The 56199-nt window shown below is 39.0% G+C and carries 70 protein-coding genes (2 of these 70 running past the window's edge); 15 read left to right on the forward strand and 55 right to left on the reverse strand.

Going from position 1 to position 56199, the window contains the following annotated elements; all coding sequences use genetic code 11:
* The 8 genes from mutL to FN809_RS15790 form a co-directional block, all read left to right on the forward strand.
* Window positions 1–1095, forward strand: partial view of a DNA mismatch repair endonuclease MutL gene (gene mutL / locus FN809_RS15755; protein WP_142534495.1) — the 3' portion only. 825 nt of this gene lie to the left of the window's left edge; 1095 of the gene's 1920 nt are visible here — the last part of the coding sequence; its start codon lies beyond the left edge, outside the window; the stop codon is at window positions 1093–1095.
* A gap of 174 nt (window positions 1096–1269) precedes the next feature.
* Window positions 1270–2031, forward strand: coding sequence for a rhomboid family intramembrane serine protease (locus FN809_RS15760; protein ID WP_142534496.1), 762 nt, complete (start codon window positions 1270–1272; stop codon window positions 2029–2031).
* Window positions 2032–2073: 42 nt separating this feature from the next.
* Window positions 2074–2964, forward strand: coding sequence for a rhomboid family intramembrane serine protease (locus FN809_RS15765; protein WP_142534497.1), 891 nt, complete (start codon window positions 2074–2076; stop codon window positions 2962–2964).
* Window positions 2964–4082 carry an endonuclease/exonuclease/phosphatase family protein gene (locus tag FN809_RS15770; RefSeq protein ID WP_142534498.1) on the forward strand — a complete coding sequence of 373 codons (1119 nt, stop codon included), beginning with the start codon at window positions 2964–2966 and terminating at the stop codon, window positions 4080–4082. Before FN809_RS15765 ends, FN809_RS15770 begins: the two co-directional genes overlap by 1 nt.
* Before the next feature lie 82 nt (window positions 4083–4164).
* Window positions 4165–5475 (forward strand): DUF2254 domain-containing protein, encoded by a 1311-nt coding sequence (locus tag FN809_RS15775; RefSeq protein ID WP_142534499.1) that lies wholly within the window; start codon window positions 4165–4167, stop codon window positions 5473–5475.
* Between the two features lie 156 nt (window positions 5476–5631).
* Window positions 5632–5949: a thioredoxin gene (trxA, locus tag FN809_RS15780; protein ID WP_142534500.1), complete on the forward strand. Its 318-nt coding sequence runs from the start codon at window positions 5632–5634 to the stop codon at window positions 5947–5949.
* Between the two features lie 131 nt (window positions 5950–6080).
* Window positions 6081–6671 (forward strand): DUF2179 domain-containing protein, encoded by a 591-nt coding sequence (locus FN809_RS15785; RefSeq protein ID WP_142534501.1) that lies wholly within the window; start codon window positions 6081–6083, stop codon window positions 6669–6671.
* A gap of 35 nt (window positions 6672–6706) precedes the next feature.
* Window positions 6707–7198: a hypothetical protein gene (locus FN809_RS15790; protein ID WP_142534502.1), complete on the forward strand. Its 492-nt coding sequence runs from the start codon at window positions 6707–6709 to the stop codon at window positions 7196–7198.
* A gap of 151 nt (window positions 7199–7349) precedes the next feature.
* Here the strand turns inward: FN809_RS15790 and eno are convergent, their stop codons facing one another.
* The 34 genes from eno to rpsL form a co-directional block, all read right to left on the reverse strand.
* Entirely contained in the window at window positions 7350–8651 is a 1302-nt protein-coding gene (gene eno / locus FN809_RS15795; RefSeq protein WP_142534503.1) for a phosphopyruvate hydratase, read from the reverse strand.
* A gap of 110 nt (window positions 8652–8761) precedes the next feature.
* Window positions 8762–9304, reverse strand: coding sequence for a 50S ribosomal protein L17 (gene rplQ / locus FN809_RS18240; protein WP_142534504.1), 543 nt, complete (start codon window positions 9302–9304; stop codon window positions 8762–8764).
* Between the two features lie 5 nt (window positions 9305–9309).
* A complete protein-coding gene (locus FN809_RS15805; protein WP_142534505.1) occupies window positions 9310–10302 on the reverse strand; it encodes a DNA-directed RNA polymerase subunit alpha in 993 nt (330 codons plus the stop codon).
* 9 nt (window positions 10303–10311) lie between these two features.
* A complete protein-coding gene (gene rpsD, locus FN809_RS15810) occupies window positions 10312–10917 on the reverse strand; it encodes a 30S ribosomal protein S4 (RefSeq protein WP_142534506.1) in 606 nt (201 codons plus the stop codon).
* Between the two features lie 137 nt (window positions 10918–11054).
* Complete coding sequence (gene rpsK / locus FN809_RS15815) at window positions 11055–11444, reverse strand: 30S ribosomal protein S11 (protein WP_142534507.1); 390 nt, start codon at window positions 11442–11444, stop codon at window positions 11055–11057.
* 10 nt (window positions 11445–11454) lie between these two features.
* Window positions 11455–11832, reverse strand: a complete 378-nt coding sequence (rpsM, locus tag FN809_RS15820) for a 30S ribosomal protein S13 (RefSeq protein ID WP_221929457.1) — start codon at window positions 11830–11832, stop codon at window positions 11455–11457.
* An 11-nt stretch (window positions 11833–11843) separates the two neighbouring features.
* Entirely contained in the window at window positions 11844–11960 is a 117-nt protein-coding gene (ykgO, locus tag FN809_RS15825) for a type B 50S ribosomal protein L36 (RefSeq protein ID WP_071792536.1), read from the reverse strand.
* Between the two features lie 11 nt (window positions 11961–11971).
* Window positions 11972–12193 (reverse strand): translation initiation factor IF-1, encoded by a 222-nt coding sequence (infA, locus tag FN809_RS15830; RefSeq protein WP_142534509.1) that lies wholly within the window; start codon window positions 12191–12193, stop codon window positions 11972–11974.
* Window positions 12194–12215: 22 nt separating this feature from the next.
* Window positions 12216–12995, reverse strand: coding sequence for a type I methionyl aminopeptidase (map, locus tag FN809_RS15835; protein ID WP_142534510.1), 780 nt, complete (start codon window positions 12993–12995; stop codon window positions 12216–12218).
* A 25-nt stretch (window positions 12996–13020) separates the two neighbouring features.
* Entirely contained in the window at window positions 13021–14346 is a 1326-nt protein-coding gene (gene secY, locus FN809_RS15840; protein ID WP_142534511.1) for a preprotein translocase subunit SecY, read from the reverse strand.
* 6 nt (window positions 14347–14352) lie between these two features.
* Window positions 14353–14799 (reverse strand): 50S ribosomal protein L15, encoded by a 447-nt coding sequence (rplO, locus tag FN809_RS15845; protein WP_142534512.1) that lies wholly within the window; start codon window positions 14797–14799, stop codon window positions 14353–14355.
* A 28-nt stretch (window positions 14800–14827) separates the two neighbouring features.
* Window positions 14828–15004, reverse strand: coding sequence for a 50S ribosomal protein L30 (rpmD, locus tag FN809_RS15850; RefSeq protein WP_142534513.1), 177 nt, complete (start codon window positions 15002–15004; stop codon window positions 14828–14830).
* A gap of 10 nt (window positions 15005–15014) precedes the next feature.
* Window positions 15015–15533 carry a 30S ribosomal protein S5 gene (rpsE, locus tag FN809_RS15855; RefSeq protein ID WP_142534514.1) on the reverse strand — a complete coding sequence of 173 codons (519 nt, stop codon included), beginning with the start codon at window positions 15531–15533 and terminating at the stop codon, window positions 15015–15017.
* A gap of 5 nt (window positions 15534–15538) precedes the next feature.
* Window positions 15539–15895, reverse strand: coding sequence for a 50S ribosomal protein L18 (gene rplR / locus FN809_RS15860; RefSeq protein WP_142534515.1), 357 nt, complete (start codon window positions 15893–15895; stop codon window positions 15539–15541).
* 21 nt (window positions 15896–15916) lie between these two features.
* Window positions 15917–16468: a 50S ribosomal protein L6 gene (gene rplF / locus FN809_RS15865; RefSeq protein WP_142534516.1), complete on the reverse strand. Its 552-nt coding sequence runs from the start codon at window positions 16466–16468 to the stop codon at window positions 15917–15919.
* A 16-nt stretch (window positions 16469–16484) separates the two neighbouring features.
* The gene (gene rpsH / locus FN809_RS15870; RefSeq protein ID WP_142534517.1) at window positions 16485–16880 is read right to left on the reverse strand and encodes a 30S ribosomal protein S8; all 396 of its coding nucleotides are present in this window, start codon (window positions 16878–16880) and stop codon (window positions 16485–16487) included.
* 59 nt (window positions 16881–16939) lie between these two features.
* Complete coding sequence (rpsN, locus tag FN809_RS15875) at window positions 16940–17209, reverse strand: 30S ribosomal protein S14 (protein ID WP_142534518.1); 270 nt, start codon at window positions 17207–17209, stop codon at window positions 16940–16942.
* Window positions 17210–17211: 2 nt separating this feature from the next.
* Window positions 17212–17769 carry a 50S ribosomal protein L5 gene (rplE, locus tag FN809_RS15880; RefSeq protein WP_142534519.1) on the reverse strand — a complete coding sequence of 186 codons (558 nt, stop codon included), beginning with the start codon at window positions 17767–17769 and terminating at the stop codon, window positions 17212–17214.
* Window positions 17769–18089, reverse strand: a complete 321-nt coding sequence (rplX, locus tag FN809_RS15885) for a 50S ribosomal protein L24 (RefSeq protein WP_142534520.1) — start codon at window positions 18087–18089, stop codon at window positions 17769–17771. Before rplX ends, rplE begins: the two co-directional genes overlap by 1 nt.
* 19 nt (window positions 18090–18108) lie before the next feature.
* The gene (rplN, locus tag FN809_RS15890) at window positions 18109–18474 is read right to left on the reverse strand and encodes a 50S ribosomal protein L14 (RefSeq protein ID WP_142534521.1); all 366 of its coding nucleotides are present in this window, start codon (window positions 18472–18474) and stop codon (window positions 18109–18111) included.
* Window positions 18475–18476: 2 nt separating this feature from the next.
* Entirely contained in the window at window positions 18477–18734 is a 258-nt protein-coding gene (gene rpsQ / locus FN809_RS15895; protein ID WP_142534522.1) for a 30S ribosomal protein S17, read from the reverse strand.
* A gap of 7 nt (window positions 18735–18741) precedes the next feature.
* On the reverse strand, window positions 18742–18939 hold the full coding sequence (gene rpmC, locus FN809_RS15900) for a 50S ribosomal protein L29 (protein ID WP_142534523.1): 198 nt from the start codon (window positions 18937–18939) through the stop codon (window positions 18742–18744).
* Between the two features lie 2 nt (window positions 18940–18941).
* Window positions 18942–19373, reverse strand: a complete 432-nt coding sequence (gene rplP, locus FN809_RS15905; protein ID WP_142534524.1) for a 50S ribosomal protein L16 — start codon at window positions 19371–19373, stop codon at window positions 18942–18944.
* 29 nt (window positions 19374–19402) lie between these two features.
* Entirely contained in the window at window positions 19403–20107 is a 705-nt protein-coding gene (gene rpsC, locus FN809_RS15910; RefSeq protein WP_142534525.1) for a 30S ribosomal protein S3, read from the reverse strand.
* Window positions 20108–20530 (reverse strand): 50S ribosomal protein L22, encoded by a 423-nt coding sequence (rplV, locus tag FN809_RS15915; RefSeq protein ID WP_142534526.1) that lies wholly within the window; start codon window positions 20528–20530, stop codon window positions 20108–20110. It lies immediately after the preceding gene.
* Window positions 20531–20566: 36 nt separating this feature from the next.
* The gene (rpsS, locus tag FN809_RS15920) at window positions 20567–20836 is read right to left on the reverse strand and encodes a 30S ribosomal protein S19 (protein ID WP_142534527.1); all 270 of its coding nucleotides are present in this window, start codon (window positions 20834–20836) and stop codon (window positions 20567–20569) included.
* A gap of 20 nt (window positions 20837–20856) precedes the next feature.
* Window positions 20857–21681, reverse strand: coding sequence for a 50S ribosomal protein L2 (rplB, locus tag FN809_RS15925; RefSeq protein ID WP_142534528.1), 825 nt, complete (start codon window positions 21679–21681; stop codon window positions 20857–20859).
* Between the two features lie 5 nt (window positions 21682–21686).
* Entirely contained in the window at window positions 21687–21977 is a 291-nt protein-coding gene (rplW, locus tag FN809_RS15930; protein WP_142534529.1) for a 50S ribosomal protein L23, read from the reverse strand.
* Window positions 21978–22001: 24 nt separating this feature from the next.
* On the reverse strand, window positions 22002–22622 hold the full coding sequence (rplD, locus tag FN809_RS15935; RefSeq protein WP_142534530.1) for a 50S ribosomal protein L4: 621 nt from the start codon (window positions 22620–22622) through the stop codon (window positions 22002–22004).
* Complete coding sequence (gene rplC / locus FN809_RS15940) at window positions 22622–23239, reverse strand: 50S ribosomal protein L3 (protein WP_142534531.1); 618 nt, start codon at window positions 23237–23239, stop codon at window positions 22622–22624. Before rplC ends, rplD begins: the two co-directional genes overlap by 1 nt.
* A 101-nt stretch (window positions 23240–23340) precedes the next feature.
* Window positions 23341–23646, reverse strand: a complete 306-nt coding sequence (gene rpsJ, locus FN809_RS15945) for a 30S ribosomal protein S10 (RefSeq protein ID WP_142534532.1) — start codon at window positions 23644–23646, stop codon at window positions 23341–23343.
* A gap of 12 nt (window positions 23647–23658) precedes the next feature.
* Window positions 23659–25770 (reverse strand): elongation factor G, encoded by a 2112-nt coding sequence (gene fusA, locus FN809_RS15950; RefSeq protein ID WP_142534533.1) that lies wholly within the window; start codon window positions 25768–25770, stop codon window positions 23659–23661.
* 22 nt (window positions 25771–25792) lie between these two features.
* Window positions 25793–26269 carry a 30S ribosomal protein S7 gene (gene rpsG / locus FN809_RS15955; protein ID WP_142534534.1) on the reverse strand — a complete coding sequence of 159 codons (477 nt, stop codon included), beginning with the start codon at window positions 26267–26269 and terminating at the stop codon, window positions 25793–25795.
* Window positions 26270–26396: 127 nt separating this feature from the next.
* On the reverse strand, window positions 26397–26780 hold the full coding sequence (rpsL, locus tag FN809_RS15960; protein WP_142534535.1) for a 30S ribosomal protein S12: 384 nt from the start codon (window positions 26778–26780) through the stop codon (window positions 26397–26399).
* A gap of 408 nt (window positions 26781–27188) precedes the next feature.
* Between rpsL and FN809_RS15965 the strand changes: the two genes are divergently transcribed.
* The 4 genes from FN809_RS15965 (at window position 27189) to FN809_RS15980 (ending at window position 30223) form a co-directional block, all read left to right on the forward strand.
* The gene (locus tag FN809_RS15965) at window positions 27189–27866 is read left to right on the forward strand and encodes a response regulator transcription factor (protein WP_142534536.1); all 678 of its coding nucleotides are present in this window, start codon (window positions 27189–27191) and stop codon (window positions 27864–27866) included.
* 115 nt (window positions 27867–27981) lie between these two features.
* The gene (locus tag FN809_RS15970) at window positions 27982–29268 is read left to right on the forward strand and encodes a sensor histidine kinase (protein WP_142534537.1); all 1287 of its coding nucleotides are present in this window, start codon (window positions 27982–27984) and stop codon (window positions 29266–29268) included.
* A gap of 62 nt (window positions 29269–29330) precedes the next feature.
* Entirely contained in the window at window positions 29331–29762 is a 432-nt protein-coding gene (locus FN809_RS15975) for a PepSY-like domain-containing protein (protein WP_142534538.1), read from the forward strand.
* 11 nt (window positions 29763–29773) lie between these two features.
* Window positions 29774–30223 (forward strand): PepSY-like domain-containing protein, encoded by a 450-nt coding sequence (locus FN809_RS15980; protein ID WP_142534539.1) that lies wholly within the window; start codon window positions 29774–29776, stop codon window positions 30221–30223.
* 357 nt (window positions 30224–30580) lie between these two features.
* Here the strand turns inward: FN809_RS15980 and yidD are convergent, their stop codons facing one another.
* From yidD to FN809_RS16015, 7 genes are all read right to left on the reverse strand, one after another.
* Window positions 30581–30838 (reverse strand): membrane protein insertion efficiency factor YidD, encoded by a 258-nt coding sequence (gene yidD / locus FN809_RS18110; RefSeq protein WP_394348171.1) that lies wholly within the window; start codon window positions 30836–30838, stop codon window positions 30581–30583.
* Window positions 30816–31235 carry a ribonuclease P protein component gene (locus tag FN809_RS15990; RefSeq protein WP_142534541.1) on the reverse strand — a complete coding sequence of 140 codons (420 nt, stop codon included), beginning with the start codon at window positions 31233–31235 and terminating at the stop codon, window positions 30816–30818. The genes yidD and FN809_RS15990 overlap by 23 nt, the downstream gene beginning before the upstream one ends.
* 73 nt (window positions 31236–31308) lie before the next feature.
* A complete protein-coding gene (locus FN809_RS15995) occupies window positions 31309–32061 on the reverse strand; it encodes a uroporphyrinogen-III synthase (protein ID WP_142534542.1) in 753 nt (250 codons plus the stop codon).
* A gap of 27 nt (window positions 32062–32088) precedes the next feature.
* On the reverse strand, window positions 32089–33306 hold the full coding sequence (locus FN809_RS16000; protein WP_142534543.1) for a DUF4271 domain-containing protein: 1218 nt from the start codon (window positions 33304–33306) through the stop codon (window positions 32089–32091).
* Between the two features lie 52 nt (window positions 33307–33358).
* On the reverse strand, window positions 33359–33937 hold the full coding sequence (locus FN809_RS16005) for an LOG family protein (protein ID WP_142534544.1): 579 nt from the start codon (window positions 33935–33937) through the stop codon (window positions 33359–33361).
* Window positions 33938–34242: 305 nt separating this feature from the next.
* Window positions 34243–34683 (reverse strand): DUF417 family protein, encoded by a 441-nt coding sequence (locus tag FN809_RS16010; RefSeq protein ID WP_142534545.1) that lies wholly within the window; start codon window positions 34681–34683, stop codon window positions 34243–34245.
* A gap of 203 nt (window positions 34684–34886) precedes the next feature.
* Window positions 34887–35264, reverse strand: coding sequence for a YccF domain-containing protein (locus tag FN809_RS16015; protein WP_142534546.1), 378 nt, complete (start codon window positions 35262–35264; stop codon window positions 34887–34889).
* Window positions 35265–35738: 474 nt separating this feature from the next.
* Between FN809_RS16015 and pbpC the strand changes: the two genes are divergently transcribed.
* Together pbpC and FN809_RS16025 are read left to right on the forward strand one after the other, a co-directional pair.
* Window positions 35739–38105: a penicillin-binding protein 1C gene (gene pbpC / locus FN809_RS16020; protein ID WP_142534547.1), complete on the forward strand. Its 2367-nt coding sequence runs from the start codon at window positions 35739–35741 to the stop codon at window positions 38103–38105.
* A gap of 62 nt (window positions 38106–38167) precedes the next feature.
* Complete coding sequence (locus FN809_RS16025) at window positions 38168–39046, forward strand: NmrA family NAD(P)-binding protein (RefSeq protein WP_142534548.1); 879 nt, start codon at window positions 38168–38170, stop codon at window positions 39044–39046.
* Here the strand turns inward: FN809_RS16025 and FN809_RS16030 are convergent.
* On the reverse strand, window positions 39032–39934 hold the full coding sequence (locus tag FN809_RS16030; RefSeq protein ID WP_142534549.1) for a S66 peptidase family protein: 903 nt from the start codon (window positions 39932–39934) through the stop codon (window positions 39032–39034). The two genes, FN809_RS16025 and FN809_RS16030, sit on opposite strands and share 15 nt — an antisense overlap.
* Before the next feature lie 152 nt (window positions 39935–40086).
* On the opposite strand from FN809_RS16030, the gene metG reads away from it, so the two are divergent.
* Complete coding sequence (gene metG, locus FN809_RS16035; RefSeq protein WP_142534550.1) at window positions 40087–42123, forward strand: methionine--tRNA ligase; 2037 nt, start codon at window positions 40087–40089, stop codon at window positions 42121–42123.
* 354 nt (window positions 42124–42477) lie between these two features.
* On the opposite strand, the gene rfbB is transcribed toward metG, so the two are convergent.
* From rfbB to FN809_RS16100, 13 genes are all read right to left on the reverse strand, one after another.
* A complete protein-coding gene (gene rfbB, locus FN809_RS16040; RefSeq protein WP_142534551.1) occupies window positions 42478–43518 on the reverse strand; it encodes a dTDP-glucose 4,6-dehydratase in 1041 nt (346 codons plus the stop codon).
* Window positions 43519–43733: 215 nt separating this feature from the next.
* Window positions 43734–44594 carry a dTDP-4-dehydrorhamnose reductase gene (rfbD, locus tag FN809_RS16045; RefSeq protein ID WP_142534552.1) on the reverse strand — a complete coding sequence of 287 codons (861 nt, stop codon included), beginning with the start codon at window positions 44592–44594 and terminating at the stop codon, window positions 43734–43736.
* Between the two features lie 2 nt (window positions 44595–44596).
* Entirely contained in the window at window positions 44597–45145 is a 549-nt protein-coding gene (gene rfbC, locus FN809_RS16050; RefSeq protein WP_142534553.1) for a dTDP-4-dehydrorhamnose 3,5-epimerase, read from the reverse strand.
* 3 nt (window positions 45146–45148) lie between these two features.
* A complete protein-coding gene (gene rfbA / locus FN809_RS16055) occupies window positions 45149–46024 on the reverse strand; it encodes a glucose-1-phosphate thymidylyltransferase RfbA (RefSeq protein WP_142534554.1) in 876 nt (291 codons plus the stop codon).
* Window positions 46025–46078: 54 nt separating this feature from the next.
* On the reverse strand, window positions 46079–47227 hold the full coding sequence (locus tag FN809_RS16060) for a hypothetical protein (protein WP_142534555.1): 1149 nt from the start codon (window positions 47225–47227) through the stop codon (window positions 46079–46081).
* A gap of 46 nt (window positions 47228–47273) precedes the next feature.
* Window positions 47274–48365 carry a DUF1972 domain-containing protein gene (locus tag FN809_RS16065; protein ID WP_142534556.1) on the reverse strand — a complete coding sequence of 364 codons (1092 nt, stop codon included), beginning with the start codon at window positions 48363–48365 and terminating at the stop codon, window positions 47274–47276.
* Window positions 48366–48374: 9 nt separating this feature from the next.
* Window positions 48375–49475, reverse strand: a complete 1101-nt coding sequence (locus FN809_RS16070) for a glycosyltransferase family 4 protein (RefSeq protein WP_142534557.1) — start codon at window positions 49473–49475, stop codon at window positions 48375–48377.
* A complete protein-coding gene (locus FN809_RS16075) occupies window positions 49475–50050 on the reverse strand; it encodes an acyltransferase (protein WP_142534558.1) in 576 nt (191 codons plus the stop codon). The genes FN809_RS16070 and FN809_RS16075 overlap by 1 nt, the downstream gene beginning before the upstream one ends.
* Window positions 50051–50177: 127 nt before the next feature.
* On the reverse strand, window positions 50178–51386 hold the full coding sequence (locus FN809_RS16080) for a hypothetical protein (protein ID WP_142534559.1): 1209 nt from the start codon (window positions 51384–51386) through the stop codon (window positions 50178–50180).
* Between the two features lie 30 nt (window positions 51387–51416).
* The gene (locus FN809_RS16085) at window positions 51417–52448 is read right to left on the reverse strand and encodes a polysialyltransferase family glycosyltransferase (protein WP_142534560.1); all 1032 of its coding nucleotides are present in this window, start codon (window positions 52446–52448) and stop codon (window positions 51417–51419) included.
* Window positions 52448–53719 carry an oligosaccharide flippase family protein gene (locus FN809_RS16090; RefSeq protein ID WP_142534561.1) on the reverse strand — a complete coding sequence of 424 codons (1272 nt, stop codon included), beginning with the start codon at window positions 53717–53719 and terminating at the stop codon, window positions 52448–52450. Before FN809_RS16090 ends, FN809_RS16085 begins: the two co-directional genes overlap by 1 nt.
* Before the next feature lie 3 nt (window positions 53720–53722).
* Window positions 53723–55303, reverse strand: a complete 1581-nt coding sequence (locus tag FN809_RS16095; RefSeq protein WP_185957589.1) for a hypothetical protein — start codon at window positions 55301–55303, stop codon at window positions 53723–53725.
* A gap of 1 nt (window position 55304) precedes the next feature.
* Window positions 55305–56199, reverse strand: partial view of an acylneuraminate cytidylyltransferase gene (locus tag FN809_RS16100; RefSeq protein WP_142534563.1) — the 3' portion only. It continues 266 nt past the right edge of the window; only the last 895 of its 1161 coding nucleotides appear in the window; its start codon lies off the right edge, out of view; its stop codon occupies window positions 55305–55307.

Raw genomic sequence — 56199 nt, forward strand, 5'->3', positions numbered from 1 at the left:
ATATTGCCCAATACCATACCGGCCTATTTTTTGTATTTTGAGGTAGATCCTAAAATCATTGATATCAATATTCACCCTACCAAAACCGAAATAAAATTTGAAGATGAGCGCGCCATCTGGCACATTTTACATGCGAGCATTAAGGAGAGTCTGGGTAAACACAATATGATTCCTTCCATCGACTTTGATACAGATGATAAAGTAAACCTGCCTGTGGCCGATAAAAACACGGACAGGGACGCTCCGCCCATTAAGGTTAATCCGCATTTTAACCCCTTTGACACCCCAACACCAGACACTTCCAGCTTTGGAGGGCCATCTTTGCATCCACCGGCTGATAGCAGCAGGAACAGCTCCACATCATCACCTAAAGGGTGGGAGCAACTGTACAATGACTTTGAGTCCGAAAAAGGAAGCATGCCCTTTGAGGCCGAGGCACATACACAAACTGTAGCTTCGTCCAATTGGGACACCGCACCCGAGCACCATCAGCATACCTTGAATGCAGACGAAAGTGAGGGTGGAGCAAGGCCGGGGGCATCGTGCTTTCAATTCAAAAACAAATATATCCTTACGGCCGGAAAATCCGGACTGATGATGGTTGATCAAAAAAGAGCACACGAACGTATCCTGTTTGAACGTTTAATGAAATCCATAAGCACCCGGCAAAGCATGACACAGCAAAACCTGTTTCCGGAACAATTGGAATTCAATACCCAGGATGCGGTTGTGGTAAGGGAGCTAATGCCCGACCTGAAATTATTCGGACTGGATATGAACGAATCTAAAACAAATATGTTTGAGGTAAAAGGCATGCCGGTTAATATGGAAAAAATGAACCCTAAACTACTGCTGGATCAGATTATTGAAGACCATAAGCATGGCGAGGTAGATTTACAAACCGATTTAAAGGAACGGATAGCTCGCTTAATGGCCAGGCAATCATCCATCAAGTCGGGGCAAACACTTCGCTCAGAAGAGATGGACGAATTGATAGGGCAGCTATTTGCTTGCGAGGTACCTAATTACTCGCCCGATGGCAAACCAATCATCTCCATAATTTCAAATCAGGAAATAGACATGCGTTTTAAATGACAGTATGGCACACTCCATGGGTTTATTACACGCTTAATCAATTTGGCTTAAAGCTTGTTAAGCTCGTAAATTGGGAAATTTAAGAAAAGTATCAGGACAGTAGTCTACAAAGATAATTATTAAGGTTTAACCGGCCGTTTATGGCGGAATTCAATAAAAATAAGACATTTATATATGTACAGGCAACGAAGTATTTTTAGCAACATACCATCCGTAGTAAAAAATTTACTAATTATAAATGCACTCGCATTCTTTGCGATGTATATTTTTTCGCAAGGTGTTAATATTCCGGGCTTGGGGCTTGTTCGTTTCGATTTGAATGTAATATTAGGGCTATATACACCCGGGAGCGAGCATTTCAAGTTTTTTCAGTACATCTCGTACATGTTTATGCACGGCAATTTAACCCATATCTTTTTTAATATGTTTGCCGTTTTTATGTTTGGCAGAATATTAGAGCGAACCTGGGGGCCCCACAAGTTTCTGTTTTATTATCTGGTTACCGGTATTGGTGCCGGCTTGTTGTATGTAATGGTGGGATTCATACGGGCTAAACTACTGGCTGCCAGCTTGCCACCCACTTTGGTCAACGATATATACGTACACGGCCAGTCGATACTATTCAGCAACAAAAACTACGTAGATTCCGGCGCAGCTTCCTTAAATCTTTTGGTAAACATGCCCATGGTGGGCGCATCAGGTGCCGTATTTGGTTTACTGCTGGCTTTTGGAATGATGTTCCCCGACGAATATATTTATTTATACATGCTTGTTCCGGTAAAGGCCAAATACTTTGTAATGGGCTATGGAGGGCTCGAGATTTATTTGATGCTACAGAACAATCCCGGCGACAATGTAGCACATCTGGCTCACCTGGGCGGTATGCTATTTGGTTTTATATTGATACGATTGTGGCGTAAAAGGAATATTTATTAATTTTTTTCCAAGTGATATCAACAAAATAGCTATTTTTATATTATGGCAATTACAGACGAAATAAAAGATTCTTTTAGGAGAGGGGGCGTTTTAACCCGGCTCATTTACATTAATCTGGGGGTGTTTCTGGCTTTTTTAATTATTGATATCCTGTTTTCTTTGTTCAACCAGCAACATATTGCCACGATGGTAAAAAGCTGGTTCTCGGTACCTGCCGACCCCATGGCTCTTTTGCTTAAGCCCTGGAGCATTTTCACCTACATGTTTTTACATTACGATTTTTTGCATATCCTCTTTAATATGCTTTATCTGTACTGGTTTGGGCGGATTTTTTTGCAGTTTTTCAATCCCCGGCAGTTGCTGGGCGTTTATTTTATGGGCGGTTTAGCCGGAGCACTCCTTTATATGGTTTCGTATAATATTTTCCCGGCACTCAGTAACTTTACCGAATCGCCTATTATGATGGGCGCCTCGGCCTCTGTAATGGCCATTATTTTTGGCACAGCCAGCTACTCACCCAATTACCGGGTGCACCTGATTTTTTTAGGCCCCGTAAAGTTGATGTACCTCGCTATTGGCATGCTTATTTTAGATTTAATAGCCATCCCCACCCTCTCCAATACCGGCGGGCATTTGGCTCATATTGGTGGTGCATTGTTGGGTATGTATTTTGCATCCAGGGGGACCAAAGGCAAGGATATCACTATGCGCTTTAACCGTTTTATGGACAGCCTGGTATCTATGTTTTCGCGCAAGCCAAAAATGAGGGTGACCCACTCCAATAAACCGCCAACCAATGATATGGAGTACAATGCCCGCAAACGTAAAAAACAAGGCGAGATAGACCGCATTTTGGATAAAATAAAAACCAGTGGGTACGATAGCCTCTCGAAACAAGAAAAAGACGACCTGTTTAATGCCAGCAATAACTGATGCGTAATTTCTTCCATAAAATAACCCGATCATTGCTGTCTATCCTCAATTTGATAGCGCTGTTGTTGCTCGGGCTCGCCTATTTGGGAGTATATGTAAGCCCCGAAAATATTAGTTTCCTTTCTATCGTAGGATTTGGCTTTCCGCTTATTTGGCTTGCCAACCTGTTTTTTGCGGTTTTTTGGATTTTCAGAAAACGTAAACGAGCGGTTCTTTCTTTCCTGGCTATTATTGTAACCTGGCGACTATGGCAGGCTGTTTTCCCGATGAACCTGGGGCACGAAATAAACAGCAAAGAACTCAACAACCCCTTACATGTTATGTCGTACAATGTGCGCATGTTCGATAAATATGTGTGGACCGGTGATAAAGATACACCTCAAAAAATTTATGATTTTATCAAAGAACAAAATCCTGATGTACTTTGTGTGCAGGAATTTTATATCAACAACAAAAAAACCCAACATTCCGAAAACAACATCCTATCAAAATTTAAACAGTTTAAATACAAGCATTTAGAATACAATATAAAAACCCATTCCGGAAAGAAATATGGCTTAGCCACTTTTTCAAAATACCCTATAACCCATCAAAAACCCTTGTTATTTGAGAATACCACCAACTTCAGCATTCAAACAGATATCGAAGTAAAAGGACAGCGGATACGGGTATTCAATAATCATCTGGAATCCGTTCGCCTAAAGCAAGAGAATTATAATTTCATCGACAGCTTAGAGTTTAAAAGTGATAAAGAGCGGGCTAAAGGAGCCTACGATATACTAAAAAAATTAAACAAAGCACTGGCACATCGGGCTACTCAGGCACAAACCATAGGGCGGCACATCCAGAACTCTCCCTACCCGGCAGTTGTATGTGGCGATTTTAACGACACACCAGTTTCCTATGTCTACCGTACAGTCAGGGGCGAACTGAAAGATGCTTTTATTGAATCCGGAAGAGGACTGGGGGGAACCTACAACGGCAAACTACCCTCCTTTCGTATCGACTTTATTTTTCATGATGCCAGGTTTAAGTCGTATAACTTTAAGCGTAATAAAATGAACTACAGCGACCATTATCCTATTTCTGCACTTATAGAACTGCAGCCAAAAAGATAAAAACGCTCTTGCAAGTCAACATCTCCACTTGCATATACATGGCCAAACCCATAATTACTTTTTTTACCAAATGGATGCAATCATGAAAAAAATTCTATTTTATTGGGGCGAGCTAAAATCCACCTTCTGGTTTTTACCAGTTGTATTTATTCTGTTGGCAATAGTTTTTGCATTACTATTTGCCTATTTCGATAGTCAGGTGCAGTTTCCCGACAAAGGTATTTGGCCTTATATTTTGGTTGGGAGTGCTTCTTCGGCCCGTACCATACTGGCCACCATTTCGGCCGCCATGATTGGGGTAGCCGGAACGGTATTTTCCATTACGCTGGTTGCCCTCACCTTGGCATCGTCGCAATTTGGCCCACGGCTTATCCGTAATTTTATGTACGATCGTTTTAACCAGGTGGTGCTGGGTACCTATATCGCTACCTTTATTTATTGTTTGATGGTGCTAAACACAATAAAAGAAACCGACCATCTTATCTATATTCCCTCGCTATCTATATTGTTTGCCATTATAGCTGCGGTTGCTAACATCATTCTTCTTGTAATTTTTATCCACCATATATCCGTGAGCATCCAGGCCGACAAGGTAATCTCTGACATATCGGAATCTATGTCAAAAAACATCAGCTCCTTATTTCCCGATACATTAGACGATGTTAAAAGTAAAAGGCCCCATTACGACGAAAAGGCACTGAAGAACGCCTGTACAACAAAACAAACCATTTTAGCTGCTAAAAGTGGTTACCTACAATATATCGACAATGATGCCCTGGTAGCCTTAGCGTTAGATTATGATTTTTTAATACATTTAAATTGCAGGGCAGGCGATTATTTGGTCAAAGAGTCTGAATTAGGGACAGTATATGCCGGTAAAAACATTGAGGATGAACAAATAAAAAAAATTAGCCATCAGCTTATTATTGGCCAAACCCGCACACGACAACAAGATGCGGAACACGCCATTCATCAAATGGTAGAGATAGCTGCCAGAGCGCTGTCGCCGGGTGTTAACGACCCCTATACGGCCATAGCCTGTATCGATAATCTCACCTCCACCATGTGCTACTTATCCAGGGTTAAATTTCCCTCAAAACACCGCACGGATAAGGATAAGCGTTTACGCCTTATCGTAGAAACATTTTCGTTTAACGGCATGCTCAATGCGGCTTTTAACCAAATACGTCAATACGCCAAAGGGAGCCCTTCGGTTGTTATACGCTTGATGGATGCTTTAATAACGATAGATCAATTTACCCATAAACCGGACTACAAAATATCGCTTAAGAAACATGCAGAAATGATAATGAACATGGCAAAAGAATCGTTTACTGAACCAAACGATATAAAAGATGTTAAAGAAAGGTATGCGCTAATTGTGAAAGACTAATTAGTACTTGCAAGAGATTAATAAAGACGGCGAATAAATTTGTTTTATTACAGCTACGAATTAAAGATTGGTTTATTTTTTTTGTGCACAAACTAATTTGCTATTTTTGCAGAAGAACATATTAAAATAAAGTATTAATTATATAATAATTACGCTATGGCAATTGAAGTAACAGATGCAAATTTTGAAGAAATAGTTCTAAAATCGGACAAACCAGTATTGGTTGATTTTTGGGCTGAATGGTGCGGTCCCTGCAGAATGGTTGGCCCAGTGGTAAAAGAATTGGCCGACGATTACGGCGACAAAGCGGTTGTAACCAAAATGGATGTGGACAGTAATCCGGCCACCTCGGTTAAGTTTGGGATCAGAAACATACCCACTATACTTTTCTTTAAAAACGGAGAAGTAGTTGACAAGCAAGTTGGTGCCGTTCCAAAAACTATTTTGGCATCCAAGCTTGATGCCCTCATGTAATGGATTAAAATAAAAGCTTAAAAAGGTCATTCGTTAAGGATGACCTTTTTTTATGCCTGTTTTGCTGCAAATTTTACTTTAAATAAGTACTAATCTCAACTTTTCCGCTTACTTTTAAAAAAAAAGAAACTATGGATGCTACTTTTTATGATTCGTTTTGGTTTGTTTTTGTTTTGCTTCCCCTACTCATTTTTATATCGCGCATTTTGGATGTTAGCATTGGTACTTTGCGTATCATATTTGTATCCAGAGGTGATAAAATTATTGCACCCATATTGGGCTTTTTTGAGGTGCTGATATGGATTCTGGCGATAACGGGTATCATGGCGAATCTGGACAATTGGATTACTTATGTGGCCTATGCCGGGGGATTTGCTGCAGGCAATTATATCGGTTTACTTTTGGAGGAGCGCATGGCATTAGGCGTTCGCATGATACGTATCATCACCTCGCATGATGCGAACCCCTTAATTGCGAACCTACGTAGCGCCGGCTTTGGTGTAACCACCGTTAGGGCAACAGGTAAAGATGGTATGGTGCATGTAATTTATTCTATTATTCCCCGCAGTAAAACAACGCAGGTGGTTGAAAAGATAAAGGAATTTAACCCCAGAGCCTTTTACTCGGTGGAGGATGTTAGAGGAATTAATACCAACAGCTACAGCTTTGGTCAGCGTACCCCTGCTATACTTACCCCGCGTTGGATGAGGAAAGGCAAGTAGGGAGCATTGAATTTTATGACTAATCCTTTGATGCAATGCCCATAAAAATAAACACGGTACATACCATTAAAAAGCAACTGCAATTGCTTCCAAAAGAGGTGGTGATTGCGTATTGCATGCGCTTGGTTAAATATAAAAAGGACAACAAGGAATTGCTCAATTACCTGCTGTTTGAGCAGGACTACGAAGCGGATTACATCAACGAGATAAAAGCTGATATAAAAGCAGCTTTTATCGAAATAAACCGGGAGACCTTTTATTATGCAAAAAAAAATATCCGTATGATACTTAAAACTACAACAAAGCATATTAAATACTCGGGCAAGAAAGAAACTGCGGTAGAGCTGTTGCTATTTTTCTGTCTGCAAATGAAAAGTTGTGGCGTTTCGTTTAAAGAAAGTAGGGTAATGACTAATTTATACCAGCGGCAGCTAACAAACATAGAGAAAGCACTCGATGCCCTTCACGAAGATATCAGGATAGATTATGAAGAAGAATTAAACGAAGTTAAGAAAGGTTTGCTTTAAAACTTCAGGGCAGCGTTCTGCTAATATTCCTGCGAATATCAAATAAATAAGAAAGATATTATCGTAGCGACAACGGAAGGTAAGCGAGGCCTATCCACAAAAAAAGGGAGCCCAACCGGACTCCCTTTTTATAATATCAGATAAAATACAATTAAGCTTTTTGCACTCTCTTGTAACCATAGATAGCACCCTCGCCCAATTCCTCCTCGATACGGAGCAACTGATTGTATTTGGCCATACGATCCGAACGGCTCAAAGAACCTGTTTTAATCTGTCCACTGTTAGTGGCTACGGCAATATCGGCAATGGTAGAATCTTCTGTTTCGCCCGAGCGGTGTGAAGTAACTGAGGTATAACCGGCTCTGTGCGCCATTTCAATGGCATTTAAGGTTTCGGTTAGCGTACCAATTTGGTTTACTTTTATAAGGATAGAATTAGCAGCACCCAACTCTATACCTTTTTTAAGGTAATCTACATTGGTAACAAACAGGTCATCGCCAACAATCTGACACTTATCGCCAATCTTGTTATTCAGGGCAACCCATCCGTCCCAATCGTTCTCGTCCATCCCGTCTTCGATAGAATCGATGGGGTATTTCTCCACTAATTCGGCGAGGTAAGCCGCCTGCTCAACAGAGTTACGTTTTTTACCATTGGGCTCATAAATGCTGTAATCGTAAACACCGTCTTTAAAGAACTCGGAGGCGGCACAATCCATGGCGATAGAGATATCACCACCATCCTCGGCACGTCCGGGATTATAGCCGGCGTTTTTAATTGCCGTAAGGATAGCATCAATTGCATCCTCTGTACCACCCAGCATAGGTGCAAAGCCACCTTCGTCACCCACAGCTGTAGACAATCCTTTTCCTTTTAACACTTTGGCCAGCGCGTGGAATACTTCCGCACCCATACGCAAACCTTCTTTAAAGGAAGGAGCACCAATAGGACGAATCATAAACTCCTGAAATGCGATGGTTGCATCAGAGTGAGATCCACCATTGATAATATTCATCATGGGCACAGGTAAAGTACGTGCATTGGTACCTCCTATATAACGATACAAAGGCATTTCCAGATACTCAGCAGCCGCTCTTGCTGTGGCTAAAGAAACACCCAGAATACCATTGGCTCCTAATTTGCTTTTAGTTTTAGTACCGTCCAGCTCCAACATTTTTGTATCGACACCTACCTGATCAACCACATTATAACCGATTAATTCGGGGGCAATAATATCGTTAACATTGGCCACGGCTTTTTGAACGCCTTTGCCCAAATAACGATTTTTATCTCCATCTCTAAGCTCTAAAGCTTCGTGCTCACCAGTAGATGCACCGGACGGAACAGCCGCTCTACCCATTACACCACAATCTAAAGTAACTTCTACCTCAATGGTAGGGTTTCCGCGTGAATCCAGAATCTCGCGGGCATGTACATTTGCAATTTGTCCCATAATATCAACTTTAAAAATTAACTTATTAAAATATTATAAAAAAAGGATAAAAGCACGTGGCAATTATCCTTTTATTTTTTTCATGAAACCAAGTATTTAATACTGATTCACTATTCTTTAGCTTTATCCTCGTCTGCTTTGGCCTCGGTAGATTCTACTGAATCTTTCTTCTCCGCTGCTTTTTCAGCACTTGCTTCGGCAGTAGTTGTTGCCTTAGCGGTGGCTGTAGACTTTTTACGACGCGTACGACGTGTTTTCTTTTCTTCCGTTCCCTTGCCAGCCGTAAGCATGTTTTCGTTGTAATCCACCAATTCGATATAACACATATCTGCATTATCTCCCAATCGGTTTCCCAGCTTTAAAATACGCGTATAACCACCTGGTCGTTCGCCTATTTTAGCTGCTACTTCTCTAAACAGCTCCGACACTGCTTCTTTATTTTTTAGGTAACTAAAAACAACTCTTCTTTGTGCAGTAGAATCATCCTTAGATTTTGTAATAAGCGGCTCCACGTAAATACGCAATGCTTTTGCTTTAGCCTCTGTGGTTTTAATTCTTTTATGCATGATAAGAGAATTAGCCATATTAGCCAACATTGCTTTACGGTGAGCACTTTTTCGACCTAAGTGATTAAACTTTTTTCTATGTCTCATCGCAATTATTCCTTGTCTAATTTATACTTCGTAATATCCATACCAAAAGTAAGGTTCATCACTTGCAACAGATCATCGAGTTCTGTCAATGACTTTTTGCCAAAGTTACGGAACTTTAATAAATCGTTACGGTTGAATTGAACCAACTCTCCCAGTGACTCCACATCGGCTGCTTTAAGGCAGTTTAGTGCACGCACTGAAAGGTCCAGGTCTACCAACTTAGTTTTTAGCAGCTGGCGCATGTGTAGCACCTCTTCATCAAACTCTTCGTTACCAAACTTCTCGTCCGAGTCGAGCGTAATTCTCTCATCGGAAAACAGCATGAAATGGTAAATCAGTATTTTGGCAGCCTCTTTCAATGCATCTTTAGGATGGATAGAACCGTCTGTTTCTATTTCAATAAGTAGTTTCTCGTAGTCAGTTTTTTGCTCCACCCGATAATTTTCTATCGAATATTTCACATTTCTGACGGGAGTGTATATAGAGTCGATCGCAATTACCCCGATTTCATTTTCCACTGAGTGGTTTTCTTCTGCCGGAACGTAGCCTCTACCTTTGTTAATAGTAAGCTCCATTTTAAGGTTTACATCGGGATTCATCAGGCAAATTGTTTGATCAGGATTTAACACTTCAAATCCTGTCATAAAATTATTCAGTTCACCTGCTTTTAATTCTTTTTTACCCGAAACGCTGATCGTTAACTTCTCACTATCCACCTCTTCAACAATCTGCTTGAATCTGATTTGCTTAAGATTAAGAATAATATCCGCTACATCGTTTATAACACCGGGTATGGTGGAAAACTCATGATCCACTCCCTCAATTTTTACCGATGTAATAGCGAAACCTTCTAATGAGGATAACAAAATTCTTCTTAAGGCATTTCCAACTGTAATACCATAACCCGGTTCTAGCGGACGGAATTCAAATCGACCCAAATGCTTGTCCGATTCAAGCATGATAACTTTATCCGGTTTTTGGAATGCTAATATTGCCATAAGAATAAATTATTTAGAATACAATTCAACTATCAATTGTTCTGTTATGTTTTCCGGAATATCTTCCCGTGCCGGCATGTTTAAAAACTTGCCACTAAGTGAGTCACTATCCCACTCTAACCACGAAAAGTTGTGCACCGAGGAGGAAGCAAGTGATTCCGTGATTGTTTCCAGTGATTTTGACTTTTCGCGTACGCCAACGATTTGATCGCCTTTTAAAGTATACGATGGAATGTTAACAATTTTACCATCTACCGTAATGTGCTTGTGAGAAACCAATTGACGAGCCGCTGCCCTGGTGGGCGCAATACCTAAACGATATACCACGTTATCTAAACGACACTCTAATAAACCCAGCAAAACCTCACCGGTAATTCCCTTTGAGCGATTTGCTTTTTCAAACAAGTTTCTAAATTGTTTTTCTAATAGACCGTAGGTATATTTTGCTTTTTGTTTTTCTTTTAACTGCACGCCGTATTCCGAAGTTTTTCTTCTGCGGTTGTTACCGTGCTGTCCCGGAGGATAATTTTTTCTCTCGAAGCTTTTATCCGAACCATAAATTGCCTCACCAAATTTACGGGCAATTCTTGTTTTTGGTCCAATGTATCTAGCCATTCTTCTAAATTTTTGTTTTTAAATTTTTGTTTTTAAATTATGAATATGAAGGCCGCGAAATTATAGAGAGGAGGTTCTATATATAATCATTCACAATTCAAAATCCAAAGACTCAATTTATGGTTAATAACTAGTCGTTAAACTCGACGTCTTTTAGGCGGACGACACCCATTATGAGGCATTGGTGTGATATCTATTATTTCTGTTACCTCGATACCGTTTGAATGGATCGAACGAATTGCAGATTCACGGCCATTACCGGGTCCTTTCACATAAACTTTCACCTTTCTTAATCCCGCATCATATGCCACTTTAGCGCAATCGCTTGCGGCTGTTTGTGCAGCATAGGGTGTATTCTTTTTAGAACCTCTAAAACCCATTTTACCAGCACTTGACCAGGATATTACCTGACCATTTTTATTGGTCAAGGAAATAATAATATTATTGAAAGATGAGTGAATATGTGCTTCTCCCTGAGCCTCTACTTTTACGACTCTCTTTTTCTGACTCGCTGTCTTCTTTGCCATATTTCAATTATTATTTAGTTGCTTTCTTTTTATTGGCAACAGTTTTCTTTTTGCCCTTACGTGTACGAGCGTTGTTTTTCGTTTTCTGTCCGCGTAAAGGTAAACCAATACGGTGACGGATGCCACGGTAACAACCTATGTCCATCAATCGCTTGATGTTTAACTGAATTTCAGAGCGAAGTTCACCTTCAATTTTATATTGCTCTGTAATTACTTCTCGAACTTTACTTACCTGTTCGTCGGTCCATTCGCTCACCTTTAGGTCAGCATCAACCCCGGCAGCGCCAAGGATTTTTTGAGCAGCACTGTGCCCAATTCCGTAAATATATGTTAATGCTACCGCACCACGCTTGTTGGTAGGTATATCAACTCCAGCAATTCTAGCCATAATATAAATAATTATCCTTGACGTTGTTTAAACTTGGGATTCTTTTTGTTGATCACGTATAAGCGTCCTTTGCGTTTTACGATTTTGCAATCGGCGCTTCTCTTTTTTACAGATGCTCTAACCTTCATTTTATTTAGAATTAATTTTTATATCGATACGATATCCTGCCTTTTGTTAGGTCGTAAGGAGACATCTCCACCTTAACCCGGTCACCCGGCAAAATTTTTATATAGTGCATTCTCATCTTACCCGAGATATGCGCTGTTATCACATGCCCGTTTTCCAATTCCACGGTAAACATGGCATTTGAGAGGGCTTCAACTATTGTTCCGTCTTGTTCTATGGAGGATTGTTTAGCCATAATATGTTATCTTCTTTTAAATTTAAGACTGCAAAGTTAATACTTCTTCAACAAATTTAAAACTAGAAAGTATATCTGCTTCATTTTTACCCACTGCTACGGTATGTTCAAAGTGTGCAGAAACCATTTTATCTATGGTTCTAATCGTCCATCCGTCGCTTTCCTGTACAATATTTCGTTTACCCAAATTAATCATGGGCTCAATAGCGATAACCATTCCCGGTTTTAACAAAACACCGTAACCTCTTCTGCCGTAGTTGGGTACTTCGGGCGATTCGTGCAGGTTTTTTCCTACTCCGTGCCCCACCATTTCGCGTACCACCGAATAACCTTTCGCTTCGCTATGGCGTTGCACAGCATAGCCTATATCGCCTAAACGTTTTCCGGCAACGGCATTTTCAATTCCTTTATATAAGGCCTCCTTGGTTGTTTTCAGCAAATCCTCCACTTCCGGGCTCAGTTGGCCCACCCCAAAGGTATAGGCCGAATCGCCATAAAACTCGTTTTTAAGCACGCCACAATCCACTGAAACAATGTCGCCCTCTTTAAGCGGTTTTTTATTGGGAATTCCATGAACCACTTGCTCATTTACCGAAGTGCAAAGGCTGTTAGGAAATCCCTGGTAATTTAAAAAACCAGGGATAGCATCATGATCCCTTATAAACTCCTCGGCTCTCTTATCCAGCTCCAATGTGGTAACGCCCGGCTTAATCAGCTTGGCTACCTCACCCAGTGTTTTTGCCACCAAAAGATTACTTTCGCGAAGCAACTCTATCTCCTCGTCTGTTTTAAGATATATCATACCAATGCCTTCCCCCTTTTAATGCTTAGTAAACAGCGGGTCCACCACCGGTTCTACCTTTGATTCTTCCCGACTTCATTAATCCATCGTAGTGACGCATCAACAGGTGACTTTCTATTTGTTGCAAGGTATCCAATACCACCCCAACAAGAATTAACAGAGATGTTCCACCGTAAAATTGTGCAAACATTCTATCAACACCGGCAATCATGGCAAAGGCGGGTAATATGGCCACTATAGCCAGAAATACCGAGCCGGGCAGAGTGATTTTTGACATCACGGAGTCCAAAAACTCAATGGTTTTTTTACCCGGTTTAACACCAGGAATAAAACCGCCATTACGCTTCATATCCTCTGCCATTTGCGTTGGGTTAATGGTAATTGCTGTATAAAAATACGTAAAAGATATAATTAATAAAGCAAATACCAGGTTGTAAACCCAGCCGGTCATATCGGAAAAGGCTGCTGCAAACCCTGTAGCGGTTTCACTTTCGGCGTATCCTACCAAAACAATAGGCACAAACATAATTGCTTGTGCAAATATGATAGGCATTACTCCTGCAGCATTTACCTTTAGCGGTATGTACTGACGAACGCCACCGTATTGCTTGTTACCAACGATACGTTTGGCATACTGCACCGGTATGCGTCGTGTTCCCTGTACCAACAGTATTGTACCTGCAAACACAAAAAACAGCACCACCATCTCAATTAACAACATAACTAAACCACCACCTTCATTAAAGCGTGATACAAATTCTGCTGCTGCGGCAAAAGGTAAGTTAGCGATAATACCCACCATGATAATCAATGATATACCATTGCCGATACCTTTTTCTGTAATCCTTTCGCCGAGCCACATAACAAACATTGTACCGGCAGTAAGAATGATGATTGATGAGATTTTAAACATCAAGCCTTGTGAGGTCACTGCCACATCGGGCAGGTTTGCCAAATAGGCTGGTGCCTGAAACAATAGAATGATCACTGTAAGATAGCGCGTTATCTGATTTATCTTGCGTCTTCCGCTCTCGCCCTCGCGTTGTAGTTTCTGAAAATAAGGAACTGCAATGCCAAGAAGCTGAATCACAATAGAGGCAGAGATATAGGGCATGATGCCCAAACCAAATACCGATGCGTTAGCAAACGCACCACCCGAAAACATATTTAAAAGGCCCATAACGCCTTCCGCAGTCTGCTGTTCGAGTGCACTTAACTGTGTAGGATCTATACCAGGCAAAACAATGAAGGACCCCAAACGGTAAATCAATACCAGTCCCAATGTTGTAAGAATGCGCGCTTTTAGATCCTCAATCTTCCAAATGTTACGAATTGTTTCGATCAGTTTCATTATGAGTTACAGTTTTACAACGGTTCCTTGAGCCGCCTCGATGGCGCTCACCGCTGATTTAGAAAAGGCGTGAGCTTTCACTTCAATTTTGGCACTAATGTTACCGTTACCAAGTATTTTGACCCGGTCGTTTCTGTTGATATAACCAGCTTCGCGAAGTGTATCAACGTCAATTACAGTAAGATTGTTCTTTTCGGCCAGCAACTGGAGCAAATCAATATTTACCGCTTTATACTCTACGCGATTAATATTTTTAAATCCGAATTTAGGAACACGTCTCTGTAAAGGCATTTGACCACCTTCGAAACCAATTTTTCGTGAATAACCAGACCTGGACTTGGCACCCTTATGTCCGCGGGTAGAAGTACCACCACGGCCAGAACCCTGTCCTCTACCAATGCGTTTTTTTGTTTTGGTAGAACCTTCTGCCGGTTTTAAATTACTTAAGTCCATATCTAAAATTAACTTAATTCGTTATCAATTATTTTTCTACACTAACCAGGTGTTTCACCTTTTCAATCATTCCAAGAATTTGAGGACTTGCCTCAAATTCTCTGGTTGCATTAATTTTAGTTAGTCCAAGAGCCGCCAAAGTTCTTTTTTGACGTTCGGGAGCTCCGATTTTGCTCTTTATTTGCTTTACTGTTATTTTCGCCATCTTGGTTTGCTTATCCGTTAAATACTTTATCCAGCGCAACACCTCTTTGTTGGGCTACCATGTGTGCATCTCTGAGTTCTTTGAGCGCGTTGATGGTTGCTTTAACAAGGTTGTGTGAATTAGACGAACCTTTTGACTTAGCCAAAACGTCGGTTATACCGGCGCTTTCGAGTACGGCACGCATGGCACCACCAGCCACCACTCCTGTTCCATGTGTAGCAGGTTTCATAAACACACGGGCACCGCCGTATCTGCTGTACTGCTCATGCGGAATAGTACCTTTATATACCGGTACTTTTACCAGATTTTTTTTAGCGGCGTCCACTCCTTTGGCAATTGCTGTGGTTACTTCGCCGGCTTTACCCAGGCCCCAGCCCACTATACCATTTTCGTTACCCACAACAACCATGGCAGAAAAACTAAAAGTTCTACCACCTTTGGTAACTTTGGTTACACGATTAATGGCTACTAATCTGTCCTTAAGGTCCAGATCGTTATTACTTTTTACTTTTGTATTATCTCCAGCCATAGTTATTAAAATTTAAGACCTGCTTCACGTGCAGCATCGGCTAATTGTTTAACTCTACCGTGATACAAGAATCCGTTACGGTCAAATACCACTCTTTCTATTCCGGCCTTTTTTGCCTTTTCGGCAATTATAGCGCCTACTTTAGCTGCCTGCTCCGTTTTGGTCACTTTTTGTGCTGCCACCTCCTTTTCAAGTGAAGTAGCTGCCACAAGTGTATTACCTGAAAGGTCGTCTACCAACTGTACAGAAATTTGTTTGTTGCTTCTGTAAACCGACATCCGGGGCTTCTCAGCCGTCCCTTTTATTTTGGCACGGATACCATTTTTTATTTTAAGTCGTCTTTCTACTTTAGAAAAAGCCATAATTTTAAAATTTTAATCAGATTAAACTTTAGCAGATTTACCAGCTTTGCGTCTGATTTGCTCTCCGACAAACTTGATACCTTTACCTTTGTAAGGCTCAGGTTTACGCATAGCGCGAATTTTTGCGCAAATCTGACCGAGCAATTGCTTATCTGCAGATTCTAATGTAATAATCGGATTGCTCTTTCTGTCTGTAACAGCTTCGACTTTTATCTCTGGGGGCATCTGCATTAAAATGGGGTGAGAGTAACCTAGTGACAACTCCAAAATTTGTCCTTGGTTGGTCGCTCTATAGCCTACCCCTACCAGTTCCAGTTTTCTTACGTAGCCATTGGCAACGCCTTCAACCATATTATTGATAAGCGAACGATATAAACCGTGTTGGGCGCGGTGTTTCTTTGATTCCGACGGTCTTTTCACATCGATTTGTCCCTCGTTCACCTCTACTATCATATCCGGATTTACTTCTTGCGAGAGTTCTCCTTTGGGTCCTTTTACGGTTACCAGGCTTTCCTTTACTGTTACGGTAACGCCGGCCGGTATCGAGATGGGCTGATTTCCTATCCTTGACATACTGTTTCCTCCTTTATTAATATACGTAACATAAAACTTCGCCACCAACTTGTGCTCCACGTGCTTCTTTATCGGTCATAACACCTTTGGAAGTGGAGAGGATGGCAATACCTAAACCATTTAATACCCTGGGGATATTTTTGTGACCGGCATACTTACGTAAGCCCGGTGTACTAACGCGTTTTAGCGATTTAATTGCAGAAAGTTTGGATTGAGCATCGTATTTTAATGCAATCTTTATAATTCCTTGCTTGTTGTCGTCCACAAATTTGAAGTTGAGTATATAACCTTTGTCGTAAAGCACCTTGGTCATTTCCCTTTTCAAATTTGATGCAGGGATTTCAACAACTTTGTGTTTTGCCATGATGGCATTTCTGATTCTAGTCAGAAAATCTGCTATTGGATCTGTCATTTTAAAAAGTTTAAATTAATCCCGATGACGGGACAATATTTATACTTGAACCTAATTTATTACCAGCTGGCTTTTTTAATGCCGGGAATTAACCCTGCTGAAGCCATTTCGCGGAACTGTATCCTGGACAATCCGAATTGACGCATATATCCTTTTGGACGACCTGTGATTTTGCAACGGTTATGCAAACGTACAGGAGAAGCATTTTTTGGTAATTTTTGCAATCCTTCGTAATCACCCGCTTCTTTTAGTGCCGCTCTTTTTTTAGCATATTTGGCTACAAGCTTGGCTCTTTTTACTTCACGAGCCTTCATTGATTCCTTGGCCATATTTAACTCTTTTTTGTATTTTTAAATGGTAAACCAAACGCTTTCAACAAGGCGAAAGCTTCCTCATCGGTATTTCCAGAGGTCACAAAGGTAATATTCATACCCATAATCTTGCTAACTTCGTCAATATTTATTTCGGGAAAAATAATCTGTTCCTCAATACCTAAAGTATAGTTACCTCGACCATCAAGCTTGCTGTTAATTCCTTTAAAGTCACGTATTGCAGGAAGCGAGATACGGATCAATCTTTCCAGGAACTCATACATCTTGTTTTTACGTAAGGTTACGCGCACGCCAACCGGCATTTTTTTACGTAACTTAAAGTTAGAGATATCCAACTTAGAGAGACAAGGCACTGCTTTTTGGCCTGTGATAGTTGTCAATTCCTTCACTGAAATATCAACCATTTTTTTGTCGGCTACCGCCTGTCCAATACCCTGGTTAATAACAATTTTCTCCAATTTTGGAACTTGCATCACGGTTTTGTAATCAAATTCCTTCATCAATGTAGGAACCACCTGTTCCTTGTACATTGCTTTTAAACTAGGTGTATAGCCCATTACTTGATTTCCTCCCCTGATTTTTTAGCGAACCTAACCAATTTACCTTCATCGTTTTTGCGACGGCCTATGCGTGTTGCTTTGCCGGTTGAAGGGTCCTTAAGGTTAAGATTGGAGATGTGGATAGGTGCCTCTTGCTTTACAATTCCTCCTTGCGGGTTATCAGCATTAGGCTTTGTATGTTTGGATATCATATTAATACCTTCCACAACAGCTCTATTTTTACTAATAAGAACTTCCAGCACCTTGCCTTCACGTCCTTTATCAACTCCGGCGTTAACGATAACGTTGTCGCCTTTTTTTATATGTAACTTTCCCATTGCTATTTTTTTAAACAATTTATAGCACCTCCGGAGCCAGTGAAACAATTTTCATGTATCCGTCGCGCAGCTCCCTGGCTACAGGGCCAAAAATACGTGTTCCACGTATTTCACCCGCCTGGTTTAACAGCACACACGCGTTTTCGTCGAAACGGATATAGGATCCGTCGGCTCTTCTGATCTCCTTTTTAGTACGAACGATTACTGCTTTTGTAACTGTACCTTTCTTCATATCTGTTGAAGGAGAGGCACTTTTAACCGTTACAACTATACGATCCCCTATGGAGGCGTATCTTCTTTTGGTACCGCCCAATACCCTAATGCAAAGCACTTCGCGGGCTCCGCTATTATCGGCTACGGCCAATCTGGATTCTTGTTGTATCATGATTACTTAGCTCTTTCGATAATTTCTACTAACCGCCACCTTTTGGTTTTACTCAAGGGGCGAGTTTCCATAATTTTGACTGTATCGCCTTCGTTACATTCGTTTTTTTCGTCGTGCGCATTAAACTTTTTTGTCTTCTTTACGAATTTACCGTAAATAGGGTGCTTAAGGCGTACAATTGAAGCAACTACAATAGACTTATCCATTTTGTTGCTGGCAACGATACCGATACGTTCTTTTCTTAAGTTTCTCTTTTCCATTACTACACTATTTTTCGGTTAATTGCTTTTGATGCAAAATAGTTTGCAGTCGTGCAACATTTTTACGTAAATCTCGAATCTTCAATGGGTTTTCCAATGGAGATATACTATGATTGAGCTTTAAACGGATAAGTTCTGCACGTTCGGTGTCAATCTTTTCGATGATTTCGTTGACGGTCATTTCATTAATTTCCGAAGTCTTCATTCTTAAACGCTTTTAGATTCAACATAGTCTCGTCTTACAACGAATTTTGTGGTAACAGGCAATTTTTGAGCTGCGAGACGCAATGCTTCTTTTGCTGTTTCGTAGGGTACTCCTTCACATTCGATAATAATTCTACCAGGAGTAACAGGGGCTACAAATCCCTCGGGGCTACCTTTTCCTTTACCCATACGCACTTCTGCAGGTTTTTTAGTAATGGGTTTATCGGGGAATACCCTGATCCAGATTTGTCCTTGGCGCTGCATGTAACGTGTTACTGCAATACGGGCGGCCTCAATTTGGCGTCCGGTAAGCCATTTTGCTTGTAAGGATTTAATTCCGAAAGATCCGAATGCGAGCTGAGCACCACGTTGTGCATCGCCCTTCATACGGCCTTTCTGCATCCTTCTGTATTTTACTTTCTTTGGTTGTAACATCTTTCTAACTCATTTACATTAGCGGATGATTACTTTCTTCTCTTCTTGAAACCACCACCTTTACGGCCTCCACTGTCTTTGGTAGCGAAGTTTGGCGAAAGATCGGGTTTACCGTAGATCTCTCCTTTACATATCCAAACTTTAATACCCAGCAAACCTGTTTTGGTAAGTGCTTCTGCCTGAGCGTAATCGATATCTGCACGGAAAGTGTGAAGAGGCGTTCTTCCTTCTTTATACATTTCCGATCGGGCCATTTCGGCTCCATTTAAACGGCCTGAAACCTGGATTTTAACACCCTCGGCACCCATCCGCATGGTTGAGGCGATCGCCATTTTTATCGCACGTCTAAAAGCTACACGGCCTTCTAACTGTCGGGCTATGTTGTTTGCCACTATAATGGCATCCAGCTCGGGTCGTTTAACCTCAAAAATATTGATTTGAACCTCCTTGTCGGTGATTTTTTTCAATTCTTCTTTTAGCTTGTCAACCTCCTGTCCACCTTTACCGATAATGATACCGGGACGAGCTGTATGCACCGTAATGGTAATCAATTTCAGTGTACGTTCGATGATAATCCTGGAGATACTAGCTTTGGCCAGACGCACATTAAGATATTTACGGATTTTAGTATCTTCTAATAACTTGTCGCCATAGTTTCTTCCGCCAAACCAGTTAGAGTCCCATCCTCTGATGATGCCTAATCGGTTACTTATTGGATTTACTTTTTGTCCCATCTAGCTAACTTTTAATTCTTCTTGATTATTCACCTTGCTGTCGATATAAATGGTTACATGGTTTGAACGCTTTTTGATACGATGTGCGCGTCCTTGCGGGGCGGGCCTTAATCTTTTCAAAATTCTTGCCGAATCAACGTTAATTGACTTTACCACAAGGTTGGCATCTTCCATGCGTACCCCTTCATTCTTCTCCTTCCAGTTTGCGATAGCCGACAGAAGTAGTTTCTCAACCCTGCGCGAAGCTTCTTTCGAAGAGTACTTCAACAGGTCGAGGGCCAAGTTGACCTCTTTACCTCTGATCATATCTGCAACCAGGCGCATTTTTCGTGGAGAAGTAGGCACATTGCTTAGTGAAGCAAAGCTCACTTGCTTTTTTGCTTCCTTCGTTTTATCTGCTCTGAGTCTTTTTCTAGCACCCATTTTTAATTCTCTTTATTAAGTTACTTATGCCTTAGGTTACCTTTTTTTGTTTCCACCGTGACCTCTGTAGGTACGTGTGGGCGAAAACTCACCTAATTTGTGGCCTACCATATTTTCGGTAACATAAACGGGAATAAACTTATTTCCGTTGTGCACTGCGATGGTATGTCCTACAAAATCAGGAGATATCATCGATGCTCTTGCCCAAGTTTTAATCACTGATTTTTTACCTGATTCGTTCAAAGCGAGAACTTTTTTATCAAGTTTATAATCGATAAATGGGCCTTTTTTTAATGATCTGCTCATAATATTCTATTGATTACCGTTTATTTTTTACGCTTTTCAATAATGTACATGCTCGAGGCTTTCTTCTTGTGTCGAGTTTTGTAGCCTTTTGCCAGTACACCGTTACGTGATCTTGGATGCCCACCTGAGGCTCTTCCTTCGCCACCACCCATTGGGTGATCAACAGGGTTCATCGCCACACCACGAACGCGAGGACGACGGCCTAACCAACGTGAACGACCCGCTTTTCCGGATCTTTCGAGCGCATGGTCCGAGTTGCCTACCGCACCAATAGTAGCACGGCAAGTAGTCAGCACCATTCTGGACTCGCCAGAGGGCAATCTTAATACCGCGTATTTTCCTTCACGAGCAGCCAATTGAGCAAATGTGCCGGCACTACGTGCCATGATACCACCCTGTCCCGGGCGTAACTCAATATTGTGGATGATCGTTCCCAGCGGGATCTCTTTAAGGGGTAAGGTGTTACCCAGGTCGATACTTACGCCTTGACCTGATTCCACTTTCTGACCGACTTCCAATCCATTAGGAGCGAGAATGTATCTTTTTTCGCCGTCGGCATAAACCAACAATGCGATACGTGCACTACGGTTAGGGTCGTATTGTATAGACTCTACTGTAGCTGCAACACCGTCCTTATTTCTTTTGAAATCGATTACCCTGTAACGTCTCTTATGTCCACCCCCCAAATAACGCATGGTCATTTTTCCGGTGTTATTTCTACCGCCGGACTTTTTGATGGGCTCCAGTAAGGACTTCTCTGGTGTATTTGAGGTAATCGTATCAAACGCACCAATAACTTTGTGTCTCTGCCCCGGTGTTGTGGGCTTTAGCTTTCTTACTGCCATTTTACTTAAATATTGCTATAAAAATCAATTTTATCTCCTGGTACTAAGGTAACGATAGCTTTTTTGTAAGCTGCAGTTTTACCTACCTGCACACCGCTTTTGGTATGGCGGCTTTTTACTTTACCCGCATATACCATGGTGTTTACTCTATCAACAGTTACATCGTACATCTCCTCAATCGCCTGCTTAATCTGTAGTTTATTAGCATTTTTATTTACCACAAATCCAAAGCTGTTTAGCTTTTCGCCTTGCTCGTTGAGTTTTTCAGTAACTATTGGCTTAATTAATATTTGCATTTTTAAATCTCCTTAAGCTTTAAATTAAAAATTACCTAATCCTTCAACTGAACTTTCGACAAGAACCAGTGCTCCGGCTTTCATAATACCGTAGGTGTTCAATTCAGCTAATGTTACTACTTCCGTTTTAGGAATATTTCGAGAGGCCAGGTAAACGTTTTTATCGGCTTGGTTCAATACCAGCAGAGAACGTTTCCCGTCTATCTTCAGACTTTTACGGATTTGCTCGAACGCGCTTGTTTTTGGGGCTTCCAGATTAAAGTCCTCCACAACAAGGATACTGCCTGTTTTTGCTTTATAAGATAAAGCAGACTTACGGGCAAGTTCTTTCAGCTTTTTGTTCAATTTAAATCCATAGTTACGCGGACGAGGACCAAAAATACGACCACCACCTCTGAATATTGGTGATTTAATGCTACCCGCACGAGCTGTACCGGTACCTTTTTGCTTTTTGATCTTGCGTGTACTACCCGCGATCTCGGCTCTTTCCTTTGATTTGTGAGTTCCCTGACGTTGATTTGCAAGGAACTGTTTTACATCAAGATAAATAGCATGATCGTTGGGTTCAATACCGAAAACTGCATCCGAAAGCTCAACAGTTTTACCGGTCTCTTCTCCTTTTATGCTTAATACTTTTAGTTCCATTACATTTCAACTATTAAATATGAACCCTTTGCTCCTGGCACTGATCCTTTTACAATCAAAAGGTTGCTTTCAGGAATCACTTTCAACACTCTAAGGCTTTCTACCATCACCCTTTCACCACCCATTCTTCCGGCCATTTTCATGCCTTTGAACACACGTCCGGGATAGGAAGCGTTACCGATAGAACCTGGCGCTCTGAGTCGGTTGTGCTGTCCGTGGGTTTGTCCTCCAACACCACCAAATCCGTGTCGTTTAACTACCCCTTGAAAACCTTTTCCTTTAGAAATACCGGTTACGTCGACAAAAATATCTTCTTCAAAGATGTCTACTTTAACCTCGTCTCCTAAATTAAATTCTTGTTCGAATCCTTTGAACTCAACAACACTACGCTTTGGTGTTACGCCCGCTTTTTTAAAGTGGCCTAACTCCGGTTTCGAAGTGCTCTTTTCCTTCTTTTCGTCGAACGCCAGCTGTACAGCCTCATACCCGTCGGTTTCTACAGTTTTAACCTGCGTAACCAAGCATGGGCCAGCTTCGATAACAGTGCATGGGATGTTTTTCCCCTCGGCACTGAAAACGGAAGTCATTCCGATTTTTTTTCCAATTAATCCTGGCATTGTTACAAAAATTAAATTTATATAATTGTAGATGTTTAGACTTAAGGGATAAGAGATAATAACAATTGAATATCATCTCCTACCTTAAATCAGCGTATCTATCACACTTTTATTTCAACTTCAACCCCGCTGGGCAGCTCTAACTTCATTAAAGCATCGATTGTTTTAGCTGTGGAGCTATAGATATCGATTAATCGCTTGTACGATGCCAATTCAAACTGCTCTCTCGACTTCTTGTTTACGAATGTTGAACGCAACACCGTAAATACTCTTTTGTGAGTAGGAAGCGGAATAGGACCGCTCACTACGGCCCCGGTTGTTTTTACTGTTTTTACGATTTTTTCGGCAGACTTGTCAACCAGGTTGTGATCGTAAGATTTCAGTTTTATTCTAATTTTCTGACTCATCTTGAGGTCTTATTATAATAATTCTACTTTTCCTTCTGCTTCCTTCACTACTTCAGTGGCAATAGCCTTTGATACTTCGGCAAAGTGCGAAAATACCATAGACGATGTTGCACGTCCAGATGAAATAGTACGTAAAGCGGTCACATATCCGAACATTTCGGCAAGAGGCACTTTAGCTTTCACCACACGGGCACCAGCTTTAGATTCCATTCCTTCTACTTGTCCTCGACGCTTGTTAAAGTCACCGATAATATCACCCATATACTCTTCGGGCGTAACTACCTCCACTTTCATAATAGGCTCTAACAGTATAGGCTTGGCCTTAGCACAAGCCGCTTTAAACGCTTGGCGACCGGCTATCTCAAATGATAATTGGTCAGAGTCCACTGCATGGAATGATCCATCGGTAAGGTTTACCTTGAGGCTGTCTACTACAAAGCCGGCCAGTACACCGTTTACCATCGCATCCTTAATACCTTTTTCGACAGATGGGATAAATTCTTTTGGAATATTACCACCCTTAACCGAGTTGATGAATTCCAATCCTTCCTTACCATCTTCGGTAGGCCCTATGGTTACATGTATGTCGGCAAATTTACCACGACCTCCGGATTGCTTTTTAAACACCTCGCGATGCTCCACGGTTTGCGTGATGGCTTCTTTATAAGTAACCTGCGGACGCCCTTGGTTGCATTCCACTTTAAATTCCCGACGTAAACGCTCAACGAGCACTTCCAGGTGAAGTTCGCCCATACCACTAATAACGGTTTGCCCGCTATCCTCATCGGTTTGTACGCGGAAGGTTGGATCCTCTTCGGACAATTTACCTAAAGCTACACCCATTTTATCCATATCGGCTTGCGACTTTGGCTCTACTGCCACACCAATCACCGGTTCGGGGAAGTTAATAGACTCCAGTGTAATAGGATGTTTCTCGTCGCAAAGGGTATCACCTGTACGTATATCTTTAAATCCCACGCCGGCACCAATATCACCAGCTCCGATAGACTCCTGTGGAATCTGCTTGTTGGATTTCATTTGGTATAGACGTGATATGCGCTCCTTTTTACCTGTACGCGGATTTTTAACATACGACCCGGCGTCAATTTTTCCGGAATATACGCGAATAAATGCCAATCGACCTACGAAAGGATCGGTAGCAATTTTAAAGGCCAAGGCCGATAATGGTGCGTTAACACTATTTTCGCGTGACTCTTCTTCATCGGTTTCGGGGTTGGTACCTTTAACCGGTGGTATATCCAAGGGAGACGGTAAAAATGTTACCGCTGCATCCAATAAACTTTGAACACCTTTATTTTTAAAAGCCGAACCACAAAGCATAGGCGTAATGGTTCTGTCGATAGTAGCTGTACGGATCGCCTCCATCATTTCATCTTCCGTAATGGAGTCTGGGTCCTCGAAGTAGCGTTCCATCAATTCCTCGTTGGTTTCGGCTACTGCTTCCACTAACTTGTCTCTCCATTCTTTGGCCTCTTCTTTCAAGGATTCTGGAATTTCCCTGGTCTCGAAACGAGATCCCAATTGAGCATCCTCAAACCAAACAATGGCTTTATTTTGAATAAGGTCAACCACCCCTTCAAAGTTTTCTTCGGAACCTATTGGGATTTCGATAGGAATTGCATTTGCACCCAGCATTTCTTTTATTTGGCGAACTACCTCGTAAAAATTAGCACCGGAACGGTCCATTTTATTTACAAAACCAATGCGAGGCACACCATATTTATCTGCCTGTCTCCATACTGTTTCCGATTGTGGTTCAACACCACCCACTGCACAGAATACGGCAATAGCACCATCCAACACCCTTAATGAGCGCTCTACCTCCACGGTAAAGTCAACGTGACCGGGGGTATCGATAACATTAATTTTATAGGTCTTGTCGTTATAATTCCAGTTTGCTGTAACTGCCGCCGAGGTAATGGTAATACCCCTTTCCTGCTCTTGCTCCATCCAGTCCATAGTTGCTGAACCGTCGTGCGTTTCGCCAAGTTTATGCGTAATACCAGTATAAAACAGAATACGTTCTGTGGTAGTGGTTTTACCGGCATCGATGTGCGCCATGATTCCGATATTCCTGGTATATTTTAGATCTTTATTTGCCATTTTTTTTCTTTAATATAGATGGTTAGAATCTAAAGTGAGCAAATGCCCGGTTAGCGTCTGCCATCCTATGCATGTCTTCTTTTTTCTTGAAGGCACCCCCTTCGTTGTTATAAGACGCAACAATTTCTGCGGATAGTTTTTCTGCCATTGATTTACCGCTTCTTTTACGTGCATAAAGAATCAGGTTCTTCATAGCCACAGATACTTTACGTGATGGGCGGATTTCCATAGGAACCTGGAAAGTAGCTCCACCCACTCTGCGACTTTTTACCTCAACGGCAGGAGTGATGTTCTCTAAACCTTTTTTCCACATCTCTAAAGCAGTTTTACCCTCTTTTTCGGCTTTGTCGGCCATGCGGTCCAGCGCATCGTAAAAAATACCGTAGGCAGTTGATTTTTTACCGTCGCTCATCAGGTTGTTGATGAATTGTGTTACCAAAGTATCGTTAAACTTTGGATCGGGAAGCAATATTCGCTTCTTTGGTTTACCTTTTCTCATTCTTTCTTGTTTATCAGTTTTTTATTGGTTGTCAATGTTTCTGTGTCTTCAACGGCAAGGGTATGCCATTTACTCAACCTTCTGTTTTAACTTACCAATAAACAAAACTATTCGTTAAACATTTAAATTACTTCTTAGCTGCTTTCGGACGCTTGGTTCCATACTTAGAACGGCGCTGTGTACGACCTTCTACACCTGAAGCATCTAATGCTCCACGCACTAAGTGATAACGTACACCGGGAAGATCCTTTACCCTACCTCCACGTACCAATACGATAGAGTGCTCCTGTAAATTGTGGCCTTCGCCCGGAATGTAAGCATTCACTTCTTTTCCGTTCGTCAATCGAACCCTGGCTACCTTACGCATTGCCGAATTCGGCTTTTTTGGTGTGGTAGTGTACACCCTCACACAAACACCTCTCCGCTGAGGACAAGAGTCTAGTGCTCTAGACTTACTTTTTTCAACCAATTGGGTGCGTCCTTTACGAACTAACTGTTGAATTGTTGGCATATTACTATAATTGTTTAAAATAAAATTTCGCTAATCTGCTTGCTAAACTTACTTTTTTTGACATAAAACACCTTGATTTACAAGGCCTTTTCGCGTATTTAGCCAAAAAAAGCGATGCAAAAGTAGTAATTTCAAATCAAAAAGAACAATTTACTACACTATTTTTTTCTTTTCTTTTTCACTCTTGTTTCTAAAACACAATTTGTTAGTGGAGAAATGAGTGGTAATTGGCAGGAAGGAGTGAGCGTGGAGCGTGGGACATGGAGCTTGGAGCTTGGAGCGCTGGGTGTGGAGGGCGGGGAGTAATCTTACCCATAGTTTTTTAGTTGAATAAGGCCCTAATCATCTATTTGCTCTGTAAAGTATAAATTCCCATTTTTTTCCAGGGTTAAGTTGTATTTTTAAGGCATGAAAATTTTAATTATTGAAGACGAAAAAGATTTACGCGATACGCTTGTAGCCTCACTGGCTAAAGAAAAGTATCTGTTGGAAACCGCATCTGACCTTGACTCGGCTTTTGAAAAAATAGCTATTTACGATTACGATTGCATCCTGCTGGATATTACGTTGCCTGACGGTAGCGGATTGGACATTTTAAGCAAGCTGAAAACATTGGGCAAAAGCGATAACGTAATTATATTATCTGCTAAAAACTCATTAGACGACAAAGTGAAGGGTTTGGCATTGGGAGCAGATGACTACATAACAAAACCTTTTCATGTAGCAGAATTAAACGCCCGAATAAAAGCTGTTTTCCGCCGTAAAAATCTTGATGGCAAAAATACAGTTGAAATGGGCAATGTCAGACTGAATTTGGAAGAAAGATCCCTTACCATTGATAACGATGCAGTTCACCTTAACCGCAAGGAGTTTGATATTTTAAACTACTTTTTGCTCAATAAAAACCGCATGATAAGTAAAACAGCACTAGCCGAACGGGTATGGGGCGACCATATAGACCAGGCCGATAATTTTGATTTTATCTATTATCAGATAAAAAACCTGCGTAAAAAACTGCAACAAGCAGAGGCTACTGTGGATATAAAGTCCATCTACGGTGTCGGTTATAAGTTATCAGAAAAATAACCCCCCATCGCCTCCAGTGCAATAGTGCTTGACCGAAAAATAAATCAGATTGCCAAGCAGGCTAACTACAAATATTTATCGGCGGTGAAGTCAGACAATATTCTAAAACTCTTATATGAAACTCCTCAACATCTCCCTACTTTATCTTTCGTTTGCCTTTTTTGTGATTATTGGAATTTGGTCACTCATATTTTATTATAATTTAAAAGATGAGATAAGAGACAGCATCGACGATGGATTGGACAACAATCGAATATTAATTATCCAAAAAGTTCATACCGATTCTACCCTGCTCCTTCAAAAGGAGTTTGGTGGTAATAACTTCAAAATTTATCCTACCAGCAAACAAACAGCCCTGCAAGTAAAGGACACTTATAAAGATACTTTGATGTACCGACTTAACGAAAATGATTTGGAGCCAGTACGAATTCTGCATACCGCCTTCGAGTATGAAAACAAATACTATGGCTTACATATTATTTCCTCCTTGGTTGAGGAAGATGATTTAATTGAAGATTCCTTTTGGAGTGTTGTTTGGTTGTTCGTAATTTTAGTGGGTAGCATTATTGTTATTAACAATGTTGTTCTGCGTAAAGTGTGGCATCCTTTTTACGATATTTTAAGCTATTTGAAGACATACCGCTTAGATGCACAAGCAAGCCCCATAAATATATCCACTAACACCAAAGAATTTATCGAATTACAAAAGGCCTCCAATGCGTTGATTCGTCATGCCACGGAAGCCTATACGTCACAAAAGCAATTTACCGAGAACGCTTCGCACGAGCTGCAAACACCACTGGCGATTATCATTAACAAATTAGAGCTATTATTAGAGTCTGAAGACTTAAAACATGCCGATGCCCAAGCCATTGCCAGTATCATTAAAATAGCTGATAGGTTAACGCAACTGAATAAGTCCTTATTGCTACTGGCAAAAATTGAAAACAAACAGTTTACCAACACAAAAGCGATTATTATAAATGAGCTGGGTCATCAGTATAAATCTAATTTTGAAGAATTTACTTATTACAAAGAAATTGACATAAACATTGAGGAAGTGGAACTGCTAAAGGTTAATATGGACCCAACGTTGGCCGAAATACTCATTTTAAACCTTACTAAAAATGCTGTTTTCCATAACGTAAAAGGTGGACAGATTAAAATGTATTTTACCAGGCAAGAATTCCGTATTTGCAACACCTCCAATGGCATCCCACTTTATGCCGAAAAGATATTCAAACGTTTTACAAAAGAAGCAAAAAAAACCGACAGTACAGGTATAGGATTGGCTTTGTGCAAAGCCATATGCGATTTTTACGATATGCACTTAAGTTATGAATTTAGCCAAAACGAACACTGCTTCAGTGTTAACTTTAAAAAAATAATGGAGCCACAATAAATTCCAAATTCTTTCCAGAATCTTACTCTATATTTGTTGTATAAAATTAAAAGCAATAGATTATGAAGTCGATTAAATTATTAGCCATAGCTTTTCTGTTCGCAGGCATTGCAGCGGCTCAAGACGTACATCAAAACCAAGTGCCTTCGGTAGTAGTAAACAGCTTTAAAAAAGAGTTTCCAAAAGCGAGCGATGTAGAATGGGATCGCCAGGGCGACCAATACAATGTTGAATTTGAAATCGGTTTTTTCGATGACTACGAGGCCTGGTTCAGCGCCACAGGCAAACTGATAAGATATACCCAAGATATATCGAGCAGTAAATTACCCAAAGCGGTAAAAGAGGCCATTAAAAACCAATACAAAGGCTACCGTATCGATGATGCAGAAAAAATTACCGAAAACAAGGCAGTAAGCTACAGCGTGGAAATTGAAAAAGGAAACGACGAGCTTGAGCTTGTTTTTTCGGCCGATGGAAAATTAATTAAACCTTAAACAATAGTACAATGAAAGCAATAACAATTATTTTAAGCCTGATATTTATAACCCTGGTTTCCTGTGATAAGGACGCGAACGATCCTAACGAAGTAGTTTTAACAAGGGCTGAAATACCCGCCGACATAAAAACCTACCTTAGCACCCATTTTGCTTCCATCAGCGTAAATAAAGCGGTAAAAGAAACAGAAAATGGCGTGGTAAGCTATGAAATTTATTTAAACGGAAATATTGAACTGGAGTTCGACAGCAATTTTAACGTGACCGATATCGCTGCAAAGACACAACTACCTAACGCTGTTATCCCACCCGCTATATTAAGCTACGTTGAAAAAAACTATCCAAGCCAGTTTATTACCAAGTGGGAATTGGAGCTCGCTCATCAGCAGATTGAACTGAACAACGGTGTTGAACTGGAATTTACCATGAACGGCGACTTTTTACGGGTTGACACAGATTGATAGGGTAAAATACTTTTATTATCCTCTGCCTCAAGCAACAAGCGCCTCTGATAATGCTAAGGGACAAACAGCACCTACCTAACAAAGGCATTGACGTAAGTTAGCCCTCAATACACTCAAGTAACTAATTCCCCCACTGCTTTGAACGATTATTTATTTCTGGCGGTAGGGGATTATTTATGGGTGATGATGACGCTTTTGTACCGAAATGGAGAATTCACCTCGCTGTTTAACAGCATCCATAAGCAACAGGCTCACTTACACCACGCTTATCCGAAGATAACATAAGGAGATAGTATTAATTTTATAAGGGTTTTACACACTGCAATGCATTTTTAAATCCTTATCAGAACCAGCCTAAGGAACTGGATCGTGCCCATGACCGCCCCATGGGTTACAGCTCAGAATACGCCTTATGGCCAAATAACTGCCTTTTATTGGGCCATATTTTTTGAGGGCCTGTATACTATAGGTGGAACAGGTAGGTGTATACCGACACGATGCGCCTAACATGGGTGAAAGCGTATATTGATATATTTTTATCGGTAGAATTAAAATAAATACAACAACTGCTTTTAACCACTCGAATAGCTTAATCAACAGATTCATCACCATCACTTTTTTGCTCCAATTGTTGACTCAATTTACGCAAAGATTTTATCATACCATTACATATTTTTTGGTACGGTAATTTTTCATTGGAAATATAAATCATAGCAAACGCAACTTGCTGACTGCTTTGGCGCTGTGTTTCTATAAATTGCATTCTATTCAGACGATATGCCTCGCTACACCTCCGTTTAATCAAATTACGATGGACTGCCCGTTTAAATCTTTTTTTAGATACACTAAACAATACCTGAGCTGGTACATCGTGGGGCAATTGGGTGGTCAAATAAATAACCCGGAACGGATAACTCACAAAAGCAGCCCCCTTAGTAAACAACGTTTCGATGAGTGTATGGCTGCACAATTTTTCATTTTTGGGGAATGTAAATGATTCTTGGGGCATTGCGCATTTTGTTAATAGGCGAAAAAAAGGGCATTTTGCAATGCCCTTTTCTTAAATATTATTATCCGCTAACTTACTTTTTAGCCTTGTTATGTTTTTTAATAAAAAGTTCCAATGCCATGGTCATAGATGGTGCCTGGGGCATAGGAGCTTGAATGTCGAGTCGATAGCCGGCTTCGGTAACCGCTTTGGCTGTTGCGGGCCCAAAGGACGCAATTTTGGTTTCTTTTTGATCCCAGTTAGGGAAATTTTGTAACAAACTGGCTATGCCCGAAGGGCTAAAAAACACCAAAATATCGTAATCGATATTCTTTATGTCACTCAAATCGCTGCTTACCGTTCTGTACAAGATGGCCTTTGAGTACTTTATCTTATTTTTTTCGAGCAAATCAGGAATTTCCTGTTTGTGAATGTCGGAAAGCGGTACCAGGTAATTCTCGTCTTTATGCTTTTTTACTACCTCTATTAAATCAGTAAATTTCCCTGTTGAATGAAAAATTTTTCTTTTTCGATAGACAATGTATTTTTGTAAATAATACGCCGTGGCTTCCGAAATACAAAAATACTTCATGGAGTCCGGTACTACTATCCTTAATTCTTCGGCAACCCTAAAATAATTGTCAATGGCCGTACGGCTGGTAAAAATTACTGCAGTATGGTCGAGCAAATTAACTTTTTGTGTACGAAATTCTTTTGTGGGTACACTCTCTACCTGAATAAACGGACGGAAGTCAATTTTTACATTACTTTTTTCTGCCAATTCAAAATAAGGAGACTTTTCTGTTGCGGGCTTTGGCTGAGAAACCAATATTCGTTTTATTTTCAAGATTCTGGTTATTAGTTTACTAAATTCCTAATGCATATTCACAATAATGCTATATGCAATCACAAAAGGTATTATTTCTAGCGCACAAAGATACAAAAACAAGTAAAACAATGACGATACATTTTTTAAAATTATTGAAAATCCACGAAGCAACTGCGTTATGTAAAGTAAGGCGAGCGTGGCTATACCTATATTAAATAGCATAGTCTGTGCACTTTCCCCAACATATGGGACGAATAATATGAGTGGTAAAACGGCCAGGCCAAAAATTTTATTGGTAAGGCTGCTGTAAAACATATATTCTTTGGTCTGTTCCTGTTGCTCAAACACAAAACCTACAAAACCATATAATATTCTTTTAATAAAGAGGAATAAGAATAGCAAAAGCATAAAAACCGGAATCAACAACATACCGTTGCCCCAGGCGAAGGAAAGCTTATTAAAATGGATGTATTCGTAAATAAACAGGGCAGAATTAAACAAAAACAAAGTGCTTAGCGAAAAACTGGCATTGCGAATCCGCAAGCTATCCGTTTTTAACATATTGCGAGCCCTCTGCAAAGAAAATACCGATAAAAATAATTCTTGCAAATATTTAAAATTGGTCAGACGAACAAAACCTGCTATAGCCACAGAAAGTATTAATAACCCCGTTAATACATCTTTCGAGTATTCTGTACTTTCAATGGATAGGCCATCGTGCTTTAAAGAGTCTGCTTGACGAGTGGTGCTAATTGACTTGGATTCTATTGTTGCAGATGAATCGCTGGTAAAACCCATCGTATCTTTTTGCAGAACGTGATAAGCCGTATCTTTTGTTAACCCACTTGCATTAGTCGCTGTGGTATCGCTCACCGGTTTATCTAAGCCCATGCCGACAATCTGCTCAGCAGGCACAATAACACTACTGTCCTGCTGCTCCCCGGCAACTGAATGCTGCGATAAATAATCCCGCACCAAGGTATTATTAAGTATTCCCGGCTGCTGCGAATCACTTTTTTTAAGGTTGAATTGCAAGGAGTCCTCCGCCGAGGGTACAAAAACTTTTTTAACAACTTTAACCGGCGTTTCTGGTTTTTTAAAACGCTCCGGAATATCAGGTATGGTTAAAACGGGCTTAGGCGCTTCCACCTCAAGCCTTTTTACTGTTGGTACCTTGATAGAAATACTCTGCGGGATTGTCTTTACCGAGTCTTGCCTTAGTATCAGCTGCTTTGTTAGTACGCTCAAGCCTGTTCGATCCATTGCATCACTTTTGTGCAAAAATAATAATTAGTTTGGTTTAAGCCACATTCGCTTACAATACAGCCATATTTAATGGGTTGTTGCACCAAACCTGGCACTCTTCGATGGTACGGATAACATCTTTATGATTGTCAACTGCAATCCAGAGTTGGCCATGCTGAGGACGCATAAACCGTTCGTCTATCATTTTATTGAGCATTTGTATCAAAGGATCGAAAAAGCCCTTGGTGTTTAGCAAAATAACAGGTTTATGGAATAAACCCAGCTTTTTGTTTGAAAGCACTTCAAACAATTCCTCAAGTGTACCTATACTTCCGGGCAGTGCAATAACAGCATCCACATCCTTAACCAACAGCGCCTTACGCTGAGCCATAGTTTCCACATGAACCATATCACTGACGCCCTTATGCGCCCACTCCACCTCTACCATAAAACGGGGCATTATACCTCTTACTTCCCCACCATGAGCCAACATACTATCGGCAATGGCACCCATTAAACCTACAGCTCCTCCGCCATAATTAATGGCCCAACCTTTACCGGCCAGCTCTTTACCCAATTTTGCTGCCGCGTTTCTATATACTTTTTCGGTTTTTGTACTGGATGCACAAAATATACAAGCTCTTTTCATGCTAATAAAATAATCAATAAACGGTTATCGAATACATTGTTTGATAAAAATTACCACTATTGTCCGGTGAAATATTTGCATCTTAATTAGTGCTCAAGTCGCACAGGCTCCCGCTAAGGCGGGACAGGTTCTTCCTTTTTGGCTATACGGAAATTTTTGATGCAAATAAAATTTAAAAGGTATCAAAGAACCATCGTTTCTCTGAGGTGGAAGTAAGCCCCACACTAATTAAAAATCTCTCAACATCCTGAAAATACCAGGATAGAAAGCTAAATGAAAAAGGTTTGCCGGACACCAATGAAAAATTACATACTGTCGCCAATACACCAGGCGGCTGCACCAAACAAAACCACATCTTTTAAAATTGTTTGTCCTATTTTTGACAGTTCGGGAAATCCATACCCTGTTTGCCAAACAACATGACTTGTAAAAAGCAAGGAGATACTGAACAGTAACATGATGGCTGCTGCCAAGCCACCCCAAAAAGATAGCGATCGGGAAATAGGCTTGAGCATAATGAGCAGACCAATAACTATTTGCACATAAGCAATAATCTGATTAAGCGCATAGGGCGTTAAATATTGAAGCACCCACGATAAGTATCCACCCGAAATAAGTTGATGCGTATAGTCGGCTTCGGAGTTTTTAAACTTTAAAAAACCCAACCAAATAATAACCAGGCCTAAACCGTAACGCAAAATAAATATCCCAATTGTTTTAAACAGCTTACTAATGAAGTTTTTCATATATTTAAATTGATTTCATTTACCATTAACTTGTCCCGACATAGCGGGATAGCCTGCCCCGATTTTTCATCGTGGAACTCGACTGTATAATCATTCCCCTCCCCCTGGAACAGGTCATGTAATGTGAAAAAATATTTTCACAGCCTCCGCCGACCCTTCGGGGGCTCTTATCATCACAATATTTTATCTCAATAATAATGTTTTCAGTGGATGTTTCGTATATCCCTTCCAAATGGTGTTAATGCTACGGATGCCATTTTAAAATGTTGCATCCCAAAGGGAATTCCAATAATGGTGAGGCACAATACCAGGCCCCAAAACAAATGTGATAGAGCAATCCATATACCCGCCACCACAATCCAAAGTACGTTCATCAGGGTATATAAACAACCCGACGCACGATAACCCGGCACGGCCTCTCTGCCAAAAGGCCAAAGCGCCAGACTGGCTAATTTTAGCGTCTGCACGCCAAAGGGTATCCCTACAATGGTAATCATTAACAATATGCTGGCCACAAAATATTCAAGCGCAATCATAAAGCCACCGAATATAAGCCAAATCAAGTTTCCGAAAAAATTCATTTTTTTGTTTTAAATATACGCTTATTTAATTATTACAATTGAAAAAACACTGCAAAAATAGGCTATACACTTGTTATTCCCCTTTCGCTATTAAGTCTGCACAAAGGCGGATACCCTATCTATCCGGTAGATGGAGACCCGAAAAATAATAAGCAGATCACTATCACCAAGCCAATAAATAGTGCAAGCAAGCTACAGCTAAGGCCGTTCATTTTGTACAACGCTTATCACCTCCACAGGTTTTTCTATTTTCTTATAGTGGGCCAATCCTAACTTTGTTTCAACGGCATATAAATAAGCTAATTATCCCCGACACCGCTAGTAGTTATGTTTCCGTAAATAGCCTGGTACAAATTTACACATCTACTTTCTGCAAGCACTGGCATAAATTTGTTTACCCGCGCATGCACTATTTTGTGCATTTCCCTTATATTAGTAGCAATAAAGCAATTTATAAAAAGCTATGCCACAACAATGAGTCTGAAGTTTACAATTCGCAAAGCAAAAAAAACATATCTTCTTGTTTTTTCCGGCTTTATCGCTCTTTTGTTTTGGTTATCCATATCCCTTCCTTTATTCAACATACCCTACTCCACAGTCCTTTACGACAATAATGGGGAACTGCTTAGCGCACATATTGCCAGCGACGGACAGTGGCGTTTCCCGCAGGGCGATTCTGTTCCGGCCAAATTTGCCAGTAGTCTGCTTATTTTTGAGGATGCTTATTTTTACCGTCATCCGGGTGTCAATCCGCTTGCTATTGGCAGGGCATTGTGGCAAAACATAGCACAAGGCAAGGTGGTAAGTGGGGGCAGCACCCTAACCATGCAGGTGATTCGCCTGGCCACCCAGAAGCGACGTACGGTATGGAACAAAGCCAAGGAGAGCGTGCAGGCCTTACGTCTGGAGATAAGTTCCTCTAAAAAGGAAATACTGATGCTGTATGCCACCCATGCACCATTTGGCGGCAACGTAGTGGGACTGGAAGCGGCATCGTGGCGGTATTTTCAGCGTGCACCACATCAGCTCTCCTGGGCCGAGAGTGCCATGCTGGCCGTATTGCCCAATGCACCCGGTTTGATTCATACCGGAAAAAACCGCGAACTTCTGCTTCAGAAGCGAAACCGACTGCTAAAAAAATTGTTTGATCAAAACAAGATAGATTCGCTCACCTATGCCTTGGCCCTGGACGAAGCGATACCCCCACATCCCTACCCCCTGCCACAACCGGCACCTCACCTGTTGGATTATTGCCGTAAAAAACAAGAGGGAAAAATATATCATCTCACCCTGGATAAGGCATTACAAAAAAAGCTTAATCGAACCATTGAATTACACCACCATCAGTTGCGTTTAAACGAAATACATAATGCTGCAGCCATTGTTTTAGATGTAAAAAGTGGCAAAGTGCTGGCTTACTGCGGAAACACACAGCCTATCAAAAAGCAATGGCACCAAAACCATGTAGATATTATCCAGGCTCCAAGGAGCACGGGCAGCATTTTAAAACCCTTTTTGTATGCCGCTTGTTTATGCGATGGTTTGTTATTGCCTACTTCATTAGTGGCAGACATACCTACATATTACAAAAACTTTGCGCCAAAAAATTATAACCGCTCCTATTCGGGAGCCGTCCCTGCCCATGAAGCTTTAAGTCGCTCGCTGAACGTGCCCTCAGTAAAAATGCTGGAAGAATACGATATTGGTCGCTTTTGTGCAGTGCTGCATAAAGCAGGACTTACAACCGTTAAAAACAAGCCCGACTATTACGGCCTATCGCTTATTTTAGGTGGTGCCGAGGCTACCTTGTTTGAGCTTTCGGGTGCCTATGCATCTATGGCACGCACATTAAGTAACTACCGTAAAAACAACAGCCAATATTACACAAATGAATTTCGGCAACCCATATTATTTAAAGATGAACATTTAACAAGAGGTAAGCTGTCTGATTTTTTTCCGGTGTTTGGTGCGGCTGCCATCTATCATACTTTTGAGGCCATGACTAATGTAAACCGTCCGGATGAGGAAACCGGATGGAAAATGTTTGCTTCGAGCCGTAAAATAGCATGGAAAACCGGAACCAGCTTTGGCTATCGCGATGCCTGGGCCGTGGGCGTAAGTCCCGGATATGTGGTGGGGGTGTGGGTGGGCAATGCCACCGGCGAAGGCAGGCCCGGCATCGTGGGAGGCAGCACGGCCGGCCCAATCATGTTCGATATATTCAGGCACCTGCCCCGTACCTCCTGGTTTGCACCTCCATACGACGACATGCTAAAAGCAGCCATCTGCCATACATCGGGCTTTAAGGCCGGACTCAATTGTCCTATAGATTCGATGTACATTCCGGTTCAAGGCCAAAAGTCGGATATATGCCCCTATCATCCATTAATTCATTTAGACGAAACAGGATTATTCAGGGTTCATTCCGACTGTTACCCCACCTCTAAAATGCAACATAACGGATGGTTTGTTTTACCGCCGGCAATGGAGTGGTATTACCGCAAAAACCATCCGCTGTATAAAACATTACCCCCCATGCACAAAAATTGCCACCCGGCTCAGGCACAGGTAATGGAATTTATTTATCCGCAGAACAGCAACCATCTTTTTCTTCCTGTAGGTATCGATGGAAAAACGCAAGCAGTGGTTTTAAAAGTAGCCCACCGAAATTCTTCGTCCACTATTTTTTGGCATTTAGATGGCGATTTTTTAGGCGAAACAAGTTTTGTACATCAAATGGCCATAAAACCCTCCATAGGTAAACACCAAATAACGCTGATAGACGAAGACGGGAATATATTACAAAAAAATATGCTGTGCGTGGGAAGAGGTGATGCGTAGAAGCAGAAATAATTATTGAATAACTTGGGATACAAAACAACACAATTAGGTAAATTAAAAAAATGAAACGGATACTTATTACCGGTGCCACAGGAAACATAGGAACAGAAGTAATTCATCATCTGCATACAATCGACAACGACACGGAAATAATTGCCGCAGCACGGAACATGAAGGGTGTAAAAAAAACCTTCTCAAACTACCCTAACCTGTCGTACGCATGGTTTAATTTCGAAGATGAGAAATCATTTAGGCTTGCATTTAAAAATATTGACCTAATTTTCCTACTCCGTCCGCCACACATTTCACAGGTGGAGCAGTATTTCAGACCTCTTTTACAAGCGGCAAAGGAAAACGGAATTACAAAAGTGATATTTCTATCCGTACAAGGAGTGGAGACCAGTAAAATGATTCCTCACCATAAAGTAGAGGCTCTGATAAAACAAATGGGCTTTAGCTACATTTTTGTTCGTCCAAGCTATTTTATGCAGAACCTGACGACTACCTTGCTTCCTGAAATACTTTTTAATAATACAATTACACTCCCGGCGGGTAAGGCAAAATTTAATTGGATAGACGTTAAAAATATAGGAGAAGCCACAGCCATATTAATACACTCGTTTGACAATTATAAAAACAGAGCCTACGAAATAACCGGAACAGAAAATAAAAGTTTTATAGAAGTGACTGACTTAATGAGCGAAATTACAGGAACTAAGTTTCACTTTAAAAGTATTAACCCCGTTCGCTTTTACTTTAAGAAAAAAAAGGAAGGGCTACCCAAAGGATTTGCACTGGTGATGACATTACTTCATTTTTTACCGCAACTGCAAAAAGAACCTAAAATATCGGATGATTACAGCAATCTTACCGGAAGAAAAACCACCACACTTAAAGAATTTATTATACGAGAAAAAGATAAGTGTTTAAAGGGCAACTAAAGCCACTTCATTCTCCTTAACCACCAATTCCGTCTCCTCGCCAAAAATTAAGGGATAATTGGTTTCGACGTGTCCTGCAGGAAAATTAAAAGCTACGGGATAGTTATAATCTTTCACATTCTTATAAATAATTTCCTCAATGCTTTCGCCAAATGGTGTCTCATTGTCTTTCATATCGGTAAATTGACCCACCACCAAGCCCGATAGTTTTTGGAGCACCCCGCCTAACTTCAAATTCAACATCATCCTATCCAGGTGATACAGGTATTCATCTACATCCTCAATAAACAAAATTTTACCGCGTGGATCAAAATCATATCTGGTCCCTCGCAGCGCCATCAATAACGAAAGGTTACCGCCCACCAAGCTACCTTTTGTTGTACCCAAACGATTGGCCGGGTGCGTATTAATCATATATTGAGGCGACTCACCTTGTAAAAAAGAAAATAAAATTTCTATGTCGGCTCCTGTCTCGGTATAATTTAAAAAACTTTTGCACATAGGGCCATGGATAGTAGCGAGCCCTTGTTTTAGAAATGCCGCGTGCAAAACCGTAATATCACTAAAGCCGATAAGCCATTTAGGATGAGCCAATATACCCGTAAAATCCAATTCGTCGACAAAGCGAATAGCGCCATAGCCTCCACGGGTGCACAAAATGGCTTTTACCTCATCATCATCCATCATCTGCTGAAAGTCGCTCCTACGGTTGTAATCCGTAGATGAAAAATTATAATGATGACGACTCAGAGAACTGCCCAATTTTACGCGATAGCCCATCTGCGCTATCCTGTGGCCGGCCTGCGCTATAATGGCACTATCTATCCTACCGGCCGGAGCTACTATAGCTATTGTATCGCCCTTTTGTAACGAAGGGGGGTGTATCATGTATTTATTTTTAGCGATGTGCACTTTGCTCAATTATATCTGTGCTACAATAAGCACAAAAAAAACCAAAATGTTTGTAAAAACCTTATCTTTGCGCCATTCAAAAAAATAATGATAATATATTTCTACGATACATTTAATCGCTTTAAAAAATGAACGACTTTAAACGAACACTAATTACTACTGCCTTACCTTATGCAAACGGACCTATACATATCGGCCACCTGGCCGGGGTTTATGTCCCTGCCGATATCTACGCCCGCTACCTGCGCATGAAAGGCGAGGATGTTTTGCTTATTGGCGGTAGCGACGAGCACGGTGTTCCTATTACCCTTAAAGCGAAAAATGAAGGCCTAAAGCCTCAGGATATCGTGGACAGATACCACGACATTATCAAAAAATCATTCGAAGATTTTGGTGTCAGCTTTGATGTTTATTCCAGAACTACTTCAGAAACACATTATAAAACCGCTTCAGATTTTTTTAAAACCATATACGATAAAGGTGGGTTTGTAGAAAACGAATCGGATCAGTTTTATGACCCCGAAGCCAAACAGTTTTTGGCCGACAGATACATCACAGGCTCTTGTCCGCATTGTGGAAACGACGGCGCTTATGGCGACCAATGCGAAAGTTGTGGCAGCTCGCTCAACGCAAACGACCTGAAAAATCCTGTTTCCGTGATTACAGGAAGTGTTCCCATACTTAAAAGAACCAAACACTGGTATTTACCTTTAGATAAGCATGAACCCTTCCTTAAAAAATGGATTTTGGAGGAACATAAGGAGTGGAAATCCAATGTTTATGGGCAATGCAAATCGTGGTTAGATCAAGGCTTGCAAGAACGAGCGGTAAGTCGCGACCTGGATTGGGGCGTTCCCGTACCTGTTGACGGAGCCGATGGTAAAGTGCTGTATGTGTGGTTCGATGCACCGATAGGCTATATCTCGGCTACCAAAGAGTTAACGCCCGACTGGGAAAAATACTGGAAAGATCCGGAAACCCGATTGCTTCATTTTATTGGTAAAGACAATATCGTATTCCATTGCATCATGTTCCCGGCCATGCTAAAAGCCGAAGGCTCGTTTAATTTACCCGACAATGTGCCGGCCAATGAATTTTTGAATTTAGAGGGAGATAAAATTTCTACTTCGCGCAACTGGGCTGTTTGGCTGCACGAGTACCTCGAAGATTTTAAGGGACAAGAAGATTCGCTGAGGTATAGCCTTTGTGCCAATGCACCCGAGACCAAAGACAATGATTTTACATGGAAAGATTTTCAGGCACGCAACAACAATGAGCTGGTAGCCATTCTGGGTAACTTTGTAAACCGCACAATGGTACTTACACACAAGTACTTTAACGGCAAAGTACCCACCATGGGCAAGGTGGTGGACAGCTTTGATAAAGAATCGCTTGCACAGATAGAAGTAATAGCAAAAAAAGTACAGGCCAGTCTGGATAATTTTCGCTTTCGCGAGGCAGTTAAAGAAATGATGAATCTGGCCCGACTCGGAAACAAATATCTGGCCGACACAGAACCCTGGAAAGTTATTAAAACGGACGAAGAACGTGTTAAAACCATCCTGTTCGTATCGCTTCAAATAACTGCTAACCTATCTGTACTGATGGAACCCTTTTTGCCTTTCAGCGCCCTCAGGTTGCAGGCAATGCTCAACTTACCGGGCTCAAGCTGGGATGCATTGGGGAAGACGGATTTGATTGCCCCTGAACATGGTATAAACCAACCGGAGTTGCTGTTCTCAAAAATTGAAGATGAAACAATACAACAACAGTTAGATAAACTACAAGCAAGCAAAACAGACAATCAATCGGCTAAAAAAATGGCAGAACCAGCCAAAGAGAATATTAGCTTTGAGGATTTTAGCCAAATGGATATCCGCATTGGCACTATTAAAAGTGCCGAAAAAGTGGCCAAAACCAAAAAGCTGCTTAAACTAGAAGTGGATACCGGAATTGATACCCGTACCGTGGTTTCGGGCATTGCCGAGTTCTATAACCCGGACGATATCGTGGGCAAACAAGTGAATATTTTGGTAAACCTTGCACCACGCAAAATTAAAGGGATAGAATCGCAAGGGATGATATTAATGGCACAGGATGCAAACGGAGAACTGGTGTTTGTAGCGCCATCAAAAAAAATGAAGCCGGGATCAGAAGTACGTTAAGCTATTGATAGAAAATACCGAAGAAACCAAAAATTAACCGCATATCTTAAGAATAGCTTCTTTGCGATGAACTTTGTTGGATGGGAAGGAAAAAGGAGAGGTGGATTGAGGGCTTTGCATTGTTTAGGGACTACAAAAAATAGACTCTATTTCAGATAATATGGAGATTGTGAATATAAGATAAATTCAAAGTGCAAGAATTTAGCTTATGATATGAGATTATACATGTAGAGTAACATTCTTAATCCTGTACGGATAACCTTTACATAACCCGAGTTACCTGCCTGCCGCGGGCAGGTATCTCGGGGAGGAAGTATGCAATTGAAATTATACTCCATAGGAGTAGTCCACATGTTATTGTGATGAGCGATTCATATGGGAAACTCCGTTAGAGTTCAAATACCAATCAATAGTCTTATCAATACCTGTTTCAAAATTCTCAACAGCCTTCCAGCCCAACTCAGTTTCAATTTTGGTGGCATCAATGGCATAACGGCGATCATGACCTGCCCTATCCTTTACAAAAGTAATTTGTTCCTTATAGGAGTTACCTGATTTCAGAGGTTGTTTGGCATCCAAAATTTCACAAATGTGATGTACAATAAACAAATTATCACGCTCATTTCTTCCACCAATATTATAGGTTTCACCAGAGCGTCCCTTATGATACACTACGTCAATCCCTGTGCAATGATCCAATACATACAACCAATCGCGCACATTTTTACCATCTCCATAGATAGGTATATCTTCACCAGCCAGGGCTTTCCGTATAATGGTTGGAATTAATTTTTCACCATGCTGCTTTGGCCCATAATTATTACTACAGTTGCTGGTGGTTACATCCATGCCATAAGTATGAAAATAAGCACGTACCAAAAAATCAGAACTGGCTTTTGAGGATGAATACGGACTATTAGGGGCATAAGGGGTATCTTCCCTGAATAATCCGGTAGCCCCAAGCGTACCGTACACCTCATCCGTTGAGATATGATGAAAACGACAGCCTTTATATCCCTCCTTATAGGTAAATGGTGCATCCATCCAATACTTACGTGCTATGTCCAATAGCGTAAAGGTTCCATTCACATTTGTTTGAATAAACACCTCTGGACCACTTATGGAATTATCTACATGGCTCTCAGCCGCAAAATGAATAACGCCTCTTATATCATGCTTATCAAACAGATACTCAACAAGTTCACGGTTACAAATATCGCCTTTAACAAACTCATAGTTATTTGCCCTTGTAACTTCCTGAAGGTTATTTATATCCCCGGCATAAGTGAGTAAATCCAAGTTAATAATTTTATAATCCGGATACTTTTCAACAAAATAGGGAACAAAATTAGCTCCAATAAAACCTGCTCCACCAGTTACTAATATTGATTTCATGTGATTATATCTATTTTTAAATTGCTACACGTAACTCGTCAAATTTAATCGAATACTTAACTTTGAAAGCATTTCTTATGACTCGTTCCATGTGTTATAAATTAACAAAACCATTATAACCAGTGTAAATCTTAATCATCTACATTATGATCTACTAATTTGCTGTGATCCCCTGATAAGGTGGTGCAGGCTATGCCGGTTTATACTTCTATACTTTAGAATTCTTTCATTCTTTCAATACACTTTCTTAACGAGTCTCTCCAATATGGGATTTCAATTCCAAATTCCTCTTTTATAAGCGCTTTGTTCATTACTGAATAGTAAGGCCTTGCTGCAGGCGTGGGATAATCCTTTGTCTCAATTGGTTTTACACAGCAGTCGATACCGGCTATTTCCATTATAGCACTTGCAAAATCGTACCACGAAGCTACACCTTCGTTGGAATAATGAATCAATTTTGAACCACATCCAAAACTTGGATGCTGGCAAATGGTTAAAATGGTTTGTGCCAAATCCGCCGCGTATGTTGGCGTTCCAATCTGGTCAAAAATTACCCCCAACTCATTTTTCTCACGACCTAATCGCATCATTGATTTTACAAAGTTATTCCCATAAGAAGAGTACAACCAAGAGGTACGTATCACCGCTCCTGTGATTTTTGAATTAAGCAAATACTCCTCCCCCTCGCGCTTGGTTTTACCATAAACACCTATTGGTGCTACCGGACAATGCTCCTCTAATGGCTTAAAATTGTGTCCATCGAACACGTAATCTGTTGAAATATGTATTAGTTTTATGTTCTTATCTTCACAGACAGAAACTAAATTGCTTACAGCCAAAGCATTTAATGCCCTTGCCGTTTCAACATCCTCTTCTGCTTTATCAACTGCGGTGTAGGCCGCACAATTAATGATTACATCAATAGGATTATTCTTTACGAATTCCTGTATTGCATCTGCATTTAGGATATCCAGCTCATTAACGTCTGTAAAAATAAATGAATGGCTTGACTGATCTGATAAAGCTCTCAATTCCGAGCCTAACTGACCATTGGCACCTGTCACTAAAATATTCATACTTAAAATGGTATGTTTGTATCTTTCAAAAATTTCAAAATCTTATCCTTGCCCGAAAGTAAGATAGCATCTTCGTTGATCTGCCAATCCACATTAATTTCCGGGTCGTTCCACGCGATACCGGAGTCATGATCCGGAGCATACCAGTTATCCACCTTGTACGAAAAAATGGCTGACCTACTCAGCACGATAAACCCATGTGCATAACCTCGAGGCACAAACAACTGTCGTTTATTTTCATCAGAAAGCAGCACAGACACATGCTGCTTATAAGTTGGAGAATTCTTTCGCAGGTCAACGGCTACGTCTAACACTTCGCCTTCGATGCACCTAACCAACTTGGCTTGATTATACGGTGGCAACTGAAAATGTAAACCTCGTAAAACCCCTCTACTTGAACGTGATTCGTTGTCCTGAACAAAATCAATTTTGCCCACATTATCTTCAAACTGCTTTTGATTAAAAGATTCAAAAAAATAACCCCGCTGATCTCCGAACACTTTAGGTTCGATAATCACACATCCTTCTAATTTTGTTTTTATAAATTGCATTTGTTATCGTTTGGCAATTGACATTAAATATTGGCCATATTGATTTTTAGCCAATTTCTTTCCCTGTTCAATTAATTGATCTTTGGTAATCCAATTTTGATGATAGGCAATCTCTTCGGGACAGGCCACCTTTAATCCAATCCGTTTTTCCAGCGTTTCAATAAAATGGCTAGCTTCGAGCAGGGACTCATGGGTACCCGTATCTAACCAGGCAAATCCACGGCCCATCAACTCCACTTTTAACCTTTCTTCATCAAGGTAAACCTGATTTACCGTCGTTATCTCTAACTCCCCCCTTGCACTTGGCTTAATCGACTGAGCCACTTTGATTACATCATTAGGGTAGAAATATAAGCCAACCACGGCATAATTCGATTTTGGCTCTTCCGGTTTTTCTTCAATGCTTGTAACCATACCGTCCTTATCAAAGGTACAGACCCCATAACGCTCCGGATCGTTCACCCAATAGCCAAAAACAGCGGCTTTATTCTCTTCTGATATAGTTTTAACGGCATTACCCAATAGCTCTACAAAGCCATGACCATAGAAAATATTATCACCCAATACTAAGCAGACATCATCGTCTCCAATAAAATCTTCACCTAAAATAAAAGCCTGTGCCAATCCATCCGGAGATGGTTGAACCACATAGTCCAAAGTAATTCCCCATTGTTTTCCATCGCCCAACAGACGGATGAATCCTGCTTGATCTTCGGGAGTTGTGATGATTAATATTTCCTTGATACCTGCCAACATTAGTACAGATAAGGGATAGTAAATCATGGGCTTGTCAAAAACAGGCAATAGCTGTTTGGATGTCGCTAATGTGATGGGATGTAAACGTGTGCCAGAACCGCCGGCTAGTATGATGCCTTTCATAATATTAGCTCTTTTTATATGAGTAAATCGCACACTACAAGGTTATGATAGATTTCATTTTTTTAAAACTTTCACTGGCGAATGGCCAAGATTGCTTTGCTGCAAATAATAACAGAGCACTGCCAAGTAAATTGCATTTATACCAGAAGAGAATATGTGCCCAGCCAATGAACCAATTAATATGTATTGACTAACAAAAAAAAGTCCTATTGCGTTTTTTCTAGTAAATGCAAATATTGTTTGGCGCAGTAGAATAAAAAACAATCCAAATCCTATAAGCCCTGAAAACAAATATAAATCCACTAAGCCCATCTCTGAAACAGGCATATCAACATAAGTACCGCCAATAAAAATGTTATACCATTTCCATTGTGCTAACAATGGAATCACACTTTGTTCAAATAAGAGGTTACGTTTGGAGGTAATAGCATACAATAATCCTTGATCCAGGTACCTTACATAGAAGAAACTAAAAATACCCGAAACGTAAGCGAAAATACAAAAGGCTATAATAGTAAGTACAATGCCTAGTATTTTTTGATTAATGGAAATCCGTTTTATGGAAAAAAACATGAATAAAGAGTAGCAGAACAAGTAGAGCGCTATCGCCTTAGTTCCAAGAATTAAGGATGCAAACAGCAGTAATATAAGTGAAACGGTATACTTAATACTTTTTTCTTTAAGCATTACACTACCAAAGTAAGTAACCCCAATCATCCAGAAAAATGTAATCTCATTTTGAGTTGAAAACGGTGGTTTGAATCCAAAACGATTTCCATCATAAGTGTAAAAATAAGATAAATCAAATGCAAAGGCAACTATTACTATTACAGCCGATAGAATAAATATACTTTCAAAAATTACTTTAATGTCACCCCATCTAAACTTAAAAGACTGAATACCCACGAAGAGCAACATGGGGAAAATATACTTATTTCCTTCTTTAAACAACTGAAATAAATGATTGTAACTTATTGTAGCACTTGTTGAATAAATACTTAAACCATATGCGATTATAGGAATAATAGAAAAGCACAGAATCATTAATAAAAAAGAGCGTCCCCACCCTCTGATCAACAATATTAAAATAAGAATAACCTCTACTATTCCCTTACCATAATAGGAAATACTATTGCTACTATTTAAACCTTGAGTTTGATCGGTGTAAAAATTGACCACATCCAGAATAAAAAAAAGAGACATGGCATATGATACACCGTGCCTCCTAAATAAGTTCTTTATTCCGCTACTATTGAGATACGACTTCATTAAATAATTCTTCGTATTGAGATACAATCCTCTCCCAACTATAAAGCTTTTCAATTTTTATAAAATTTGCGTTTACAAATTCATCCCTTTTGTCGTTAGGGTAATTTACTATCATATGCCTAACATCTTCTTTTGTTTTGAAATATACAGCATCATCGCCCAGAATTGATCTATTAAACAAATTATCATTGGCACAAATTAAAGCGCCTGAACCCATTGCCTCTAATAAACTTGGATTAGTTCCCCCAACCGTATGCCCGTGAAAATAAATATGAGAGAAATATCTTAGGTTGTTGAGTATGTTTATATCATAAACCCCTCCTACAAATCGAATATTTGCATTGTGTTTATACTTTCTCTTCAAATAATCACCATACTTTGTTTTATGATTACCTATAACAAGAAATGATTGCCCTTGGTTTGCTAAATCAATACCATTCAAAATAATTTCAATGCTATTTTCCGGCTCCAACCTGGCGATCAACATACTGTACTGATGGGCTGTAACATCATACTCCTTAAGACAATCAACCGAATAATCCTTTACTACATGCGATCCATAGGGGATATATGTAGAATTCTCATTATATTTATCTTTCAAATATTTTTGAATCCCTATTGAATCCGCCACCAAATGATGACTATATTTAACACCCAACTTTTCGGCATATAACAGAAACTGCTGTACTTTTTTAGAATACTTAGTCCGCCTCCATTCCAAACCATCCATATTGGTAACCACTTTGGTCTTGTTAGGAAGCAGTTTTCCCCAGATACTGCTACTTGTATATCCTAATTGTAGGATGATATCAAATCCTCTTTTCCTTGAGTCAAGAATACAGTTTAAATCGTATATAAACTGGCCTGATGTTCCAATTTTTTCTTCGGGATCGTATTTATGTATAATTTTTACACCCTCCCACGTTTTCTCTTGATAGGGATGATAATGACTATTGTAGACCGAAACATCATGCTCCTTATCCACTAAGTATTTGGCTAAATATTCGGCAAACTGTTCAAATCCCCCATAGTAGTTTGGGATACCTCTTGTACCTATTATTGCTATGTTCATTTTAACGGACTAACAAATATCGTCAAGTGCGATCTGAAATCTATTGATATAGGCCTCTTCAGTATACATATGCTCATAGAGATCATTACCTTTCCTTGCAATATTTTTACATAAATTATTTGAATTTAAAACTTTCTCAAGTGCTGTAACTAATGAATCAACATTGTTTGGTTCAAAATAAAAACCAGACTCCCCATCATTAAAAATTTCCGCAAGACCTCCGATCTTTGATGCTAATGTTATGGAACCTACACTCATCGACTCTATCGCAACCAAGCCAAATGATTCCGGCTTTTTGGATGGTATCACAACAATATCCGCCCATTCATAATCCGAGCTTGGAAAATTACTAAATCCTCTAATATCAACAATTCCTTCAAGCTTATTATGCTTTATTAAGTCGTATATTTCGTTTTTATAATGATTCTGATTATCAAAAACATCGCCTATAATCCTCACTTTTAGGGAATATTTAGATTTTAAGGCAACCAATGCTTTTAATAATATATCATGACCTTTCATTGAATTAATTCGACCAATTTGTAATATCTTAAATTCGCCAGAGAACGCACGCTCCTTAAAATCGAATCCTTTTATGCCATTCAAAACAACCTGCCCTTTATTAAGCTTCGTAAAAGCATTTTTTGTCGCTTGCGAAACAAATATGCAATTAGTCTTAGAGAATAATAGGAGCTTTTCAAAAAACGATCTGATTATGCCATCAACAATTTCATGTATATGAACAATACATTTTGACTTACTAAACCTGCTTGCAAGCAAATAATCAAAAACTACAATTGAGTTAATATAAATAAGGTCGAAAGAATTACAAAACTGTACTTTTTTGGGTAATATAAAAAGGCCGCGCAAAACATTACTGAAATTAAATTTCTTAAAGTCACTCTTTCTTAATACTGCCATTGGTGAAAATATGACTTCATCCGCCAATCCCTCCTCAATAATTTTGGAACTTAATATACCTTCTACAGGTAAATGAACGGTTATGTGTATATCACCGTACCGCTTTCTAAAGCCTTTAAGTGAAAGCATGAACATTCTATCTGACCCGTATAATTCATATCCTTGATGAACACATAAAATATTCTTCATTATCTTTTCTTTAATACTCTTGCTGGCACACCTCCTATAATAGAATTTGGTTCATATATCCCTCGAGATACAACAGAACCAGCAGCAATAACGCAACCATCTTGCACAATGACTCCATCTAAAATTGTTACTTTAGCACCAATCCAACAATTATTTCCTATTTTTATTCCACAACGATTCACCCCTTGATTCTTAATCAACACGTCAAGTCGGTTAAAATTATGGTTTTCAGCATGAAAGGACACCCAGTTTCCCATTATTGTATCATCGCCAATTATAATTCCCCCGGCACATCCAAAAAAACCATCAGTTCCCAAACTAGTTCCATTTCCAATATGGATTCCTATCCCAGGATTAAAAAGGGATCCAGAACATTCTATTCTTGTATTTTTACCAATACTTACATTATTACCAATAATAACACCTTGCTCTGAGAATGCATCTATATAAGCATTAGATTCAATCTTAACATTATTCCCGATCTTAAATAGATTTTTAGCCCTGATTTTTACACTATAATGTATAAAATTATACCTGAAAAAAGGAAATGTTAATACCCACCCTCTTATTGCCATTAGTAGATAACGGGATAATAAATTAAGAATATAACCCAACGGTAGGCTTTTACTTAATCGAGCACCTTTTTTAAAAACTACTCGTAATATATAATTTAGAATATTTACGACCAAAATATAACTATTGCTATAATTTTATAATCTTGTTTACTTTCACATTCAACTTTTCGCTTTCATCTTTTAAAGGTGTTAAAGATAAAATCCAAATATAATACTCCACTGTAGAAGTAATAAAACTTCCTGTAAATTGATATAGAAAGATGAAAACAAATAAATTTTTATTGAATAAAGATAATTTATCAAAGAATCTTATAAATAGTATTAAGGGTAGTAATATTCTAAATAAGAAGAAACCTAAAAAACCATATATCGCAAGCGTTTCGGCGCTTGCATTAGGTAATGAAACACGCTTCCAACCTTCATTATAATTATAAAAAGCTCGTATATATTTTTCTCCAACAATTTTAATTTGACCAAGACCTATACCAAAAATTAAACTTTTTGAATTAGCCATTACAGTAGCAAGGAAAAATGCATCCGTTGTTCTTCCACTACCGGAACTATCTTTTCCTTGAATTAACAAGTTAACACGTGTTGAAATAGGATTATGCGTTATAAAAGTAAGAGTACCAAACAATGATAAAATTAAAAACATATATACCAATGCTTTCTTGACTCTACGTTTAATTATACTAAAACCATATACTATAAAAACAGATAAAAATAGTAATGCAATTGCACCTAATGAAAGAGTCAATAAATAGGGGATTAGCACCAAAATAAATAAAACATATGATTTAAAACCCCTATAATTAGCATAAATATCGGAAATGTAGTAAATCAGAACGGGTGTGGATAATAATGCATAGAATGAGGGTTCATAAACTAATCCTTTATAGCGCGGAATGTTTAATAATCCCAAGCCGAAATTATGCCACCTGTAAAACAGGCCACTTTCAGGCCAAAAGAAGAATGGGATACTAACAATAAATAAAATAAATCCAATTTTAGCAATCCATTCAAAAATTACAGCAAATTCATTCTTATTTATGAGTATATACCTGTGAATAAAAAAACAATTAATCAATACTATTATCAAAAGAAGCAAAGTTTTGACATATTCGAACAAGTTAATTCCTATTGCATAATGAAATGCAAAATATAACAAACTGACAATAATTACATAAAATAAAATTCTTGAATATTTTTTATTCAACAATACCTTATCAAATCGTAAAATTGATAATATATTAGTATACAACAATGGCATTGGAAGTCCAAGTACATTAAAAAACTGAAATATAATTGCTATTGCAATGTTTTTCTTAATAATCATTAGTTGAGAAACTTACTTATCAATATCTAATTAAATTTCGCAGACAACTTCAAAAAAAACTCTTGGCAAAGATTCCAAATACTCATTAAATGCAGTGTTTTCTACAGGTAGAAACTTCTTAAAGGTAGCTGACTTTGATCCGCAAATGTTGGCATATATCCCAATACTGCTTGCTATATGGTAAAAGCACACATTTTTTTTAAAAGTATAAGCCATGTTTTCCAATGTCTGGTCTCTTTTTAGGTAAATTACAGTTATTTCATTCGAAAAAGTTTCTAATAACTCTGTAAATGCGTTTTGAGATCCCTCAAACTGATAATGCACTGGATGAAACTTTATATATACTATTGTTTCATTTTTACTAACTAAATATTTGAGTAATTTTTGAAGCGCATACAAATAGTCATCCAATTTTAATAAATTTGCTTGTGCGAAAGCTTCGAGAACAATTACGCTCAAGCGACTTTTGTCTTTATAATTTGTACATTTCTCGAACGGCAATGTTAATATCTTTTTATTTGCAATATCAGGAAATGCTAGTTCTGAAATTGCATAAAAATCTTTAAATTTATTATTCCTACATTCATAAAAATCATATATTTTACTTCCCAGCATTGGAAAATTAATCATATAAAAAATATTTCGCAACCATCCTAACAAATATATTTTTCTAGAAAAAAACGATATATGCAAACTATTTTTTCTTTCAACACTGTGGTAACTAACCATCCCTTCTTCCATATAACTGTATGAGTGGCACGATTCCATCCTTGTCAACAGTTGAAATATAGGAAATCCACTAGATGGTATATATAAGTCAAATTGCTTTGAACTTAAAAACGTTAAAATCCTATTTCTTAGATTATAAACTTTTATCCATGATTTAAATATACATAAAGAAGGTATCAACTCCGGCAGTGAGAATACATTATCAAATTCACTAACTATGAATTTTCGTAAAGTAAGTATGTATATATCTTCATTTCTTAATTTATAATCTTTGACAATCTGCTTAGTGATTAATAATGCTATTGGACTATGTATAACAAAAACACTTTTCATTATTGAGAATTTTTCAAGCTTTTCTTAAACAACCATGGCATTGCATAAACACTAGAACTCAAGACCCAAGTCAAAATAAATGTTAGAAAATATGAAATCAGTGAAGCTTTTGCAGCACCAACAATTCCTTCGTACTGAATACCAAAGTATACAAATGCTAAATGTATTAAACCCGTTGTAAGTGTAATTTTTGCTAGTAACTTTGTTTTATTGGCGTAAAATATATAATTAACAACCATTAAATACATACCATGAAAAGCAGCTGCAAAAGCAAAATATGGAATTAAATCTAATGCTTCAACATATTTTTCCGTTGCTATGATTTTCAAAATATATTTTGAAAATAAAGACACAAAAGTTGCCAATACCATAATAAGTCCAAAATAAACATATGTATACTTCACAAGCGCTACCTTATTTTCAGTTGATATATTGAGCAATTTCCTATATAAAAATGGTTGGTACGCTTGATTAATTGCCATTGCTAACATTGAAATTCCAAAACCTATTTGATATCCTGCAGAGTATATCCCAACAGCAGAAGCTGTTAAAAGCTTCATTATGACTATCCGATCCACCCCATTTCGTAACCAAAAACTTAGTTGGTGTGGAATCAGTGGAAAACCAAAGTTAAAGGCCTCTTTAAAATATGCATAATTAAAAACATAGTTAACATACTTATTTTTAATCAGAAAAAAAATTGAATAGCAACCAAAAAAAGAAGTAGCTAGAATAATCCCAATAAAACGTCCTTCATGGTTATAGAAAAAAACTGTAATTAAAACCAGAGATATCACAATTTCTAAAATCATGTTTGAAACTTGGAGAACACCATATTTTATCGCCTTATTTTCCATTTTCAATACTCCTGTAACTATAACATAAAATTGCTTGAAAAAAGCGATAAAAAAACCTATAAAGACCCAAACTACATCAATTGCAAGTAATTTAGCTATTACATTCTTAAATGCAATTAGCACTATTAAAACTACACAAGAAGATATAATAAATAAAACGATAGATGATGAGATAAACGCAGATAAGTCATACTTACTTAACTTATAAAAGTTGACGTTTATTACACCTTGCACACTGAGTCCAGAAAATATTAACATAACAAAAATATATGTTGTATAAAGAGATAGTATGCCATATTCATCAGGAGTTAAATACCTAGTCAGAATGGGTAATAAAATAAAAGGAATTCCTTTATTGAAGAATTCCGTTAACATATAAACAAATGAATCTTTAAATAATCTATTGATTTTCATAGATTATTCATTACAAAATTCACTATACATAGTTATCACATTTTCCATCTCATCTGTATGAGCATAATTATCCCCAATATGAATTGCAATATCATAGATATAATTTGGTATTCTTGTTTTATATTTTGCTCGAATTGCTCTCTTTATTTCTTCAACCTGTTGAGATATAGGTCTATTATTTGAAGCCTTTCGTCTAAAATTAGGTTCAGAAATAAAAACTCTTAGGATGCCAATCTCGCAATTATAATTATTCATTGCATTCAGTTTCTTTTTAATCTTCCAATCTTCAATATCATCACAAGCATAAATTTTAGATACGAACTCCTCAAAATAATCTTTCTTTAAATTCATTCTTTTAAAACTTAAAACTCCATTCGACTTTTGAATATCAGAAATAATCTCCGAAAAAAACTCCATTACAGGCGGCCAAATAATAAATGTAAAGTAACATTTACTATCTTGAATTACCATTTCCACTCTTTTATTAATTAAATTAATTTCGTGCTCACTAAAGCCATTACTTTTAAACCAATTAATATCATACACTGCCTCATTTTCTTTTTTATCAAAATAATTCCTATTGGCAATATTAACACTGACAAATTGTTCCTTGAAGTAAATTGCGCATGCAAGTCTATGAGATCCGTCTAAAATACTTCCTTTTCTTGAAATAGGTATTTCTGAATAATTATCAAACCCATTTATTTGAATACTATTTATTAATTGGATGAATCTTTCTTTTGCTCCATCATTTAATCCGTCACTCCTAATATGTTGCATTTTATTATATAAATCCCACCCAAAATCATTTATTTTGTAATAATTTTCAATTGCCAACAGTCGCACAACTGAATCACATCTATTAAACCCATTAATCGTAAATTGTTTAGAAATTAGTTCCCTAACATTCATTTTAAAAATGATTTCAGGAAATTTATCTCCCAGCCAAGACTTTCTTCTTAATCCAATATTTTCTAATGAATTTATTAACTTTTCTTTAAGTTTTGGAATGGATAGAAAAATTAACGGAAAAAATATAGGAACTCTTAATAAAAATATAATCCTTTTGTATAGTGGTGCCAGTAAATCCAATCTTTTAAACGCATATGCTTTTTGCCAATTTCGCAATAAATAATACCAATGCTGTTGCTTTTTGGGAAATTGAACTACCTCAGCAATTCTAAAAATTAACTCATTATCGCTAGAAAGAAAATAAATCCCACCTACACATACTCGACTTTTCATTACGTGTTCTACAAAAGTAGTCGATATGTATTTATTATACGATAAAATGTCAATCTGAAGTACTAACTTACCATTTTTCTCAAAACGGACTTTACAATTTCCTTCCTTTCGAATTACATAGTACTCGCCACTTCCCACCTTAATTTTTTCCGCCTCTTTAATGAGTTTTAATTCATCAGTTTTTAGAACAACAATATCTATATCGTCAAATATATTTTTCCTGAGAATCTCATCCCCTTTTCTAAAGTCTTCTTTAATAACTACATAAGCCAAACTTGATATTCTAACGAAAAAACTCCTTAATTCCTGCTCTACGTCTTGCATTTTTGCCATATCCATATTACATATATGAATTATCCATTAAAATAGATACAAACTCCCTAACAGCTCCTTGTCCACCATTTTTAGAAAGATGAATAATACCCTGCACTTCCTTGATTTTTTTTAATGCATTTTGTGGGCATGCAGCGTATCCAACCTTAGAGAGCAAATCAAAACAATTAATATCATCCCCAATATAAGCTACTTCATCCAAATCCACACCTATCTCTTTACAAATAGATTGAGCAGCAGCTAACTTACCATCATGCTCTTTACCCTGATATAGATAATCGACTTTTAATTTTTTTGCTCTTTGTTCTACTATTTTTGTATTCTCAGAGGTAATTATCCCTGTTTTGATTCCCACATCCCGTAATAACTTAAACGCCATTCCGTCATGGGTATTAAACTTCTTTAATTCATCACCAGATTCAGAATAGTACATTCCTGCATCTGTCATAACACCATCCACATCCGATATAAAAAGCTTAATCTTCTTTTTTGTTTTCTTTAGGATATGTTTTTTCATTAGAAATTCAGCAATGATCCAATCATCTGGCTCATCAATCTCCGTCATCGTATATTCTGGCATTCGATATATTTCAATCTTACCCGATAAACGATTCCTAGTCTTCAAAATATTATTTACGGTATTTACATAAAATGCACCGTTTTCTATATATGTCCCTTTGAAATCTTGCCTTCTAGGTCGATTCTTATAATCATAGTTTAAAGTTTGACCTTCTATGCTCCAAAAAAAACGTTTTACAAGTGAACCACTAAGTAACGAATCGGAGCCAGACGCTCGCAATTGCTTTATTCCCGATGTAATATCATAGGCTCTAAGAAATGGAGATGTAGCTTGTATCAGTACAAATTGATCTTTCTTCGCATAACTCGTATGATTTAAATAT

Origin of the sequence: Saccharicrinis carchari (genome assembly GCF_900182605.1) — a bacterium.
GTDB lineage: Bacteria > Bacteroidota > Bacteroidia > Bacteroidales > Marinilabiliaceae > Saccharicrinis > Saccharicrinis carchari.

Bases quoted from the DNA above. Each gene is read 5' to 3' on its own strand.
- FN809_RS15980 (WP_142534539.1), top strand. From the start codon at position 29,774: ATGAAAGCAATAACAATTATTTTAAGCCTGATATTTATAACCCTGGTT.
- rplC (WP_142534531.1), bottom strand. From the start codon at position 23,239: ATGCCAGGATTAATTGGAAAAAAAATCGGAATGACTTCCGTTTTCAGT.
- rplQ (WP_142534504.1), bottom strand. From the start codon at position 9,304: ATGAGACATAGAAAAAAGTTTAATCACTTAGGTCGAAAAAGTGCTCAC.
- rplV (WP_142534526.1), bottom strand. From the start codon at position 20,530: ATGGGTGCTAGAAAAAGACTCAGAGCAGATAAAACGAAGGAAGCAAAA.
- rplO (WP_142534512.1), bottom strand. From the start codon at position 14,799: ATGGACTTAAGTAATTTAAAACCGGCAGAAGGTTCTACCAAAACAAAA.
- FN809_RS16060 (WP_142534555.1), bottom strand. From the start codon at position 47,227: ATGTCTCTTTTTTTTATTCTGGATGTGGTCAATTTTTACACCGATCAA.
- rpsD (WP_142534506.1), bottom strand. From the start codon at position 10,917: ATGGCTAGATACATTGGACCAAAAACAAGAATTGCCCGTAAATTTGGT.
- rpsS (WP_142534527.1), bottom strand. From the start codon at position 20,836: ATGAGCAGATCATTAAAAAAAGGCCCATTTATCGATTATAAACTTGAT.
- rpsL (WP_142534535.1), bottom strand. From the start codon at position 26,780: ATGCCAACAATTCAACAGTTAGTTCGTAAAGGACGCACCCAATTGGTT.
- FN809_RS15970 (WP_142534537.1), top strand. From the start codon at position 27,982: ATGAAACTCCTCAACATCTCCCTACTTTATCTTTCGTTTGCCTTTTTT.
- rplF (WP_142534516.1), bottom strand. From the start codon at position 16,468: ATGTCAAGGATAGGAAATCAGCCCATCTCGATACCGGCCGGCGTTACC.
- FN809_RS15765 (WP_142534497.1), top strand. From the start codon at position 2,074: ATGGCAATTACAGACGAAATAAAAGATTCTTTTAGGAGAGGGGGCGTT.
- FN809_RS15790 (WP_142534502.1), top strand. From the start codon at position 6,707: ATGCCCATAAAAATAAACACGGTACATACCATTAAAAAGCAACTGCAA.
- eno (WP_142534503.1), bottom strand. From the start codon at position 8,651: ATGGGACAAATTGCAAATGTACATGCCCGCGAGATTCTGGATTCACGC.
- rpmC (WP_142534523.1), bottom strand. From the start codon at position 18,939: ATGAAGACTTCGGAAATTAATGAAATGACCGTCAACGAAATCATCGAA.
- FN809_RS16010 (WP_142534545.1), bottom strand. From the start codon at position 34,683: ATGAAAAACTTCATTAGTAAGCTGTTTAAAACAATTGGGATATTTATT.
- rfbC (WP_142534553.1), bottom strand. From the start codon at position 45,145: ATGCAATTTATAAAAACAAAATTAGAAGGATGTGTGATTATCGAACCT.
- rplR (WP_142534515.1), bottom strand. From the start codon at position 15,895: ATGGCTTTTTCTAAAGTAGAAAGACGACTTAAAATAAAAAATGGTATC.
- rpsK (WP_142534507.1), bottom strand. From the start codon at position 11,444: ATGGCAAAGAAGACAGCGAGTCAGAAAAAGAGAGTCGTAAAAGTAGAG.
- FN809_RS15975 (WP_142534538.1), top strand. From the start codon at position 29,331: ATGAAGTCGATTAAATTATTAGCCATAGCTTTTCTGTTCGCAGGCATT.
- FN809_RS16070 (WP_142534557.1), bottom strand. From the start codon at position 49,475: ATGAAGAATATTTTATGTGTTCATCAAGGATATGAATTATACGGGTCA.
- FN809_RS15965 (WP_142534536.1), top strand. From the start codon at position 27,189: ATGAAAATTTTAATTATTGAAGACGAAAAAGATTTACGCGATACGCTT.
- FN809_RS16015 (WP_142534546.1), bottom strand. From the start codon at position 35,264: ATGAATTTTTTCGGAAACTTGATTTGGCTTATATTCGGTGGCTTTATG.
- metG (WP_142534550.1), top strand. From the start codon at position 40,087: ATGAACGACTTTAAACGAACACTAATTACTACTGCCTTACCTTATGCA.
- rplX (WP_142534520.1), bottom strand. From the start codon at position 18,089: ATGGGAAAGTTACATATAAAAAAAGGCGACAACGTTATCGTTAACGCC.
- rpsH (WP_142534517.1), bottom strand. From the start codon at position 16,880: ATGACAGATCCAATAGCAGATTTTCTGACTAGAATCAGAAATGCCATC.
- trxA (WP_142534500.1), top strand. From the start codon at position 5,632: ATGGCAATTGAAGTAACAGATGCAAATTTTGAAGAAATAGTTCTAAAA.
- secY (WP_142534511.1), bottom strand. From the start codon at position 14,346: ATGAAACTGATCGAAACAATTCGTAACATTTGGAAGATTGAGGATCTA.
- FN809_RS16030 (WP_142534549.1), bottom strand. From the start codon at position 39,934: ATGATACACCCCCCTTCGTTACAAAAGGGCGATACAATAGCTATAGTA.
- rfbA (WP_142534554.1), bottom strand. From the start codon at position 46,024: ATGAAAGGCATCATACTAGCCGGCGGTTCTGGCACACGTTTACATCCC.
- FN809_RS15805 (WP_142534505.1), bottom strand. From the start codon at position 10,302: ATGGCAATATTAGCATTCCAAAAACCGGATAAAGTTATCATGCTTGAA.
- FN809_RS16085 (WP_142534560.1), bottom strand. From the start codon at position 52,448: ATGAAAAGTGTTTTTGTTATACATAGTCCAATAGCATTATTAATCACT.
- rfbD (WP_142534552.1), bottom strand. From the start codon at position 44,594: ATGAATATTTTAGTGACAGGTGCCAATGGTCAGTTAGGCTCGGAATTG.
- rplB (WP_142534528.1), bottom strand. From the start codon at position 21,681: ATGGCAGTAAGAAAGCTAAAGCCCACAACACCGGGGCAGAGACACAAA.
- map (WP_142534510.1), bottom strand. From the start codon at position 12,995: ATGATATATCTTAAAACAGACGAGGAGATAGAGTTGCTTCGCGAAAGT.
- FN809_RS16090 (WP_142534561.1), bottom strand. From the start codon at position 53,719: ATGAAAATCAATAGATTATTTAAAGATTCATTTGTTTATATGTTAACG.
- rpsM (WP_221929457.1), bottom strand. From the start codon at position 11,832: ATGGCTAGAATTGCTGGAGTTGATATACCTACCAACAAGCGTGGTGCG.
- ykgO (WP_071792536.1), bottom strand. From the start codon at position 11,960: ATGAAGGTTAGAGCATCTGTAAAAAAGAGAAGCGCCGATTGCAAAATC.
- rpsG (WP_142534534.1), bottom strand. From the start codon at position 26,269: ATGAGAAAAGGTAAACCAAAGAAGCGAATATTGCTTCCCGATCCAAAG.
- rpsE (WP_142534514.1), bottom strand. From the start codon at position 15,533: ATGGCTGGAGATAATACAAAAGTAAAAAGTAATAACGATCTGGACCTT.
- FN809_RS15990 (WP_142534541.1), bottom strand. From the start codon at position 31,235: ATGCCCCAAGAATCATTTACATTCCCCAAAAATGAAAAATTGTGCAGC.
- rpsN (WP_142534518.1), bottom strand. From the start codon at position 17,209: ATGGCCAAGGAATCAATGAAGGCTCGTGAAGTAAAAAGAGCCAAGCTT.
- rpmD (WP_142534513.1), bottom strand. From the start codon at position 15,004: ATGGCGAAAATAACAGTAAAGCAAATAAAGAGCAAAATCGGAGCTCCC.
- rpsJ (WP_142534532.1), bottom strand. From the start codon at position 23,646: ATGAGTCAGAAAATTAGAATAAAACTGAAATCTTACGATCACAACCTG.
- FN809_RS15785 (WP_142534501.1), top strand. From the start codon at position 6,081: ATGGATGCTACTTTTTATGATTCGTTTTGGTTTGTTTTTGTTTTGCTT.
- rplP (WP_142534524.1), bottom strand. From the start codon at position 19,373: ATGTTACAACCAAAGAAAGTAAAATACAGAAGGATGCAGAAAGGCCGT.
- FN809_RS16025 (WP_142534548.1), top strand. From the start codon at position 38,168: ATGAAACGGATACTTATTACCGGTGCCACAGGAAACATAGGAACAGAA.
- FN809_RS15760 (WP_142534496.1), top strand. From the start codon at position 1,270: ATGTACAGGCAACGAAGTATTTTTAGCAACATACCATCCGTAGTAAAA.
- rplD (WP_142534530.1), bottom strand. From the start codon at position 22,622: ATGGAACTAAAAGTATTAAGCATAAAAGGAGAAGAGACCGGTAAAACT.
- rplW (WP_142534529.1), bottom strand. From the start codon at position 21,977: ATGCAAATATTAATTAAGCCAATAGTTACTGAAAAACTCAACGAGCAA.
- FN809_RS16080 (WP_142534559.1), bottom strand. From the start codon at position 51,386: ATGATTATTAAGAAAAACATTGCAATAGCAATTATATTTCAGTTTTTT.
- FN809_RS15770 (WP_142534498.1), top strand. From the start codon at position 2,964: ATGCGTAATTTCTTCCATAAAATAACCCGATCATTGCTGTCTATCCTC.
- FN809_RS16075 (WP_142534558.1), bottom strand. From the start codon at position 50,050: ATGGCAATAAGAGGGTGGGTATTAACATTTCCTTTTTTCAGGTATAAT.
- FN809_RS16065 (WP_142534556.1), bottom strand. From the start codon at position 48,365: ATGAACATAGCAATAATAGGTACAAGAGGTATCCCAAACTACTATGGG.
- rpsQ (WP_142534522.1), bottom strand. From the start codon at position 18,734: ATGGAAAAGAGAAACTTAAGAAAAGAACGTATCGGTATCGTTGCCAGC.
- pbpC (WP_142534547.1), top strand. From the start codon at position 35,739: ATGAGTCTGAAGTTTACAATTCGCAAAGCAAAAAAAACATATCTTCTT.
- fusA (WP_142534533.1), bottom strand. From the start codon at position 25,770: ATGGCAAATAAAGATCTAAAATATACCAGGAATATCGGAATCATGGCG.
- rplN (WP_142534521.1), bottom strand. From the start codon at position 18,474: ATGATACAACAAGAATCCAGATTGGCCGTAGCCGATAATAGCGGAGCC.
- FN809_RS16000 (WP_142534543.1), bottom strand. From the start codon at position 33,306: ATGGATCGAACAGGCTTGAGCGTACTAACAAAGCAGCTGATACTAAGG.
- rpsC (WP_142534525.1), bottom strand. From the start codon at position 20,107: ATGGGACAAAAAGTAAATCCAATAAGTAACCGATTAGGCATCATCAGA.
- infA (WP_142534509.1), bottom strand. From the start codon at position 12,193: ATGGCTAAACAATCCTCCATAGAACAAGACGGAACAATAGTTGAAGCC.
- FN809_RS15775 (WP_142534499.1), top strand. From the start codon at position 4,165: ATGAAAAAAATTCTATTTTATTGGGGCGAGCTAAAATCCACCTTCTGG.
- rfbB (WP_142534551.1), bottom strand. From the start codon at position 43,518: ATGAAATCAATATTAGTAACTGGTGGAGCAGGTTTTATTGGAGCTAAT.
- FN809_RS16095 (WP_185957589.1), bottom strand. From the start codon at position 55,303: ATGGATATGGCAAAAATGCAAGACGTAGAGCAGGAATTAAGGAGTTTT.
- yidD (WP_394348171.1), bottom strand. From the start codon at position 30,838: ATGGTGATGAATCTGTTGATTAAGCTATTCGAGTGGTTAAAAGCAGTT.
- rplE (WP_142534519.1), bottom strand. From the start codon at position 17,769: ATGGGCTATACACCTAGTTTAAAAGCAATGTACAAGGAACAGGTGGTT.
- FN809_RS16005 (WP_142534544.1), bottom strand. From the start codon at position 33,937: ATGAAAAGAGCTTGTATATTTTGTGCATCCAGTACAAAAACCGAAAAA.